Source organism: Paenibacillus sp. MER 180 (assembly GCF_023713665.1).
Lineage (GTDB): Bacteria > Bacillota > Bacilli > Paenibacillales > Paenibacillaceae > Paenibacillus_B > Paenibacillus_B suaedae.
This window is the reverse complement of sequence record NZ_JAMAVT010000030.1, coordinates 1-57671: the sequence shown is the minus strand read 5'-3', so window position 1 is coordinate 57671 and position 57671 is coordinate 1. Positions and strand designations below refer to the sequence as shown.

At 43.2% G+C, this 57671-nt stretch carries 44 protein-coding genes and 2 pseudogenes (1 of these 46 running past the window's edge); 31 read left to right on the top strand and 15 right to left on the bottom strand.

The features are described 5' to 3' along the window. Positions 1-1229: pseudogene (locus tag M3661_RS28575) on the top strand (IS1182 family transposase); it begins 105 nt to the left of the window's first position. A gap of 136 nt (positions 1230-1365) precedes the next feature. Here the strand turns inward: M3661_RS28575 and M3661_RS28570 are convergent. Then, entirely contained in the window at positions 1366-1824 is a 459-nt protein-coding gene (locus M3661_RS28570; RefSeq protein WP_251490531.1) for a hypothetical protein, read from the bottom strand. A 498-nt stretch (positions 1825-2322) separates the two neighbouring features. Here M3661_RS28570 and M3661_RS28565 point away from each other — a divergent pair. Continuing rightward, positions 2323-2769 (top strand): annotated as a pseudogene (locus tag M3661_RS28565) (transposase); the annotation flags it as partial. Positions 2770-2871: 102 nt separating this feature from the next. On the opposite strand, the gene scfB reads toward M3661_RS28565, so the two are convergent. Next, a complete protein-coding gene (gene scfB, locus M3661_RS28560) occupies positions 2872-4251 on the bottom strand; it encodes a thioether cross-link-forming SCIFF peptide maturase (protein ID WP_251490528.1) in 1380 nt (459 codons plus the stop codon). Positions 4252-4353: 102 nt separating this feature from the next. After that, positions 4354-4503, bottom strand: coding sequence for a six-cysteine ranthipeptide SCIFF (gene scfA / locus M3661_RS28555; protein WP_021258244.1), 150 nt, complete (start codon positions 4501-4503; stop codon positions 4354-4356). 456 nt (positions 4504-4959) lie between these two features. Between scfA and M3661_RS28550 the strand changes: the two genes are divergently transcribed. From M3661_RS28550 to M3661_RS28540, 3 genes are all read left to right on the top strand, one after another. Next, positions 4960-6366, top strand: a complete 1407-nt coding sequence (locus M3661_RS28550) for an N-acetylmuramoyl-L-alanine amidase family protein (RefSeq protein WP_251490524.1) — start codon at positions 4960-4962, stop codon at positions 6364-6366. Positions 6367-6386: 20 nt separating this feature from the next. Continuing rightward, complete coding sequence (locus M3661_RS28545; protein ID WP_251490521.1) at positions 6387-6950, top strand: GerMN domain-containing protein; 564 nt, start codon at positions 6387-6389, stop codon at positions 6948-6950. A 74-nt stretch (positions 6951-7024) separates the two neighbouring features. Beyond that, complete coding sequence (locus M3661_RS28540; RefSeq protein WP_251490518.1) at positions 7025-7576, top strand: cupin domain-containing protein; 552 nt, start codon at positions 7025-7027, stop codon at positions 7574-7576. A gap of 175 nt (positions 7577-7751) precedes the next feature. Here M3661_RS28540 and M3661_RS28535 read toward each other — a convergent pair whose 3' ends face one another. Further along, positions 7752-8459 carry a Crp/Fnr family transcriptional regulator gene (locus M3661_RS28535; protein ID WP_065292470.1) on the bottom strand — a complete coding sequence of 236 codons (708 nt, stop codon included), beginning with the start codon at positions 8457-8459 and terminating at the stop codon, positions 7752-7754. 94 nt (positions 8460-8553) lie between these two features. On the opposite strand from M3661_RS28535, the gene M3661_RS28530 reads away from it, so the two are divergent. Next, a complete protein-coding gene (locus tag M3661_RS28530) occupies positions 8554-9837 on the top strand; it encodes an NCS2 family permease (RefSeq protein WP_065292471.1) in 1284 nt (427 codons plus the stop codon). 169 nt (positions 9838-10006) lie between these two features. Here the strand turns inward: M3661_RS28530 and deoD are convergent, their stop codons facing one another. Then, the gene (gene deoD, locus M3661_RS28525) at positions 10007-10723 is read right to left on the bottom strand and encodes a purine-nucleoside phosphorylase (protein ID WP_065292472.1); all 717 of its coding nucleotides are present in this window, start codon (positions 10721-10723) and stop codon (positions 10007-10009) included. A 159-nt stretch (positions 10724-10882) separates the two neighbouring features. Continuing rightward, positions 10883-11461: a Crp/Fnr family transcriptional regulator gene (locus M3661_RS28520; RefSeq protein WP_251490515.1), complete on the bottom strand. Its 579-nt coding sequence runs from the start codon at positions 11459-11461 to the stop codon at positions 10883-10885. A 398-nt stretch (positions 11462-11859) separates the two neighbouring features. Between M3661_RS28520 and M3661_RS28515 the strand changes: the two genes are divergently transcribed. The 5 genes from M3661_RS28515 (at position 11860) to M3661_RS28495 (ending at position 18066) form a co-directional block, all read left to right on the top strand. Further along, positions 11860-12891 (top strand): BMP family lipoprotein, encoded by a 1032-nt coding sequence (locus M3661_RS28515; RefSeq protein ID WP_251490512.1) that lies wholly within the window; start codon positions 11860-11862, stop codon positions 12889-12891. 83 nt (positions 12892-12974) lie between these two features. Next, on the top strand, positions 12975-14507 hold the full coding sequence (locus tag M3661_RS28510; RefSeq protein ID WP_021255494.1) for an ABC transporter ATP-binding protein: 1533 nt from the start codon (positions 12975-12977) through the stop codon (positions 14505-14507). Beyond that, entirely contained in the window at positions 14504-15577 is a 1074-nt protein-coding gene (locus tag M3661_RS28505; protein ID WP_021255493.1) for an ABC transporter permease, read from the top strand. The genes M3661_RS28510 and M3661_RS28505 overlap by 4 nt, the downstream gene beginning before the upstream one ends. A 3-nt stretch (positions 15578-15580) precedes the next feature. Then, a complete protein-coding gene (locus tag M3661_RS28500) occupies positions 15581-16531 on the top strand; it encodes an ABC transporter permease (protein ID WP_021255492.1) in 951 nt (316 codons plus the stop codon). A 635-nt stretch (positions 16532-17166) separates the two neighbouring features. Next, on the top strand, positions 17167-18066 hold the full coding sequence (locus M3661_RS28495) for an SDR family oxidoreductase (RefSeq protein ID WP_251490509.1): 900 nt from the start codon (positions 17167-17169) through the stop codon (positions 18064-18066). A 112-nt stretch (positions 18067-18178) separates the two neighbouring features. Here the strand turns inward: M3661_RS28495 and M3661_RS28490 are convergent, their stop codons facing one another. Beyond that, positions 18179-18652: a GNAT family N-acetyltransferase gene (locus tag M3661_RS28490; RefSeq protein ID WP_251490506.1), complete on the bottom strand. Its 474-nt coding sequence runs from the start codon at positions 18650-18652 to the stop codon at positions 18179-18181. 206 nt (positions 18653-18858) lie between these two features. On the opposite strand from M3661_RS28490, the gene M3661_RS28485 reads away from it, so the two are divergent. From M3661_RS28485 to M3661_RS28475, 3 genes are all read left to right on the top strand, one after another. Next, positions 18859-20418: a limonene hydroxylase gene (locus tag M3661_RS28485; protein ID WP_251490503.1), complete on the top strand. Its 1560-nt coding sequence runs from the start codon at positions 18859-18861 to the stop codon at positions 20416-20418. A 43-nt stretch (positions 20419-20461) separates the two neighbouring features. Next, positions 20462-21688, top strand: coding sequence for an RtcB family protein (locus tag M3661_RS28480; RefSeq protein ID WP_251490500.1), 1227 nt, complete (start codon positions 20462-20464; stop codon positions 21686-21688). Between the two features lie 161 nt (positions 21689-21849). Further along, positions 21850-22989, top strand: a complete 1140-nt coding sequence (locus M3661_RS28475) for a beta-ketoacyl-ACP synthase III (RefSeq protein WP_251490497.1) — start codon at positions 21850-21852, stop codon at positions 22987-22989. Positions 22990-23102: 113 nt separating this feature from the next. On the opposite strand, the gene M3661_RS28470 is transcribed toward M3661_RS28475, so the two are convergent. Beyond that, on the bottom strand, positions 23103-23651 hold the full coding sequence (locus tag M3661_RS28470) for a hypothetical protein (protein ID WP_065292480.1): 549 nt from the start codon (positions 23649-23651) through the stop codon (positions 23103-23105). Positions 23652-23825: 174 nt separating this feature from the next. On the opposite strand from M3661_RS28470, the gene M3661_RS28465 reads away from it, so the two are divergent. The 7 genes from M3661_RS28465 (at position 23826) to M3661_RS28435 (ending at position 31812) form a co-directional block, all read left to right on the top strand. Beyond that, positions 23826-24353 carry an HNH endonuclease gene (locus M3661_RS28465; protein WP_251490494.1) on the top strand — a complete coding sequence of 176 codons (528 nt, stop codon included), beginning with the start codon at positions 23826-23828 and terminating at the stop codon, positions 24351-24353. A 286-nt stretch (positions 24354-24639) separates the two neighbouring features. Beyond that, positions 24640-25593 carry a nucleoside hydrolase gene (locus tag M3661_RS28460; RefSeq protein ID WP_065292481.1) on the top strand — a complete coding sequence of 318 codons (954 nt, stop codon included), beginning with the start codon at positions 24640-24642 and terminating at the stop codon, positions 25591-25593. After that, entirely contained in the window at positions 25593-26549 is a 957-nt protein-coding gene (locus M3661_RS28455; RefSeq protein ID WP_065292482.1) for a nucleoside hydrolase, read from the top strand. Before M3661_RS28460 ends, M3661_RS28455 begins: the two co-directional genes overlap by 1 nt. 100 nt (positions 26550-26649) lie before the next feature. After that, positions 26650-27864, top strand: a complete 1215-nt coding sequence (locus M3661_RS28450; protein WP_065292483.1) for a NupC/NupG family nucleoside CNT transporter — start codon at positions 26650-26652, stop codon at positions 27862-27864. A 220-nt stretch (positions 27865-28084) separates the two neighbouring features. Then, positions 28085-29434, top strand: coding sequence for an Nramp family divalent metal transporter (locus M3661_RS28445; protein WP_065292484.1), 1350 nt, complete (start codon positions 28085-28087; stop codon positions 29432-29434). 887 nt (positions 29435-30321) lie between these two features. After that, a complete protein-coding gene (locus tag M3661_RS28440; protein ID WP_251490490.1) occupies positions 30322-31221 on the top strand; it encodes an HNH endonuclease in 900 nt (299 codons plus the stop codon). A 63-nt stretch (positions 31222-31284) separates the two neighbouring features. After that, on the top strand, positions 31285-31812 hold the full coding sequence (locus M3661_RS28435; protein ID WP_251490538.1) for a DUF4241 domain-containing protein: 528 nt from the start codon (positions 31285-31287) through the stop codon (positions 31810-31812). 171 nt (positions 31813-31983) lie between these two features. Here the strand turns inward: M3661_RS28435 and M3661_RS28430 are convergent, their stop codons facing one another. Beyond that, entirely contained in the window at positions 31984-32388 is a 405-nt protein-coding gene (locus tag M3661_RS28430; protein ID WP_065292485.1) for a winged helix-turn-helix transcriptional regulator, read from the bottom strand. Positions 32389-32584: 196 nt separating this feature from the next. Between M3661_RS28430 and ahlS the strand changes: the two genes are divergently transcribed. The 4 genes from ahlS to M3661_RS28410 all read left to right on the top strand — a co-directional run bounded on the left by ahlS (position 32585) and on the right by M3661_RS28410 (position 39451). Continuing rightward, a complete protein-coding gene (ahlS, locus tag M3661_RS28425) occupies positions 32585-33433 on the top strand; it encodes an AhlS family quorum-quenching N-acyl homoserine lactonase (RefSeq protein ID WP_065292486.1) in 849 nt (282 codons plus the stop codon). A gap of 329 nt (positions 33434-33762) precedes the next feature. After that, entirely contained in the window at positions 33763-34995 is a 1233-nt protein-coding gene (locus tag M3661_RS28420; RefSeq protein ID WP_251490487.1) for a copper amine oxidase N-terminal domain-containing protein, read from the top strand. 176 nt (positions 34996-35171) lie between these two features. Further along, entirely contained in the window at positions 35172-35348 is a 177-nt protein-coding gene (locus M3661_RS28415; protein ID WP_072730031.1) for a DUF3934 family protein, read from the top strand. Positions 35349-35698: 350 nt separating this feature from the next. Beyond that, on the top strand, positions 35699-39451 hold the full coding sequence (locus M3661_RS28410; RefSeq protein ID WP_251490484.1) for a YobI family P-loop NTPase: 3753 nt from the start codon (positions 35699-35701) through the stop codon (positions 39449-39451). Positions 39452-39673: 222 nt separating this feature from the next. Here the strand turns inward: M3661_RS28410 and M3661_RS28405 are convergent, their stop codons facing one another. The 5 genes from M3661_RS28405 to M3661_RS28385 form a co-directional block, all read right to left on the bottom strand. Beyond that, positions 39674-40462, bottom strand: coding sequence for a response regulator transcription factor (locus M3661_RS28405; RefSeq protein ID WP_251490482.1), 789 nt, complete (start codon positions 40460-40462; stop codon positions 39674-39676). Continuing rightward, entirely contained in the window at positions 40440-42155 is a 1716-nt protein-coding gene (locus M3661_RS28400) for a sensor histidine kinase (protein ID WP_251490479.1), read from the bottom strand. The genes M3661_RS28405 and M3661_RS28400 overlap by 23 nt, the downstream gene beginning before the upstream one ends. Positions 42156-42325: 170 nt before the next feature. Next, positions 42326-43981 (bottom strand): ABC transporter permease, encoded by a 1656-nt coding sequence (locus tag M3661_RS28395; protein WP_021255470.1) that lies wholly within the window; start codon positions 43979-43981, stop codon positions 42326-42328. Next, positions 43978-45084 carry an ABC transporter ATP-binding protein gene (locus M3661_RS28390; RefSeq protein WP_065292493.1) on the bottom strand — a complete coding sequence of 369 codons (1107 nt, stop codon included), beginning with the start codon at positions 45082-45084 and terminating at the stop codon, positions 43978-43980. The genes M3661_RS28395 and M3661_RS28390 overlap by 4 nt, the downstream gene beginning before the upstream one ends. A 103-nt stretch (positions 45085-45187) precedes the next feature. Further along, a complete protein-coding gene (locus M3661_RS28385) occupies positions 45188-46207 on the bottom strand; it encodes an ABC transporter substrate-binding protein (protein ID WP_021255468.1) in 1020 nt (339 codons plus the stop codon). 272 nt (positions 46208-46479) lie between these two features. Between M3661_RS28385 and M3661_RS28380 the strand changes: the two genes are divergently transcribed. Beyond that, entirely contained in the window at positions 46480-47358 is an 879-nt protein-coding gene (locus tag M3661_RS28380) for an Abi family protein (protein WP_251490476.1), read from the top strand. A gap of 185 nt (positions 47359-47543) precedes the next feature. Here the strand turns inward: M3661_RS28380 and M3661_RS28375 are convergent, their stop codons facing one another. Further along, complete coding sequence (locus tag M3661_RS28375) at positions 47544-47999, bottom strand: hypothetical protein (protein ID WP_251490473.1); 456 nt, start codon at positions 47997-47999, stop codon at positions 47544-47546. 175 nt (positions 48000-48174) lie between these two features. Here M3661_RS28375 and M3661_RS28370 point away from each other — a divergent pair, with 175 nt between their 5' ends. Genes M3661_RS28370 through M3661_RS28350 form a run of 5 tightly spaced genes read left to right on the top strand, consistent with a single transcriptional unit; the run spans position 48175 to position 57027 of the window. Then, positions 48175-48657, top strand: a complete 483-nt coding sequence (locus M3661_RS28370; protein ID WP_251490470.1) for a nucleotide-binding protein — start codon at positions 48175-48177, stop codon at positions 48655-48657. Further along, positions 48650-50218 (top strand): TIGR02677 family protein, encoded by a 1569-nt coding sequence (locus tag M3661_RS28365; RefSeq protein ID WP_251490467.1) that lies wholly within the window; start codon positions 48650-48652, stop codon positions 50216-50218. The genes M3661_RS28370 and M3661_RS28365 overlap by 8 nt, the downstream gene beginning before the upstream one ends. After that, entirely contained in the window at positions 50205-51440 is a 1236-nt protein-coding gene (locus tag M3661_RS28360) for a TIGR02678 family protein (protein ID WP_251490464.1), read from the top strand. The genes M3661_RS28365 and M3661_RS28360 overlap by 14 nt, the downstream gene beginning before the upstream one ends. A 12-nt stretch (positions 51441-51452) precedes the next feature. Next, entirely contained in the window at positions 51453-55577 is a 4125-nt protein-coding gene (locus tag M3661_RS28355; RefSeq protein ID WP_251490460.1) for a TIGR02680 family protein, read from the top strand. A 40-nt stretch (positions 55578-55617) separates the two neighbouring features. Then, positions 55618-57027, top strand: a complete 1410-nt coding sequence (locus M3661_RS28350; RefSeq protein WP_251490457.1) for a TIGR02679 domain-containing protein — start codon at positions 55618-55620, stop codon at positions 57025-57027. The last annotated feature ends 644 nt before the right edge of the window (positions 57028-57671 follow it).

Below are 57671 nucleotides of genomic sequence, written 5' to 3'. Positions count from 1 at the left end.
GACTTCTCCTTCATTTACGACTTGGTAAAAGACCTGTGCAGTGCAGATCAGGGTCGGCCCAGCATTGATCCGGTGGTCCTCATTAAGATGGTCTTCATTCAATATCTGTTCGGCATCGTTCCATGCGCCAAACCATTCGAGAAATCGAAACTAATGTGGCTTACCGCTGGTTTCTCGGCTATGACTTTACCCGGTCCATTCCTCATTTCAGTACCTTTGGCAAAAACTATGTGCGTCGCTTCAAGGATACCGACATTTTCGAGCAGATTTTCAGCCAGATCCTGAAACAGGCCTGCCGCCATAATTTAGTGGATCCCTCCGTACTCTTCATCGATGCGACACACGTAAAGGCCAACGCTAACAAGAAGAAATACATCAAGCAAATGGTGGAACAAGAGGCGAAAAGGTACCAGACTGAGTTGGAAGCGGAACTGAATCGGGACCGGGCAATGCACGGAAAGAAGCCACTACCCCAAAAGTCTGAAGCTGCTGTCAAGGAAGTTAAGGTCAGCACAACCGACCCGGAAAGCGGCTGGTTTGTGAGAAATGAGAAAGAGCAAACCTTTGCCTATTCGGTGCATGCTGCCTGCGACTGAAATGGCTTTATCCTTGGAACAAAGGTCACAGGAGCTCATGTCCACGACAGTAAGATGTTGCTTGAGGTTTTACAAGAAGTTGCAGATAGCTTTGGCTGCCCCCAAGCGGTAGCTGCAGATGCCGGATACAAGACCCCACACATTTGTAAAACGTTGCTGGATAAGCAGATTCGCCCCGTTATGCCCTACACCCGTCCTCATACGAAGGACGGATTCTTCCGGAAGCATGAATACGTCTATGATGAGCATTACGATTGTTATCTCTGTCCGGCTGATCAGGTGTTAATCTATGAGACTACAACCCGGGAAGGATATAAGCAATACCGTTCGAATCCGAGTATTTGCAGAAATTGCCCGTTACGGAGCCAGTGCACGGAGAGCAAAGACGTGATCAAGCGAGTGACCCGTCATGTCTGGGCGAGGTATGTGGAAGAGGTTGACCATCTTAGGCACACATCGGAGAACAAGCAGTTATGTGCTAAACGAAAAGAAACGATTGAACGTGTCTTCGCCGATCTCAAAGAAAAGCATGGCATGCGATGGACCACTTTACGAGGACTTCAAAAAGTGGCCTTGCAGACGATGCTTGTTTTCAGTGCCATGAACCTCAAAAAACTGGCGAATTGGATGTAGAGGAAAAAAGGACCTTTCTCTATTTTCAAGCTCCGAAAACCATTTTTTTTGAAAAAATGCCCCGGTTACTCATGTAACCTGAGGCATTTGTCGACAGTCTGAAAGCACCTAAAGGTGCTTTTTTTATTAATAACATCTAACTGCGAGTGTCTATTACCAGTCTGTACGGTGTGTTAGGATCATAATCCGAAGGGTATCTCCCTCGCACTAATACATACACGTCTTCACCCGGATTAATAGTGGTTGTCAGAAAACGCGGTATTGCAGGACTACCGTAGTTGCCCTCATCTTTGAACGAAATAACTTGTCCGTCATTTTTGAATACAATAAACATCAGATCATACGTTCCACCACTATTAGGTGGGGTAAATAACGCTGCTACTGTACGCATGCCTGGAGTAGTGTTCTTTACATGGTAGAAATCGAGATCATCGGGAGCGTCGAGGTAACCGCCATGCTCATGCACATAGCCAAGGTCAACCTCAATTGCAGTATCAAAGGTATCTGCAACACCTTTTTGCGCAAAAGCAGATGGTGCAAAAGTTAGTAGTAGCACGGAAGTAATCAAGGCTGTTATTACTTTTCTTATTCTCATAAACATTCGCCTCCAAATGCAAAATGAGTCGGCCGAACTCTTGACAAAATATTACCATTTAATCAACCTTCTGGTATATAGTGCGATAGGGCTAATATTTTGTCGGTTATTAAACATTAATGTAATATTCTATAAAGAAAACTTAATCTAAGTGGATTGTGGACATAGCGAGGGTGTAAAATAGAGTATGCCTTTCTCAGTTACTTATATTACTGTTGCTCCAGAATAAATGTAGTGACTTGTACACATAAAGAATCGGAGATATGAAAGAGCGTTCGAACATTCGGAATACAGGGGCTCGGTACACGCTGGAAGCCCCGTTTTATTGAACGGGGCTTCCAGCGTGTAGACAAAGTATCTTTAGATACAAGGTCTACACGCTTTTTTTTTTTGTCGAATACATAAGAGAACAATGTGAACGAGGTGAAAATCATGCTTCATCAGGAAATGGAAGATGGCCGCTGATTGTTATCTCTGACCGGCTGATCAGGTGTAATCTATGAGACTACAACCCGGGAAGGATATAAGCAATACCGTTCGAATCCGAGTATTTGCAGAAATTGCCCGTTACGGAGCCAGTGCACGGAGAGCAAAGACGTGATCAAGCGAGTGACCCGTCATGTCTGGGCGAGGTATGTGGAAGAGGTTGACCATCTTAGGCACACACCGGAGAACAAGCAGTTATATGCTAAACGAAAAGAAACGATTGAACGTGTCTTCGCCGATCTCAAAGAAAAGCATGGCATGCGATGGATCACTTTACGAGGACTTCAAAAAGTGGCCTTGCAGACGATGCTTGTTTTCAGTGCCATGAACCTCAAAAAACTGGCGAATTGGATGTGGAGGAAAAAAGGACCTTTCTCTATTTTCAAGCTCCGAAAACCATTTTTTTTGAAAAAATGCCCCGGTTACTCATGTAACCTGAGGCATTTGTCGACAGTCTGAAGCCAGCATTAATGCTGGCTTTTGTCTTAATAGGATAATGATGTGTCATAAAAATAATGGTTCTTGTTCAACTATCGGGTGCTTTGCTTTAATAAGCTCCATCTACACTTCATTCTCTTCCATCTCTCTAATCGACTCGGCGACCTTGGCCATCATGGAGCATTCAATCCGTTTGCGGAAAACGTCACAACTAAACTCATAGGATCCGTTGATGGAGCCCGTAGCATGCAAGGCATTGGCAGGACATCCGCCACTGCAGTAGAGCTTCGCCCAGCAATCCTTGCACTCCGGCTTCGTGTAGCAATTGCTCTCTTTAAATTGGCACTGCAGCTCAGGACGCGTGATGCCATCCCAGATGTTGCCCATGCTGTACGCTTCATCCCCGACAAACTGGTGGCAAGGGAAGAGCTCGCCCCATGGCGTGACAGCAAGATATTCCGTGCCTGAACCACAGCCCGTGATTCTCTTCTGGATACAAGGCCCTTCTGAAAGATCTAGCATGTAATGATAGAAAGTAAACCCTTTGCCTTGTTCACTGCGCTTAATCATTTCCTTGGCGAGAATTTCGTACTGATTATAAATCTCCGGGAGATCCTTCTCGGTAAGCGCATAGGGTTCCCGTGGATCACAGATGACAGGTTCCATCGAGATTTTGTCAAAACCAAGATCTGCAATATGGAAGATGTCATTGGTGAAGTCGACATTATTCCGCGTATACGTTCCCCGTACATAGTATTCCTGATCTCCGCGCTTTTGGATGAATTCCTGGAACTTCGGTACGATAGAATCATAGCTGCCTTTGCCGGTAACGGTGGTGCGCAGCCGATCATGAACCTCTTTTCTTCCATCCAGACTTAAGACGACATTGTACATTTCCTGATTTAAAAACTCGGTAACTTCATCGTTGAGCAGCATGCCGTTCGTTGTGAAGGTGAAGCGGAATTTCTTCTTCCATTCCTTCTCCTTGCTTCGTGCGTACTTTACAATCTCTTTGACGATTTTCCAAGCCATAAGCGGCTCTCCGCCGAAGAAGTCGATGTCAAGGTTACGGTGATGGCCCGAATTTTCGAGCAGATAATCAATAGCTCTTTGTCCAACCTCTACGCTCATAATTGCTCGATCACCATTGTACTTCCCTTGGCTGGCGAAGCAATACTCGCATGACAAATTGCAAGTATGCGCGACATTGAGACAGAGCGCCTTCACATACGTTTTACGTGTTTTTAAGTGAATAGACAGATCCTCATAAGCATCCTCTGTAAAAAGCTGCTCATTCTTTATAAGTTCCTCGACCTCTGATATTGTATCTCGAATGCTTTCTTCTGGATATTGTTTTTCCTTCATTAAGTCCAGGATTTGTTCGGGTGTTTCCTGTTCATAAAGCGCAATGATCTCATACGCCAGGTCATCAACAACATGCACTGAGCCACTATAGGTATCGATCACGATGTTGTATCCGTTCAGTTGGTATTGATGAATCATACTGCGAATCAAGCTCCTTTTTGTCTACAAATTGCAGGTGGTATCCGTAGAAACAACTTCGCCGTCCTTGGAAGGACGGCGGTGAGTTTCATTGCCTATTTGTTATTTGTTCATTTCATTCTCACAACGTTGATTGGCTACGCCGCAGGAAGTCTTGCAAGCAGACTGGCAAGATGTCTGGCATGCGCCGCATCCGCCGTGTTTTGCAGTGTCCATCAGTTTGCGTGTGCTTAGTGTTACGATTCTTTTCATCATGAATAACTCCTCTACCATTTCGTGAATGCGAATAAACTCGCTACGTTGAACTATGGTAGCAACAACTTTGGAGGTTCAACAATCAAAAAGGTCACACCATTGATTGGTGTGCATAAAATTATGCTTCGATTAACTCTATCTATTAGCCAATCAGAAAATAAATGAACACTTTTGCCAACAACATGGAAGGGGATTCACCTATACTTGTAGAATATTGTATGTCAAATAATTGGAAATTTTGATAGAGGACTACGAATACCTATATTCGGTGCTGGGAGGTGGATGGTCGACTTACGAGACTCGAAATTATTTGCTCTATAGTAATTTCATATCAATTACTTATTCATTTTATAGATGCAGTCGAGAGGATCATGGTGTGGTTTTACATGGGTGGTTGGTCGTAGATGTGATCATGAATAACAATTCCGAAGCAGAATGAGACAGAGGTGTAATATGAAGAAATCCATACTTTTTATTCTATTTAGTGTATTTTTTCTGATAGCTTTACCGAATCATAGTGATGCGGCAGCTAAGCAAACGAAAATTATTTTGGATGGTGAAGAGTGCGTTCTTCCTGAGAATGCTGACGTCGTAAATCTTAACAATAACGTGATGATTCCCATTCGTGTAGTTGCGGAAAACCTAAAGTTTAAAGTGGACTGGCATCAAAAAACGCAAAATGTGAAAATACAGCAGAACGCCAAGGTGATCTCATTAGCAGTTGGTAAGAAAGAAGCGTTAGTCGATAATGAACAAAAAACGTTGAATCTCGCCCCTCAAAATATAAAAAACACAGTGGTTGTCCCTATACGATTCGTTAGTGAAGAGATGGGGTTAAAAGTAGGCTGGAATAACGTAGACAAAATCGTCACGTTGGATCGAATCAACCCGGATCCCTCTCCTCCTGCAACAGGTGAAGAGTCTGAATCGGAGTTACATCATGTGAATGACATTCAATTTGCAAACAATCAACTGGTTCTTTCTTTAGATCAGGAGGTTACTCCAGTAATTACTCAATTGACGAGTCCAGATCGGATCGTTGTTGATCTGCCTCAAACTACATTTGGAGGGCCTTTGGCTGAATCTCTCGGTTCTAAAACGACAGGTAAATTAGATCTAAGTGGGGCACCTAATGTTACGGAAGTAAGATATTCGTTATTTAATCAAGACCCGGCTCAGATTCGAATTGTCATTGAGTTAAATCAAATAAGCAATGTACAGTATTCTTCTGAATGGATGGAAGGCCAATTGATTGTTGATCTGAATATGAATGGTGATCTCATTACTACCAATCCCGATGCTGTGCTTCCTCATTCAGGTGCCAAACTCGTAGTTATCGACCCAGGTCACGGCGGTAGCGATCCGGGGACATCGGGTTATTCGAATCAAGTTGAGAAGGACTTTACGTTAGCATTGTCCTTGAAAGTCCAAGCACTGCTCTTAGAGGAACCTGAAATCAAAGTTGTCATGACTCGTGAAACCGATGTATATCCTACTCGTACAGAACGTGTTCAATTGGCCAATACAGGTAAGGCGGATGTATTTGTATCGATACACGGCAACAGCGTGAAGGATTCACCCAAAACGACAGGTACAGAGACGTTCTACTATCAACGAAGCAGCAGTAAAAGTCTGGCTGAAGTGATTCATAGGCATTTGATCGAGGCTATCGGGCTAAAGGATCGTGGTGTGAAAAATGGCGACTTGCAAGTCATTCGAGAAACAACAATGCCGGCAGTCCTGTTAGAGATTGGATTCCTAAGTAACCCTGAAGAAGAAGCAGCACTGTTATCAGATTCTTTTCAAGATAAAGCAGCTCAAGCTATTGTTGATGGAATCAAAGAATATTTGGGGAAGTAAATCGGTGAGGATGTGCTGGTATGAAGCAACGTATGTCGATTACGATTTTGATATTGGTTATCGCAATAGTAGCGACAGCCTGTGGAGGCAAGCCTGCTACTAAATCAGGGGCGGCTTCAACGTCGAACGAGGGGATTTATTCGCCCGCAAATGGAACGGATAAGGCAGTAGATAAAGCTGAAAATCAAACGGAGGAGATTGTCGTTTACTTCGTGGATTCTCAAGTAACGGAGTTAAAGCAGAGTAAGATGGAAATTCATTATTCGGATAGTCTGGACAAATATAAGAAAGTATTTAAAGCTCTGCAAAGCAACAATCCTGCTGATCTTCTATCCCTATGGAATAAAATCGAGCTAAATGCAATGAAATTCCACGAGGGAGTTTTAACAATAGATGTGCATATTCCAGGTGAGGCGAGATTAGGAGCTGGCGGTGAACTGTTGGCTTTGGATGCGCTCAAGGAGACTCTATTTCAATTTAAGGAGATCGAAAACATCGAACTTCTTAGTGATGGAAAAGCTCTAGATAGCTTCATGGGGCATGCTGAATTGGAGCATCCCATTTCTCGTAATAAGGCTAAGTAAGAAATATGCGCCTCGATATGGGCAGCTGCATAGAATATACGGTGGTGATGAAAAACAGTACGAGGAGAATGAATATGTATCCGTGCAATTACCAACCGTGGCATTATCCTTCTCATTATCCCCAGGGCAGCATGAATCGGTGCTATAGTTGGAATCCGTATGATTATAGCTGGAACAATCATCAGTGGCCTTTTTCAAGAAGCAATATGGTGTTGAAGGATTACGGAGGTCAGCCGTTCGTCGTTGATATTGAGCAGGCAGCCGAGCAAAACAAGACATATCGTACGGCTCTGTGGACGGGAGAGCACTTGCAAGTGACGCTGATGAGCATTCCGGTCGGAGAGGATATTGGCCTGGAAATGCATCCGACTACCGATCAGTTCATACGGATTGAAGAAGGGCAGGGGCTTGTGAGGATGGGGGAGAGTAAGGAGAAATTGGACTTCGAGCAGCACGTCGATGGTAATTATGCCATTATGATCCCGGCAGGCACATGGCACAATATCATCAACATCGGGAATAGACCGCTTAAACTCTACTCGATCTATGGCCCGCCTAAGCATCCGTTTGGAACCGTCCATCCAACGAAGGCGAGTGCCATGGCCGCAGAAGGCAGCCATAGCTGAAATATCTCGTTATGGAGCCGAAATGATGAGACTAGTTGTTATCACGCTCCACCAAGCGATAAGCGAGGTGGAGCGTTTTTGCATTTATGATCCAGTTCACAAAATAAACGTTACGGGCGTAACTGATACGCCTCCGGTTCTTTTGATATAGTAAGGCTGTAAGCCAACGTGGTCATTACCACTTCCGAAGTGCAGGGACTTCCTCTGTTTCCTCGCACATCTGTTCTAGCTTCTGTAAATTGACGATATATATAAATTTCTGACGAATGTCGATCAATCCTTCGCTCTGAAAGTCACTAAGGGTTTTGGAGATGGATTCACGTGTGATCCCCACCATATTGCCGAGCAGGGCATGATTGATTTTCATATCAATCTTGTAAGCGGTTCCATCTTCTTGACCAAAATTATAGTATAAGTCCATAATTTGATTGGCGACTTTCGTTCGCACATCACAGAATGTCATATAACGGATCATGCGATTCAAGACGCGCACCCGTTGAAACATAATCCCATATGCTTTGTGGAGAACAGAAGGATATTCCTTAATGATTTGCAAAAAATCAGGCTTACTGATCTGCCAGGCAATAAGCGGTTCCAGCGCTTCGATGGTGCAGATCCGATGGTTATCGCCAGAAATGGCTTCGGCTTCGCCGAATATTTCACCCGCGAGTTGAATGCTGAGCACAACTTCCTTCCCATCTTGAATCCGGTATATTTTGACTTTGCCGGTTCGAAGAATGAAGATCTCATCGCTATGGTCATTTTCAAACATGAAGACATGATTTTTTTTATAATGACGTTCTTTAAGCATTGGTGCGATACGTGCAGCTAAATCACCAGGTGGAATCTCAGAGAAAAGTGGGATTTGAGCAATGTCTATCATACGTTCAGATCCTTTCATAGTGAGATCAGCACTATTGTATCATGGTTTGACCGTAAGTAATAATCAGGAATAATTGGATGGAGGAAGAGGAGAATTGAGGGTACAAGCGAAGGAACTGTTCCAAATTCGGGACACCGAGACCAATATACGTACGGAAATGCTGGCGGGTCTGACTTCATTTATTACGATTGCCTATATTATTGCGGTTAACGGGGCTATCTTAAGTATTGCGGGCATGCCGTATGAAGCCGCGACAATTGCGACCGTACTGTCTTCCATAGTTGGATGCATGCTGATGGCATTCTGGGCGAAATCACCGCTCATTCTGGCGCCAGGCATGGGGGATAACGCGTTTTTTGTCTTTACGTTGGTGGCCTCCTTCGGCCTGACGTGGCAGCAGGCACTGGCAGCGAGTTGTATCGCAGGTGTTCTGTTCTTTGGCATTTCGATGACGAGAAGCGCCTTCTATTTGTCGCAGACGATACCCGAATCGATGATACGAGCCATGACGGCAGGCATCGGATTGTTCATTGGATTTCTAGGATTGAAAAATGGCGGCGTTATCGTACCCAGTGAGAGTACGTTCGTGCAATTGGCGAGCTTCAGCGATCCGTATGCGTTAACGACTCTATTGACGCTTGCTCTCGTAGTACCGCTGTTTTTGCGCGGGGTGAAGGGGAGCTTCCTGATTGGAATCATTGCAGGAACACTGATTGGGGGAGTTCTTGGGATTGTCGATTTCTCGAAAATGGATAGCTTCACGTTCTCCATGGCGGGGTATGAGCAGCTGCTATTTGCTTTTGATTTTAGCCTGCTGAGCAGCTTTCATTTCTGGATTGCCGTGTTTTCCTTATTGATGGTTATTCTCTTCGCGAATATGGGGGCGCAGTTAGGCATGCTGCCGGACCATTCGAAGTTCAAGCGTTCATTTCAAGCCAACGCGTTATCTATCATTACGGCATCCATGCTCGGATGCAGCCCGACGACTACGGTTGCTGAATCCGCAACAGGCATTGCGGCAGGGGGGAGATCTGGATTAACGCCATTTATCGCAGGTTTGCTGTTTATTCCGGCATTGTTCGTTGTTCCGATCTTGAAATTGATCCCGAATGCTGCGATTGCACCTGTGCTTATCATTGTGGGCTGTTTGATGATGCAAGGGGTCAGACATATTCAGTGGGATGACTTGACGGAGGCTTTTCCAGCATTTCTGATGATGCTCGTGATGCCGTTATCATTCAGTATCGTGAATGGGATAGCATGTGGTTTCATTGCTTATCCGATGGTCAAAATCGTCACGGGGCGGCGCTCTGAAGTCACGGCAGCCATGTATGGGATTGCGGTATTGTTCTTGATCTATTTTATCGTGAGACAGTAAAAGATTTTTGTGTAAAATTTTGTCTAAATATGGTAAACTAGGCGGAGAGGATGGTTGGAGAGGGGGACGTGCCGTGAGACTGATTGCCATCACCCGAATATGACGCATCGCGTATGCTTATGCCTGATGCGCCCATATTCGGGTTTGTTACGGTTACGGTGAAGCAGCATTACCCTTGGCGGATCGCTGTCTCCAAAGCGACTTCAATCATATCGTTGAACGTCAATTGCCGCTCTTCGGATGTCGTCGCTTCACCTGTTAGGATATGGTCGCTTACTGTGAACATAGCAAGTCCGTTGATTTGATGCTTCGCCGCCAGCGTGTACAATGCTGCAGTCTCCATTTCAACAGCCAACACGCCGTAAGCGCCAAGCTTCAGCATCGTTTCCTTGTCATTGTCCTCTGTATAGAAGATATCAGAGCATAAGATGTTCCCAACACGCAGATTTAGTTTCTTCTCCTTGCCGATATCGTACGCTGTCTTGATGAGATCGAAGTTCCCAATCGGCGCGAATGCATAACCCGGGAACCGGTTCGTATTAAGCGAAGAATCCGTACATACCGCTTGGGCGATAAGCACGTCGCGCAGCTTCACATCATGTTGAATCGCGCCGCATGTTCCAATGCGAATGATCGTCTTCACATCATAATCTTGAATCAATTCTGTTGCGTAAATCGCGAATGAAGGAACTCCCATCCCAGAACCTTGCACAGAAACAGGCTTCCCTTTGTATGTCCCTGTGAACCCAAGCATCCCGCGGACTTGGTTATGGCATTTCGCGTTTTCCAAGAATGTCTCAGCAATATACTTCGCGCGCAGCGGATCTCCAGGCATTAAGGCAACGGGTGCGATTTCACCTTTTTTAGCTTCTATATGTACACTCATTGGAACGTACCTCCTTTTTCATTTTCAAGCGCATGAATCATGAAAACGCTTTACTCCAATACCCTATCATACGTGTACACATCAATTCAGTAATGCAAGCTATCGCTTTTCTGTGAAGTAGATTACAAAAAAACAGTGCAGCGTTTAACTGAACTTCTTCTACGCTCCATCTATAATCGAGTTGTCTCCAGCTTTTGTGTACCACCTGCGCTGGTCAGGCGAATGAGAGCATACACGATCGCATATGCTGCGAAGCGTGGGGAGATCAACAATTTTGATCGTTTTCTGTTCAATCGAGATAATCCCTTCATCTTGGAAGTCCTTTAATACTTTGGAGACGGACTCGCGGGTTACACCGAGCATATTAGCAATGACATGATGCGTTAATTTATAGCCAATTATGTAAGCGGATTCACCTTCGGCTTTCCGTCCTAGGTTGCAATACAGGTCATAGATGAGGTTCGCCGTCTTCAGACGAGTGTCAAGGAAGGAGATGTACTGGGCTTTGCGATTAAGAATCCGGATGCTCTCTACGAGCAGCCAGTAACAGCGTCGCAGCACGCTGGGATACTCGTCCAGAATGGTCTGGAAATCTTGCTTCTTCAAATACCAGGTGTGCACGGTTTCCATAGCAGCGATGGAGGCAATGCGGTAATCATCATAATGGATGGCTTCGATCTCGCCGACGACATGGCCAGGGAAGGCAACGCCATATATGATTTCTTTGTCTTCGAACAAGCTATATATTTTAATGGATCCGGAGCGAATAAGGAACACATCGCGCCATTATGATCGCTCTCGTAGATAATAGCTTGATTCTTGCGGAATTGCCGTTTGCTGAGCATAGGCATAATACGCTCTACTGCTTCATCTGATAGTTCTTCAGAGATTGAAATGCTTCTTATGTCTGTAATCATCATAGATGCCCTCACTTTCCAATATATGTGGCATGTTAGAAAATCACTGAAATCACTGAAGCTAGTCCATAAAAGATAGATTCATAGAGTAGAGCCGTGTTGAAACGAAGCTTTTTACTGTTCATTATGACCGTGATGCGGCTGAAATTCAAGGCAAGTGAAGCCCATTACCGGTAATGAAAATAGATTTTCACAAATAATGTGTCGGAGGGTCTAGAGATGAAGAAAAAGATGAATCTTATACTTGTATTCGTATTGATGGTTTCCATGGTGTTAACCGCATGTGGTGCAAAGAATGAATCCAAGAGCGGAGCTGGCACAACTGGAGAAACAGACGGTAAGAAGCTCAAAATCGGTATGGTTACTGACTTGGGTAGCGTCAATGACAAATCCTTCAACCAGAATGCATGGGAAGGATTGCAGAAGTTGAAGGCTGACTTTGGATACGATGTCAAATACGCGGAACCCAAACAAGATTCTGAAGTCATCCCAAATTTGAATCAATTCGTCAAAGGCGGATATGACCTCACATGGGCGACAGCTTATACATTGGATGGCGCCATAACGCAAATTGCCAAAGAAAACCCGGATGCGAAGCTTGGCATCATTGATTCCTCCATTGTTGTGCCAAACGTTGCAGCTGTTTCCTTCAAAGAACAAGAAGGGGCCTACTTAGTAGGGGTAATCGCTGGCTTGATGACCAAATCGAATAAAATTGGCTTCGTCGGCGGCATGGAAATCCCTCCAATCCAACGCTTCGCAGCCGGTTTCCGTGAAGGGATCAAAGCCGTAAATCCGAATGCGCAATTATCCGTGAACTATACAGGGCAATTTACACGCGTTGATATGGGGAAATCCGCTGCGGCAACGATGTACAATGACGGCGCAGATATTATTTTCCATGCTTCAGGATTGACAGGCAACGGTGTATTTAACGAGGCGAAAGAGCGTGTCTCCCAAGGGCAAAAGGTATGGGTTATCGGGGTAGATAAAGACCAATCTCTGACGTTCGGCGATGAAGTAACCTTAACGTCCATGATCAAGAAAGTTGATGTCGCTGTCTATGAAATCTCGAAGCAATTAGCAGAAGGCAACTTCCCAGGCGGTAAAGTGACGAACATGGGTCTCAAAGATAACGGTGTTGACATTGCACCAACATCCACTAAGAACGTTCCGGCAGATGTGTTGGCGAAAGTAGAAGAATACCGCAAAAAAATTATTGACGGTGAAATTGTCGTACCAGAAATGTAAAGCAAAGAACCGATTGGAACCGAAAAGCTCCCCTCGCCTAATCAGCGGGGGGTTGTTTCTGGAGGAGGAAGGAGCCAAGTCTAATGGTGCATACAGAGACGGTATTGGAGTTAAAAGGAATCACAAAGCGATTTGGTGACGTCGTCGCGAATGAAGACATCTGCTTTGCCTTGAAGAAGGGCGAAATTCATGCATTGCTTGGTGAGAATGGTGCCGGCAAGTCGACATTGATGAATATCGTATTCGGATTGTATCAGCCAACAGAAGGCTCTATTTGGGTCAACGGACAAGAAGTGATTATGGATACCCCGAACCGGGCGATTGAGCTGGGGATTGGGATGGTGCATCAACATTTCAAGCTTGTACAGCCTTTTACAGTAACTGAAAATATCATTCTCGGCATGGAACCGAAATCCGGTCTGAGAACCGATTTGAAAAGTGCTTCAGCTAAAATTCGGCAATTATCGGAGCAGTATGGCCTAAATGTGGATCCTGCTGCCAAGATTGAGCATATTTCAGTAGGAATGCAGCAGCGGGTAGAAATCTTGAAGACGCTGTACCGCGGCGCAGATATCGTCATCTTGGACGAGCCGACGGCGGTGCTGACTCCTCAAGAGATTACGGATCTGCTTGCCATTATGAAGCGGCTTGCGAGTGAAGGCAAGTCCATTATTATCATCACGCACAAGCTGAAGGAAATTATGGAGGTTGCGGATACGTGCACCATTATTCGCCGGGGGCGCGTGATCGACTCGGTTATGGTCAAGGATTCCAGTCCTCAAGAATTGGCTGAGAAGATGGTGGGCCGCGAAGTGCGGTTCAAGACGGAGAAGGCTCCAGCCAATCCGATGCAGCCTATTCTAAACGTAAACAACTTACACGTTCGCAGGGATAATGGACAATTTGCGGTAGACGGCCTCTCCTTCCAGGTTCGTGCGGGTGAAATCGTCGGCATCGCGGGGGTCGATGGGAACGGTCAAACCGAGTTAATCGAAGCATTAACAGGCATGCGGCGTGTAGAATCGGGCGAGATTCAGTTGGACGGCGTCAATGTCGTGAACAAGACTCCGCGTGAGGTTGGCCGAGCTGGAATGTCGCATATTCCGCAGGATCGCCATAAGCATGGTCTGGTGTTGGACTTTACCGTGCCAGAGAATGCAATCTTGCAGACCTATGATAAGCCTGAATTGACGAAGGGCGGACTTATGGATCACAAAGCTGCGTTAACGCTCGCCGAGAAATACGTGAGATCATTCGATATCCGTATTCCCGGATACGAGGTGCCGGTACGTGCAATGTCCGGAGGCAACCAGCAGAAATTAATTATCGCGCGGGAAATTGATCGGCATCCCAAGCTGTTGATCGCCGCGCAACCGACACGCGGCCTCGATGTTGGAGCGATTGAGTTTGTCCATAAGGCGCTCATTGCGGAACGCGATAATGGCAAAGGCATCCTTCTCGTATCCTTCGAATTGGAAGAAATCATGAACGTGGCTGATCGAATTATCGTGCTCTTCAATGGTCAAATCGTAGGAGAAGCTCGTCCGGAAGAGACCAATGATCAAGAGCTAGGATTGATGATGGCGGGCAGACGACAAGGAGGCGAATCGAATTGAATCGTGTGAACAAGCTTCTGCGTCAAGAATCGATCTGGATACCGGTCATTTCCATTGTGATTGGGATTGTCATCGGCGCGATTGTGATGCTGATTGGCGGATATGATCCATTGCTTGCCTATTCTTCGTTGATAGATAAGATTTTCGGTAGTGTCTATGACATCGGTGAAACGCTGCGTTCTATCGTCCCACTGATTCTATCAGGTCTCGCGGTTGCGATCGCATTCCGCGGCGGGATGTTCAATATCGGGGTGGAAGGGCAGATCGTGATGGGCTCTCTCGGGGCCTTGATGGTCGGAAATATGCTGGAATTGCCGCCATTCATTCATGGGATCGTAGCGATACTCGTCGGAACCTTGTTCGGTGGAATATGGGGGGCACTGGTCGCCATATTCAAAGTCAAACGCGGGTTGAATGAAGTTATCTCGTGCATCATGCTGAACTGGATTGCCCTATATATTAGTCATATTGCAATCAAATCGTACATGGCTGAAGCAGGCACATCCCGTTCACAAATGATCCATGAATCTGCGGACATCCAGATTCCGTGGTTATCGGATCTGCTCAGCGGGGCTCGTATTCACTGGGGATTCTTCATCGTCATCTTCATCCTTATCGGTTATTACTATTATATGAACCGCACTAAGAAGGGCTATGAGATTCGTGCAGTAGGATACAATAGGCATGCTGCGGAATACGCAGGGATGAATGTATCTAAGATTGCGATTCGTACGTTCTTTATCTCCGGCGCGCTTGGCGGCTTGATTGGCACGTTCGAAGTTCTCGGTGTATTTAAGTATATGGCGATTACGCCTAATACTTCTGGCATTGGGTTCGATGGAATCGCGGTAGCCCTTCTCGGCATGAACACGGCAGTTGGGGTAACCTTGTCCGCAGCTCTATTTGGCGGCTTGTATTATGGTGCGCAAGGAATGAGCTTCGGTGCCGATGTGCCTCCTGAAGTGATTAAGATGGTAATCAGTATCATTATCTTCTTCGCGGCAGCTCCAGGAGCCATCCGCATGTTCATCAAGATGTTCAAACGCAAATCGAAGCGGGAGGAGGGGTAAACCATGGATATTCTAGCCAATCTATTGAATGGAACATTCGTGTTTGCCACGGCATTGATCTTTGCCGCACTCGGCGGGGTGATCGTCGAACGTACCGGTGTTATTAACCTGGGACTTGAAGGGTTTATGATATCGGGAGCATTCGCTGCTGCGGTTACGACGCATTATGCGGAGAGTGCGGGGCTTGGTGGTGCTTCGCCTTGGTTAGGTCTCCTCGGTGCCATGATTTTCACGCTGATCTTCTCCGGCATTCATGCACTTGCTTCGATAAAATTTAAAGCAAATCAGGTAATCAGCGGGATTGTCGTCAACTTGCTGGCGGCGAGCTCGACGTTCTTCATGGTAAAGCTCTTGTTCGATGGAGCAGCGGAGACGCCGATCATTGAGGTGTTTTTTAAATGGTCCATCCCATTGTTGAGTGACATTCCGTTCTTCGGAAAAGCATTCTTTACGGCATATCCAACGACCTATATCGCTTATATTTGTGTATTCGTGGTATGGTTCGTCATGTACAAGACGCCGCTGGGCTTGCGGATGCGCGCGGTTGGGGAACACCCTGGGGCAGCTGATACGGCAGGTGTGAAGGTCAATCGTCTTCGTACGTTATCCATTCTGGTTGGGGGATCCATCGCTGCCCTAGGAGGCGCAACGGTCGCCTTAACGGCGAACAGCAGCTTCGCGCAGAGCACGATCTCCGGTCAAGGCTTTATTGCCCTTGCCGCGGTCATCTTCGGGAAGTGGAACCCAATAGGGGCGTTTGGCGCAGCGATTTTCTTCGGATTTGCCCAAGCGCTCAAGGATCAGGTTGTCATCTATGATTGGGCGAAGACGATACCGACCGAAGTGTTCTACATGCTTCCTTACCTGTTGACCTTGCTGGTGCTTCTCTTCGCAGTTGGGCGTACGAGCGGACCAACCGCACTCGGAGAGCCGTACGATCCGGGGAAAAGATAGAGTTTATTTCGATTTCGTCCATGTGAAGAAAGTATAAGAAAATATACAGTATCCCCTCAGAGGTAAGTGGAGCAACCAATCCCCTCTGAAGGGGATTTTTTTATTTGAAAGTCTATATTCGAATCATCTGTTAAACTGCACACAGTTTCCTAAGCTTCTCTAAGTGAACAGGACAAAATTCCGCGGTTCTTTGCATCCTTAGCAGGTATAATGGAGGGAGCGTGCTGCCCTAACAAACGGAACATGAAGACTGGTCAGGATAAAGGCAATGTTGAAGGTGTTAGTTAGTTTATATTTGGTTGAAATTTCCTGACGTCTTTGTTACAGTATTGGTATCTAACAGGAGCGGAGGGTTATGTGTGATAGATTGTTCCCGATAAGCCAACCATGCAAATTGCATTCATTGGTTCTTTGTTTCTCTGCCTGTCAGCAGAGCAATCGGGATAAGTCTGTCCATATGCCGTCTAGTTCATGTCTTGGCGAGTGTCGCGAGGATTTGCCTGCGCTTTTTTATCGAGGGCTTCTTTGGCGCTGTTCGAACATGGACTTATACAGGGATATTCCTACCCGATTATAGTTGGCACAGGCAGAGCATTTGTCTGTGTTTTTTTATTTTGGTTAGGGGGGGATTTCCTATGACAACACAGGAACTGTTCAATCCTGAAGATCGGAAGAATAAGAAGAGACGCGTGTGGCTGATTACGGGCGCCAGCAAGGGGCTGGGCTATGCATTTGCCAATGCTGCGCTAGAAGCAAGGGATCAGGTTGTAGCCGTCGCCAGAACCGTCGGGAAGTTAGAATCACTGAAAGAGCAATACCAAGATGCACTGCTATTTTTGCGGCTTGATATCCGGGAGCGGGAATCTGTATTTGCAACCGTAAAGGCGGCGGTAGAGCATTTCGGGCGTCTTGATATTGTCGTGAACAACGCGGGCACGATGACGTTAGGCATGGTCGAGGAACTGAGCGAAGCCGATGCAAGAGATCTTATGGAAACGAATTTTTTCGGGGCGCTATGGGTCTCTCAGGCGGTATTCCCTTACTTGCGTGAGCAGCGGTCAGGGCATTTGATTCAAATTTCCAGCATAGGGGGAGTAATCTCAGGTCCAATGACAGGCATGTATAGTGCAAGCAAATTTGCACTAGAGGGCCTAAGCGAAGCGTTAGCGCAGGAAGCAGCCCACTTTGGGGTCAAGTTGACGCTCGTGGAGCCGGGCGGATATTGGACGGACTTATACAACACGATGCGCTATAGCCAGCCATTAGAGGCTTACCATTCTCTTCGAGAAGAGCTAGCCCAACAGTATGCGGAAAGTTCGATAGATAGCGATCCTGCATTGGCTGCCGAAGCGCTTATGAAGCTGGTGGATAGCGAGAACCCGCCTTTGCGGCTTATTTTGGGAAGCGCGATTTTTGATATCGCCAGAAACACTTATAAGGAACGCATTGCGACCTGGGAGGCGTGGGAATCGGTGAGCAGAGCGGCAGAACAGGGGATATCCGTCCCGCCGAAGGACGGAGCCACCGAGGTGTAAGAAGTAGCGTACGCGATGCTTATCGTCAACAAAAAGTAGGAAGCCGTTTCTCGGTATGTACTGGGAAACGGCTGTCATTTATCCAAACTATGTCGCTTATTTAATGGAGGATTTACTTGATAGAGATAACAAACAGCACTCTGCTTCCGCCTCTTCCGTCATAGTTCGTATGTACGGGCACCCCATCTATCTCGCCGTCTCCTTCTTCGATTCGGAAGCCCATCCGCGTATGAAATGCGATCGAAGTCGTATTAACGGGTGAAGTCACACAGCGGACGATATCGCAATCGTATTCCCGTACGGCATCGAAGAACGCTTCGTACAGCCTTTTCGCGATCCCGGACTTTCGATGATTCGGGTGAACACCGATAAAATGAATATAAGCCTCGTTCGGATAGGTTTGCGACACGAACCCAATTAAGAAGGCGACCATTTCCCCGTCTTGTTCTGCAACAAAGCTCGTTTGTTGAAAATGGACAAAAAACAATTTTGGCAGCATGTCAGACATATTTCTGCCGCCCCACCAATCGTTAAGAACAGAAATTACACTGGTATAATCGGATGTTCTCACTGCACGAATGTTCATGTCCAGCACCTCACTTATGCGAATAATATATAAATTTTACCATAAATCAAGAGAGGTTTTGTATATAATATATTGCGTCAGTCGCGTGTTTGCAGCCCATTACATAAACAGCTTCATGGATGGTCGTAATACTTTTACCATGTTCATTGGATTGGAAATAAGCGAAGATAGAGGCAGAAGAAAGATCGGGAAAGGGGAACAGTACGATGATTATTTCTTTTGACCAAGCAGCACCATGGAAGGGGAGACCTTCCATTTATTCATACATACGAGATCAAGGGGAGTCAGTAAATGGCTCTTTGCCGGATGACGACGAATTCTGGGCTGACAGCAAGTTACGGTGGGCATCAGGTGCCTTGGACGGAGTGCTCAGTCACCATGCAGCAGGCAGTGAGCGGGAGGAAGAGGTAGACGAAATCGTCGAATTACTGGCGAAGCAATCTCAGGAGATGAAGCATGCCACGCGAAAGGCACTGTATATGAAGCTCGTGACGGCTCAAATAAGCAGCATGATTGACGATATATTGGAGCAGGTACGTACTCATCCAGGCATACGACCAGAGCCCGTATTCCATGAAGCGGTATGGCTCGCTGAGCATGGGGCACATCGCAATGTCGTGAAGTTCGGTATTGCGCTGCTCGGTCTTTTCCAAAATGAACACGTGAAGGAGCTGCTTCTAACGCTCGGTAGGCATGATGAGTTCACGCTGTATACGGCAGTTGCGATTCGGAATGGAATGGACGACAGCAACGAGGTGCTGTGGGAATTAGCCAAGCATGTTCATGGTTGGGGGAAAATTCATCTCGTTGAGAGGCTGGAGCCGGCGACGCAGGAAATTCGAGATTGGCTGCTGCGCTATGGATGCCAGAACAATATTATGGATGAATATTTGGCATGCATATGTGCGAGAAATGGAGGCTTGCAGGGGGCGCTATCCGCCGAGCAGGTTGACCACGAATTGTATGAAGGTGCGACGGATATAATTGAAGCTTTGTTAAATGGAGGTCCCGCAGAGGATATCGATGATTATGAGTATGCTCCACAAGTGTTATCGGATTATGTAAGGTTGGCGCGAGAGATGTGTTCCACGGTTAAGCACCTGTCGGTCATGCTCCATCTGCACGACTTCTTGGCCCAAGAGAAGGAGAGATGGAACGAGCGAATGTCTGCAGGATGGACGGAGCAGCTTAGAACCGATACGATAGAAGCAGTTCAAGTGATCCTTGCCCAGTCGAAATGGAAGGAGAACGTGCTGGATGCAATTGAATCGGGCGAATCGGTGCATCGCTATTACGGTATAGCATGCGCAGGGAAGCTCGGGATAGATATTTGGGAAACCCTTTATCATCAGCTTGCTGAGGATCCACTGCAGGATTCCCTTTACTTGCAGCTCATGAAATCAGAAGACACGAGCAGAATTCGGAAGCTGGTTCAGTTCGCTGAGGAACACCTGCCGCTGCAGGATATCGCTACAGGTCCGGGAGATGAGATGGGGCTTGGGAGAGAGTTTATTGCACATCAATGTCTGGACAGCATCTTGCAGAGCTTGGAGCGATTCGCTGGTATTGGAGAGAGGCTCGTTAAGGCCGGTCTAAACAGTCCTGTCGTTAGCACTCGGAATATGGCGCTGCGGGCGTTGGAAGGCTGGGACGCTGCTTCTTGGGGCGAGCAGCTCATCGGGGCGGTCATTCATTTATTTGAAGTAGAGACTGAAGAAGCGGTAAAAGAACGAATTCAGGCGTTGCGAGAAGCTAAAGGCGTTTGAATATTCGAATAGAAATTATACTTTACTGGAGTTGAAGAAGTATATGGCTTATCAACAAATAGACGGCGTACGCGTCTGGGGCAACCCGGAGGAGAGCGCCGTTGCGCAAGCGAAAATGTGCGCTAAGACGGGTAATGTGGTTCAAGCCCTACTGATGGCGGATCATCATAAAGGATACAGTCAGCCGATTGGCGGGGTCGTAGTCTATGACGGGCAAATCTCGCCTTCAGGTGTCGGATATGACATTGCCTGCGGGAACAAAGCAGTCCGTACTCATTTGACAGCAGAAGAAATCAAGCCTAGATTGCCGAAAATCATGGACAAAATCGCCCGCAAAATCTCCTTCGGGATGGGGCGAGTCAATAATGAGAAAGTGGATCACGATCTCTTCGATGATCCGGACTGGAGCGTCTATCAAGCGATTGGCAAGCAGGAGCATGACAAGCTGAAAGCATTGGCTCGCAATCAGCTTGGTACCGTCGGAAGCGGCAATCATTTTGTAGACTTGTTCGAGGAAGTAGGGACGGGACGCCTATGGGTTGCGAATCATTTCGGGAGCAGAGGATTCGGGCATAAGACGGCGAGCGGATTCATGAATCTGGCTGTCGGACGGGAGTTCCTTGCGAGTGCTCCAGGAGAGAAGATGGATCAGCCGCCTATCCTGCTTGATTTGAGCAGCGAGGTTGGAGATATGTATTACCGTGCCATGAAGCTGGCTGGGCGATATGCCTATGCGGGGCGGGATTACGTAATCGAGCAAGTGCTGGCGATTCTGGGTACGGATGCTGATCTTGAGGTGCACAATCACCATAACTATGCATGGAAAGAAACGCATAACGGCAAGGAAGTCGTGGTTGTCCGTAAAGGGGCGACTCCTTCCGCACCGGGTCAGGTCGGCTTTATCGGCGGCAGTATGGGCGACATATCGGTAATTGTGAAAGGCAAGGATAGCATAGAGAATAGCGAAGCTTATTACAGCACCGTTCATGGCGCGGGACGGATTATGAGCCGGACGCAGGCGGCAGGCAAAATGAACTGGAAGACCCGAACTCGAAGCGGCGGTAAAATTACGACAGCGCAAATGATGGAGGCCGTGCGCACATTCGGCGTCGAGCTGCGCGGAGCGGGTACGGACGAGAGTCCGTTTGTGTATCGGAAGCTGCAGGAGGTATTGGATGCACATGCAGAAACGATCGAAGTGATGCACACATTAAAGCCGATCGGCGTGTGTATGGCCGGAGCAGATGAGTTCGATCCGTATAAGGATTAGTTAGCGTGTAGTAGCATACATTTGAAAAGTAAAATGGAAGAAGAGCGCTCCGATACGGAAAGAGAGCGTTCTTTTTTTGTTGTTCACAAAATCCAATACTTTACAATTTAATTAAATTCTATGATAATCAAGAAATATATCATATTTTATGGAGGTGCTTCATGAATCAAGTCTATATAACAAGTATAGGTAAATTCCTTCCTGGCTCTCCGGTTAGTAATGATGAAATTGAAGATTATCTAGGCAAAATTGGGGGTAAGACCTCAAAGACCAAGCGGATCATCCTTGAAAAGAATCAGATAAAATATCGCTACTACGCAATGAACAAAGAACAACAGAGTTTATATACGAACGCAGAAATGGCTGCTCTAGCAATACGAGATGCACTAGAACGAAATGAAAATATAGCAAAGCAGGATATTGGCTTCCTAGCAACAGGATCGACGAGACCCGATTTGCTTCTTCCTGGTTTTGCGAGTATGGTACATGCCGAAGCGGGCTTGCCAGTAATGGAGATATCCTCGCATTCGGGTTTATGTGCTAGCGGTATGCAGGCACTTAAATATGCGTACTTACAAATTAAATCTGGCGAACAAGAAGCAGCAGTCGCCTGTGCCAGTGAGTTTCTGAGCCGTGAATTTAAGCATACGAAGTTTGAGGCGCAGTCTGTACATAGCAATGGGCGTGTGCCGTTCGACACGGACTTTTTGCGATTTATGCTGTCGGATGGTGCAGGCGCGGCTATATTGCAGGACAAGCCCTCCGCGAAGGGGTTATCGCTGCGCATCGAATGGATTGATAATAAGTCCTATGCAAATGAGTATGATGTGTGCATGTATTCGGGTATGGATAAGGACAGTGGAGTTCCTTCGTGGCTTGATTATGCATCCATTCATGAAGCGGCGGATCAAGGGGCTCTAAATCTGAAGCAAGACGTCAGACTGGTTAATGAAATCACGACGGTAGGTGTTCGTCGATTTTTGGAGCTGGTGCAGGAAGGCCGGTTTGAACCTGAGACCATCGATTGGATGGTTTGCCACTACTCGTCGCATTTTTTCAGAGATGAGATATTCCGGTTGTTGGAGAAGGGCGGGGTATCAATACCAGCAGAGAAATGGTTTACGAATTTATATACAAAGGGAAACACGGCTTCCGCTTCGATATACATTATGCTGGAGGAGCTCATGAATGAGGGACATCTAATGGAAGGGCAGCAAGTGCTATGCATCGTTCCCGAAAGCGGTAGATTCCAAACCTCGATTATGATGCTGACAGTAGTTGGGCCTTCGGTCGAAGAATAGAATTGGATAGATGGCATTTCTAGATAAGTGGATCATCAAGTAGGCAGGCAGAGAGTGGGGAGCCACTCTCTCTTTTTGTAATTTCAGAAGTACGACAAGGGGGAGCGCCCCCCTCATAGAGGTTGAACACCCGTCAATTTCAGGATAAATACAAGGAGAATAACCACGCAAATGCCTAGAGGAATCGAAGCAAATGTCGCCCCAACGATTGCTATCCCTCCGCCTCGCGCAGAATGTCTCGCTCTGATCCCTAATGCAAATCCAATTATGTTCAAGATAAAGGACGTAATCATGACGGGCTTTAGTTTGGACGTGAATATGGAGTTATACTTGATCACCTCGTTCAGATGATTCAATATGTATAGAAATGACAGGATACCAAGTAGGCTGAACATAAGGGAAGCAACTGCTTGCCCCTGTCTATTTACGGGAGCCTTGGGTGAAGATGACACAGGTTTAGCAGCAGGCTTGCTGGTCGATGTCTTATCAAGTTCTGTCACTTTTGCCGATTTCCCTGACTGTGAGTTGATCGAAGCAGGGCGAATCGTTCTGGGCTGCTCGCGTGTTCTACGATTTCTGTCAGGCGCTGCTGTTCTGCTGGGTGATTTCATTGTGGTTCTGTTGATAGGTTTTACTGGCGTTCTAGATGGACGCTGCTGCACAATTTGTTCTCCTTTCGTAGGAGGATTAGGTTTTAGGAATCAGTTACTACTATATATGTATTCGGCAGAATTGGGTAAGAAACTTTGTAGATTTTATGGGATATTATATTGATGATAGATATTAGAATGGCTAATGATTAAGTGACTTGTATTAATGAAAGGAGAGATATAAGCATGACAAGAAAAAATATGAAAGTATCAAAACAGGAAATTGTAGATTATTGGTTCTCAAGAGTCGATGAGTGTGGATTAAGTGTGGATACTTCGGAGGCGCACAAACGATGCTGGAGATGTGGATGTGAGAAAAGTTTAGAGAGGTGTCATATAATTCCTGCATCTTTGGGAGGGGAGGACGCGGCTTCTAATTTAGTGTTGCTTTGTAAAAGATGTCATATCGAAAATCCCAATATCGCAGATCCAGAGATTATGTGGGACTGGCTTCGTGCATACGGTACTACGTTTTACGATACATTTTGGATAAAACAAGGAATTAAGGAATATGAATTTATATATCATAAAAAATTTAATGATGAATTGAAGGAGAAAAGTATAGATCTGACTAAGTTTTTTGAAATTTATAATGAAGAGATTCAAAACACATCATATCATTATGGGCACCCTTACTTGAATTCGGCAACATTGGCAGGGGTAATCAGAACCACTTTTAAAAAGTATGAAGTAAATTATACAGTTAGACAATAATAACAATAATTTTGATGTATCATAATCTATGTAGATAGTTACATCACGAAGTTTTCTCTTTACTGAGGGGATTTTTTGTAAATAAGTACAAACTAATTACTTTAGAAACCAATATTTTTTCTTTTAACTATATATTTTTAAAAGAAAATTTAGTATTATTTATAACGGAATCCGAATAATGCGATAAAAATCTTTTTCGTTTGTTCGGTTTTGCGACACTTTGTACGGACATAACATAGAATACATTTACTTCACATGAAGTGTTGATGTATGGAATGGAGACAAGATGAAGAAAAAGATTTATTTTAACCACGATGGCGGCGTTGATGATTTGATTTCTTTGTTTTTGTTATTGCAAATGGATAACGTTGAGTTGACAGGTGTATCCGTTATTCCAGCGGATTGCTACTTAGAACCGGCGATGTTTGCAAGCCGTAAAATCATTGATCGCTTCGGAACAGGCGGGCTAGATGTAGCAGCGTCTAATTCGCGTGGGAAAAATCCTTTCCCGAAAGACTGGCGCATGCATGCATTCTACGTGGATGCTCTGCCGCTCTTGAATGAATCTGGCAAGGTCGTAACTCCGGTTGCGGACAAGCCAGCACATGAACACATTATTGATACGCTGCGTGCAACGGAAGGCAAGACGACCTTGTTGTTCACAGGTCCGCTGACTGATCTTGCTCGCGCATTAGATATGGATCCAACAATTGAAGAGAAGGTAGAACGCCTTGTATGGATGGGCGGTACATTCCGCGAAGCGGGCAATGTGCATGAGCCTGAGCATGACGGAACGGCAGAATGGAATGTATTCTGGGATCCGGATGCTGCTGCTCGCGTGTGGGAGAGCGGAATCGAGATTGATCTCGTAGCGCTGGAGAGCACGAACCAAGTACCGCTTACACTGGATGTTCGTGAACGCTGGGCTGCAGAGCGCAAGCATATCGGGGTTGATTTCCTCGGTCAATGCTACGCTATGGTGCCGCCGCTCGTTCATTTCTCCACGAACTCGACGTATTATCTGTGGGATGTATTAACGACTGCCTTCGTTGGCAAGAGCGATCTTGTGAAGGTACAGACGGTGAACAGCAAGGTAATTACCGAAGGTGCTAGCCAAGGCCGCACGGTAGAAATGGCAGACGGTCGTCCGGTACAGGTCGTATACGATGTAGACCGCGATGCATTCTTCGATTACATGACAGACCTAGCGAAAAAAGCAACAGAGAAGAGGGAGTCATAATGTCAGAGAAGAAACGCGTCATTATTGATACCGACACAGCAGGAGACGATACAATCGCGATCTTAACGGCCCTTCACTATTTCCAAGTCGAAGGCATTATGATTACAGGCGGTAATGTGCAGTTCGATCAACAGGTGGAAAATGCACTGTATACGGTTCAAGTTGCAGGACATAGCGGCAAGGTTCCGGTGTACAAAGGATACGAAGGCCCAATTATGGGACTGGGTCACAAAGAGCATCGTACTGTAGAGGATGTACACGGCAAGGACGGGATGGGCGATTCCTTTTTCGAAAAGGCGATTCAATCCCCTGCAACTGGACATGCGGTTGATTTCTTAATTGACACGGTGCATAACAATCCTGGGGAAATCCATCTGCTGGCGATTGCGCCGCTGACGAATATTGCGATGGCCATCAAGAAGGACCCGACGATTATACCGTTAATCCCGCATCTGTATATTATGGGCGGCACGAACAATGCGCTTGGCAACATTACGCCGACGGCAGAGTACAACTTCTATGTTGACCCGGAAGCGGCTAAGATCGTGCTTCACTCAGGCATTCCAATCACGATGGTTGGCTGGGAAATGTGCACGCAATATTCCATTATGGATGACAATGATCATGCGGAAATCGAGCAGCTCGGCTCTAAGGGTGCGAAATTCTTCAAGGACGTGAACAAGGTCGTCATGCGTTTCAACAAGACTGTTCACCGTCTGAATGGTACAACGCATCCAGATACACTGTTGGCAGCAGTTGCGGCAGATGAGTCGATTATGACGAACTCTCATCTCTATCATGTTGATGTAGAGACGGTGGGCGAGCTGACAAGAGGCTACAGCCTCGTCGACATTAACAATCGCTTGGAGCGCACGCTCAATGTTCGCGTATGTGAAGCGATCGATCGCGATGCGTTTAAAGGAATGCTATTTGATGTATTAAAATCCATAAACTAACATAGAATATTCGAATTCATGCAAGTGAAAATGAAGAGGTCTATCCGACCCTTTCGTATTACAATCTTGGCTATAGACTCGATGAAGAAAGGATCTGTATATGCAATACATTTGGGGGCTTCTAGGCATTTTAGGCATTCTCGTTATAGCACTGGCATTATCTAAAAATCGCAAGGCGATTAATCCGAGAACGGTCATTGGCGCGTTCGCAATTCAATTTATTTTCGCGTTAATCGTACTGAAATGGGAATTCGGCAAGACGATGCTGAACTACTTGTCCAAAGTTGTTCAGAGCATCATCGATTCCACGAATGCAGGGATTCAGTTCTTGTTCGGCGGAATACTCGGGGCAGAGAAGGCGGGCTTTACGTTCGCACTGCAGGTGCTGCCGATCATTATTTTCTTCTGTTCCTTAATCGCAGTTCTGTATTACCTCGGCATTATGCAGTGGGCAACGAAAATCATTGGCGGATTTCTGTCTAAAGTACTCAAGACGAGCGAAACAGAATCTATGTCAGCGGCAGCGAATATTTTCCTCGGTCCAACCGAAGCACCGCTTGTCGTTAAGCCTTATATCGAGAAAATGACCAAGTCGGAGCTGTTCGCGATTATGGTCGGCGGGCTGGCGTGCGTATCCGGCTCCGTGCTTGGCGGATATGCAATGCTCGGCGTACCGATTGAATACTTGCTTGCGGCAGCATTCATGGGAGCACCAGGCGGCTTGTTGATGGCCAAGATCTTGATGCCGGAAACGGAGCATCATCTTCGAGTGGAAAAGGTTCAGATGGTCAAGGATACGGAATCCCGTAATGTGATCGACGCTGCCGCTCGCGGTGCCTCGGACGGTCTGAAAATTGCTGCTGGTGTAGGAGCGATGCTTCTGGCGTTCATCTCGCTCATTTTCCTAGTGAACATGATCATCGGCTGGGTTGGCGGCGTGTTCGGCATTGAAGCATTGACGCTCGAGCAAATTCTCGGCTACCTGTTCGCACCGATTGCCTTCTTGATCGGTGTGCCATGGAGCGAAGCGCTGCAAGCAGGTTCCTTCATCGGACAGAAGTTCGTCTTGAATGAATTCGTCGCGTACACTTCGTTCGCGCCTGAGATTGCAAGCTTGTCTCCGAAGAGCGTAGTCATCATCAGCTTTGCGTTGTGCGGCTTTGCCAATCTGGCAGCCATCGCGCTGCTTATTGGAGGTCTGGGCGGTATAGCTCCTTCCCGCAGACAGGATCTCGCTGAGCTTGGCTTCCGCGCGATCATTGCTGCAACACTTGCGAACTTGCTGAGTGCTGCAATTGCGGGTATGCTCGTGTAATGTTAGCGTAAGACAATAGGTAATCTTTTAACAATAGCACATACTAAGAAATGAAGAGGCGGTCGCTTCTCTGGATTGACACAGGGAACGGTCGCCTTTTCCGTATAAAAAAGTGCGCATGAGGCATGTCTAACACTTGAAATTTTCAGAAAAAAGTATACAATGATTAAAAGTTGATAGTAGGAAACTTTTTTGGGCGTGGAAAAAAGGTGGGCTGATTATGGAATCAGGAAAAGGAAAACTCTTTCACAAAACACAAAATGGATCGAGTTTAGAGGAAATTAATAATACGGTTCCGATACCTGAGAATGCAGGTTTCTGGAGAAAGCTGCTGGCTTATTCAGGACCGGGTGCATTAGTCGCAGTCGGATATATGGATCCTGGCAACTGGGTTACCTCCATTGCGGGTGGGTCGCAGTTTGGTTATTTGCTGTTGTCGGTTATTCTCATCTCCAGTCTGATTGCCATGCTATTGCAGAGCATGTCTGCGAAGTTAGGAATTGTGACCGGGATGGACTTGGCACAAGTAACCCGGTTGAAGACAGGCAGAAAATGGGGCTTTGCCCTATGGATTATTACAGAGCTGGCCATTATGGCTACAGATATAGCTGAGGTTATCGGCAGTGCGGTGGCTCTTAATTTATTGTTCAATATCCCTTTACTCGTCGGGGTATTCATTACTGTACTTGATGTGTTTTTATTATTGATTCTAGCGCGATATGGTTTTCGCAAAATTGAAGCCATCGTCGTTACCTTGATTGCAACGATCCTTGTTGTGTTTCTGTATGAAGTCATTATTGCACAGCCGAATGTGGCGCAAATGCTTGAAGGATTTATTCCACGATCGCAGATCGTATTTAATGAGGGAGCTTTGTTTATCGCTCTAGGTATCGTCGGCGCCACGGTGATGCCGCACAACTTATATTTGCATTCGTCGATTGTGCAGGCGCGCCAATATGATCGTGGAAATCGAGAATCGCTCAAAGAAGCGGTCAAATTTGCGACGATCGATTCCAATATACAACTAACCGTTGCGTTTGTGGTGAACTGCTTACTGCTCATTCTAGGTGCATCTCTGTTCTTTGGTTACAGCGGCTCCTTGGATACGCTGGGGCAGTTATACCGCGCACTGAATGACAGCTCGATTGTCGGTGCGATTGCCAGCCCTGTACTGAGTGTATTGTTTGCCGTCGCTCTGCTGGCATCAGGCCAAAATTCAACGATCACGGGAACCTTATCCGGGCAAATCATCATGGAAGGCTTCATCCATATGAAAATGCCGCTGTGGGCTAGACGGATGATTACTCGTCTTGTGGCCATTATACCGGTTGTTGTATGTATTCTCGTGTTCGGGAGTACGGAATCTGTAGTCGAGAAATTATTGATCTATTCACAAGTATTTCTAAGCGTCGCATTGCCGTTTTCCATCATTCCTTTGACCCTCTTTACGAGCGATGAGAAACTGATGGGCGAATTTAAAAATAAATTATGGGTCGTTATTCTCGCCTGGGTCACTTCCGTAGTATTAACGATTCTCAATATCTGGCTTATTATTACGACATTCCAATAGTATTGCATAACATGAAGGCTGAAGCCTAAGAACCCGAGTGGTGACACGATAAAGCGTGCTCCTCTCGGGTTCTTAGCGTTTAGGTTGCGTATGTATCTTGTTTCTTGAACAACTCTATAGCTCGATAACTCGGTACTATTTATTCAATGGATATCAATCGATGAATATCGGAATTGGGAAAAACTTGATTGAAAGAGGAGTTTGATTTGTTTACCATTAAGAATGGTCATTACATAGGAGAAAAGAAGTAGGGATACAGGCACCTAGCTCAGCAGTGCTGGCATGACCTTATTCCTATCGAATTATGTTTATCAGAAGGGGAGTTAATTACGTGCAACGACCGAACCGAACCTCAACAGGGAAACGACCCAGTGGGCCAGCTGGTTCTCAAAGTGTTAGAACATCATCCAGCAGCCAGTGGAGAACACCAAGTTTAAAAGGAAATCGAGTATCCAATCCTAGCAACCATACGAGTGGCGAACCGATAGAACGTAATGATGCAGTCCGCTGTGAGAAATGCGGTTCTACGCAGATCGTCGGGGGGCAAAGAGGGTATAGTGTGGGGACCGCATTTTCAGGTGGATGCCTACTGACTATATTGGGGATCATCATTGGCTTTGCAATAGGTGGCCCTATTATTATGTTATTCTTTATGCTAATAGGGGTCTTAACGGGATTTTCAGGGAGCAACAAGCTGGTCAATTCTTGCATGAATTGCGGCAATAAGTGGGAACCGAAGATGAGAAAGAGAAAGAAGAAGTAATCTAACAACAGCGCCATTGTTCAGCTCATATTATGAACGGGTTAAGGGAAAAAGATTTCTACAATCTCAATGACATCATCGTGGATTAATCTTTGTAAATTGTGATCGTGGGGGTTTAAATACATTGATTTCAATTGCACCGACTGATATAGATTGGTTTAATTTTTTGAAGAGTAATGTAGTACACGAAGAAATTAATTTTTGGACTCCTACGCCTTGGAATGTCAAAAGACTGAAAAGGGGAGATAAATTTTACTTCATGCTTAAGTCACCAATTAGGAAAATTGGTGGATATGGTCATTTTAAATATTATGTTAATTTAACTGCTACAGAAGCTTGGAATAGGTTTGGCAATGGAAACGGAGTAACTTGTTTAACCGAATTAGTGTCTCGATGTTCGAAATATGTCCAAAAAAATTCTATTTTAGATCGTTTAAATGATAATCCTGTAATAGGGTGCATTGTTTTAGAAAATGCAATTTTTTTTGATGAAGAGAAGTACTTTTCGCCTGAACAATATAAGATATCTTTTCCACCACAAGTTGTAAAAATGAAATATTTCGAAAATGATTTTTTCAATCCAATTGAATATGGAGACATAAAATATACTGATTTTAATTTAGTCAATGAACAGAAGGTTTCTTATAAAGTTAGCAAAAATAAAGATCGTAAAGGGCAATCACTATTTAGGTTAAGTGTCTTAGAAGCATATCATTTCGAATGTGCGATTACTGGAGAACGATGCCGTGATATATTAGAAGGAGCCCATATTCAACACTACATTAATGATTGTAGCAATCACATTCAAAATGGAATAGTGTTACGAGTTGATCTACATCGTTTATTTGACGCTGGATTAATCACTATAGATTCAGATTATCGAGTATTAGTAAGCCCGCTATTAAAATCAGACTATTATTTAAGATACCATGAAAAAGAAATACGACTACCGAATAATCAGATTCTGTATCCATCTCAAAAAGCTTTAGAATACCATAGAACATTCGTTTTTAGGAACATTTAGTAACGAAGTTAGTTAGAAATGATACGCATACTAAGAGATGATGAGAAGGGACGATGAGAAACGATCATGATTTCATTAGGGCAATTTGAAGTCACCTCCGGGAAACTGGTTGTATCCGATCCATGCTATGACTTGGATGAGAATACGATCATTATGGGTGTGTTGGGCAATGTGCTGCAGGGAGCCTGGGACGCTTACGTTGACAAGAAAGAGGTTCGTGATTGGGGCGAAGCATGCGCGAAGCTCATAGCGTGTCATAACTCGGTTGCCGATAAGCTGGGGACCCTTGAATGGGTGAAAGGGAACTTTATTATTGGAGTGGATAGCGGACAGGCCGGAATCTTTGACGCAAGCAAATATCGAATTCCCGATGCCGTTACAGATAGTACAGAACCCAATGATACGGACAGCGAATGGTATTACGCTTGCTGCGATATTACAGAGAGCGGTGAAGAGGCCGGTGTGCTGGATGGTGGAGTAGTTTCTCGCACAGGATTTGGCGATGGAGCGTATGCGGCGTATTATGCCGTCAACGGGCAGAATCAGGTGATCGGAGTTAAGATTATTTTCATTAAAGACGCAGATTTATGAGAAACAACGGCAGCAACTACTTGAACGGGTTATCGTGAAATGTCTGCTGTTAAAGTGTAAGGATAGCTAACAAAAAGCAAGCATAATGATATTCCGAGAGATGGAACGTCATTATGCTTGTTTTTTTCATATCTGTATCTTACGAATCTTCCAGCTATAATTTATATAACTTTAATTTGTGGAAGATTGAGGGTCTTTTTCGTTCGCCAGATCATACGCAGCTCTTGACGCTTCGACATTTGCATAATGAGCCCTTGCCCATTGCCTTAGCTCTTTCATTGGCTGAAGCAAGGATTCGCCTAGGGGCGTTAGCGAGTATTCAACGGCCGGAGGCACGGTTGGTGTAATATGTCGTTGAACCAGCCCATCCCGTTCCAGTTTCCGTACTGTCTGCGTCAGCATTTTTTTAGAGATCCCCTCGATTCTCCTTCCCATTTCCCCATATCGGATGCTTCCGTTCTCCAAGGCATAAATGACAAGTGAAGTCCATTTGTTCGAAATGATTTCAAGTACTCTGCTATAGCCGCACCCTGCCAACGAGATGTCAGGGTGCTTTGTTGTTGGTGAAGATGTCAAATGATCTCCCTCCTATGCACCTTGAAGTATCCTGGACACCAAAAAGTGCCTACTTTTGTAATTTTAGTTTATAAAATATATTATTGTATGTCTATATCAACGGAATAGGCGTCATTCTTAGTCATAAAGTAATAGGGACTTCGAATGAAAACACATGTAGGTGAAAACTTAGCTGTTTAATTGGGAGGAAATGAAGATGACAAATGTGATCAAGGCTCGTCCAAAGCTGTATGTGATGGATAACGGCCGCATGAGCATGGATAAGAACTGGTTGATTGCCATGCATAATCCGGCTACGGTTCAGAATCCGAATGCGGCGACCGAATTTGTGGAGTTTCCTATCTATACAGTGTTAATTGATCATCCAGAGGGCAAGATTCTGTTCGATACAGCTTGCAATCCGAATGGGATGGGCAAGGAGGGCCGGTGGGCTGAATCGATACAAATGCTTTTTCCGTGGACAGCCAGTGAGGAATGTTATCTGCATAATCGGCTGGAACAATTGAACGTATCTCCTCAGGATATCAAGTATGTCGTGGCTTCTCATTTACATCTAGATCATGCAGGATGTCTGGAACTGTTTACGAACGCGACCATTATCGTTCACGAGGATGAGTTGAACGGAGCTTTGCAAACGTATGCCCGCAACGAAAAAGAAGGGGGCTACATATGGGCCGACATCGATGCTTGGATCAAAAATAACCTACAGTGGAAAACGATAAAGCGGACAGAGGATCAACTGGAACTGGCCGAGGGTATTACGCTGCTGAACTTCGGTAGTGGGCATGCTTGGGGCATGCTCGGCTTGCAAATCAACTTGCCGGAAACGGGTGGAATCATCCTTGCTTCCGATACCATTTATACGGCAGAGAGCTATGGCCCACCGGTGAGACCGCCAGGCAATCTGTATGACTTGCTTGGATACCGGAGTACGGTCGAGCGTATCCGTACGCTTGCGACACGAACGAACTCCCAAGTATGGTTCGGGCATGATGCCAATCAGTTCAAGGGGTTTCGGAAGTCAACAGAAGGATACTATGAGTAAGTGGTTTCAAATATAGGATTCATCATTCCAATGAAATGATAGGGTATTGGTGGTGCACCGCATCATTCTCCATTTGAATGCTAGTAAAAAAGGAGTTCATCCGATGATGAACTCCTTGCTGCTTCTAAAAGGACAACATTGCCCCTCGCTCGTCAAACACGGAATCTGGATTCCAAGCGACCTCCCAATAGTTGTTCTCTGGGTCTGCGAAGTATGCTAATAGGACGATATGCCCCACACAGAAATGGGTCTTGTTGCCAGAAATTTTGCGTTTTATAATCTCCTTGTATGTCAGAACTACAAATAGAAAAGCTGAGGTAGCACACATTATGAAAAGATTGCTTTTATGCATGACAGTTATATGTATAGGTATGAGTGTTGGATTCAATCTCCCTAACGTCTATGCTTCTTCACTTCGAGTCGAGGTGGATGGAAGAGAAGTAGCCTTTCCGGACGAACTCCCTTATGTGGACGCTGCTACCAACCTGACCATGGTTCCTGCCAAATTCGTCTCTGAAAAGCTTGGTGCAAAAGCAAAGTGGAATGGGGCATCAAACCAAATATCGTTTTTGTATAAAAATGATACGATCACCTTGGGAATCGGCGACAATCATGCAGAGGTCAACGGAAAGACGGTAACATTTGGCGGGGGCGCATTGGTCAAGAACGGCCGCACCATGGTTCCGCTGCGCTTCATTAGCGAGGCCTTTCATGCTCAAGTGGAATGGCAGCCGAAGCAGAATCAGGTCAGCATCATGACGGCCGTCAGCAATGTGCCAAAAGGGACGTGGATATGGGACAGCCAAGTGATCGTAAGGGATTCAGACAAGGCGATAAGCTTTGCTAGAGAACGCAATGTGACTACCATCTACCTTCAAATTAATACCGATATGGCCCCGGCGATCTATGAAAGCTTTGTTCGCAGCGCCAAGGAACAGGGGATTCAAGTAGAGGCGCTAGAGGGACGTCCCGAATGGGCTTATAAGAAAAACCAGGATAAGATAAAAAAATTCATTGCTTGGGTCAGCGCCTACAATGCGTCCGTCGAAGCGGAGGCAAGGTTTGCGGGACTACATTTCGATATTGAGCCTTATCGCTTAAGCGAATGGAAGAAAGACAATAAGGTGCTTTTGGAAGGCTGGATGGACAACTTGCGACTGATTGAGAAGGAAACCAAGGGGAACGATCTCAAAATTACGATGGACGTTCCGTATTGGCTGAATACGATCAAAGTGCCAGGGACGGATTACAGCATGAGCGCATGGCTTTTGGAAAAATTCGATTGCCTCGTGATCATGAATTATCGGAATCATGCAGTAGGCAAAAACGGGATTGTGGAAAATGCACAAGCCATGTTGAGGGAGGCCTCCACACTGAAAAAGCAAATTGTCATTGCCGTGGAGACAGTAAAAAGTTCGGAGGGTCCGCGGACATCCTTCTACGCTATGAGCAATGAAGCAATGGAAAAGGAGCTGCAAGCCGCCCACAACCAATTGACCTGCTATGCGAGCTATGCCGGATTTGCTGTTCATGATTTTAAAAGTTGGCAGGTTATGAAATAGAACTAGCTAGATAGGGTTATTATTTATTATTACGTGCAACTTCCATATATTCCAATGGTGAGGGGACTTTGATTCTAATGCTTAGCTTTGATATAGTTAGCTCTTAGGTCGCAAATAAGGATTAAAACCACCCAGGTACAGGGAACTCTATATACAAACAATCATGGAGTGATTATATGAGCAAAGCTAAGGGCAAAGGCGGAACAGGCAGAGGAACGGACAAAAAGGGCTGGACTAGATGGCAAGCTAGTGAAAGAAGAGCAAAAAACAAACCAAAACCTTACACAAGCAAAGGTACTAAAAAAGCGAATGGGCCAAAGTCGGACGGCGCAAAGAGCACAAGCAGTAAGTAATAAAGGATAAAGGCGTGAAATCCGAAAAGTACGGAGGGGTTCCCCATACATCATTCTCTTCCATGAGCAGTGAATCTATGGAAAAAGAATTGCAGCCCACCAATAACAAACTGACGAGCTTTCAAAATTGTTTGTAGAGAAAAGAGGAAATGACGTTAAATTTATCGAATTTAGTTTTTAGAAGGAATGCTAATTGATTGTACCCTCAATGTCATAAACGACAGTATGAATCTCTTTCAAATTAGAGGTTTGTACTGTCGTTCAGTTTTATATAGTATGTAGTGGCAAAACCCATATGGTTCAATGTAACAAGGAACATTAATAACTAAAACGAGGAGGAGAAGGCAGGAATGGAGGATAGGGACTATATTTTTCAAAAATTAACCCCTATAGATAATGCGAATCTAAAAATTTATGAAGAAGCGTTTAATTTTATTTTTAATAACAATGATATTAAAAATGTAGCAGTTTCCGGTGCCTATGGTTCAGGTAAAAGTAGTGTCATTGAATCTTACAAGAAGGCACATAAGGATCTTCAATTTTTACATATTTCTCTTGCACATTTTAAATCAGCTGATAACGGTAATAGTGAAAGTAATATTAGTGAAACTATTCTGGAAGGGAAAATAATTAATCAGCTTATTCATCAAGTTGACCCCAAAAATATTCCTCAGACTAACTTTAAAGTTAAGCAAAAAATTTACACTAGAAAGTGTATTGGAAATACATTAATTATCACAGCATTTCTTGCTTTCTTGGCTTATATTGTATTTTTTGATAAGTGGAGCACAATAATTTCTGGTCTATCTGTTGGGTGGCTTAAAAATATATTGAGCTGGACCACTTTCCCTGCGTTACCTATATTAAGTGGATTTGTTTGTGTACTTATTGGATGCAGATCTATATACCTGACAATTAGATCTCAAAAATATAGAAACACTCTTCGTAAGATAAAACTGCAAAGTGCAGAAATCGAAATTCTTGAAAAGAATGATGATTCATTATTTGATAAATACCTAAATGAAGTCTTATATTTATTCGCAAATTCCGGTTCAGATGTAATTGTTTTTGAAGATATGGACAGGTACAATGTGAAACAAATTTTTGAGAGGTTACGAGAAGTTAATACACTTATCAACTTTAATAGAGTGAAGGATAAGAAAGAACCGATTCGTTTTTTCTATTTGTTGCGTGATGATATCTTTATTTCAAAAGATCGAACAAAATTTTTTGATTTTATACTACCTATCGTTCCGGTCATTGATGGCTCTAATTCTTATAATCAATTTATTGAGCACTTTAAGCAGGGAAAGATTTTTGAATTATTTGACGAGAATTTTTTGCAAGGGTTATCGTTATATGTTGATGATATGAGAATTCTTAAAAATATTTATAACGAGTTTATTATTTATAACAGTAGAATTCAATCTACAGACCTAAGAAGCAACAAGCTTCTTGCTATAATTGTTTATAAAAACTTATTCCCGAGAGATTTCAGTGAATTACAGCTAGGGAGGGGATATGTGCATACAGTATTTGAGAGTAAAAGTAAGTATATATGTAATGAAATTGAAAGCAACAATAAAAAGATTCAAAATATTAAAGAGCTTATTCAACAAACTAACGATGATTTTCTCGATAGTGTTGATGAATTGGATGCGGTTTATTTAATAACTAACAGAGACGGACTGTCAGTATTAGGGAATACAGAGGACCATTTTAAGACACGTGTAGAATTTATTCGTGCAATGAAAAATAACCCGGAGGCAGTAACCTTTTATAATTCTTATAGTGGTACAAGAAATTATGACATACAAGAGGGACTCAATAAGCTTGCCCAAAATGAAGTGTATAATGCACGAAAACAAGCTATAGAAAGGAAGAATAGCGATCAAATTAAGCATCTTCAAGAAGATATCCAAAGTTTAAAAAGACAAATATCAATTATTCAAAATTCTCGTATCAAAGATCTTATTACAAAAGATAACATTGACTCATTTTTTGGCGTGACCTTCACTAATGAAATAGGAACTGAGTATAAGTATGAAGAGATTAAAGAGAGTCCTTACTTTGATCTTATTAAATACTTGATTCGAAACGGGTATATTGATGAAACCTATCAAGATTACATGACCTATTTCTATGAAAATAGTTTAAGCCGCATAGATAAGATATTTTTACGTAGCGTCACTGATCAACTACCTAAAGAATATGCATATTCACTTAAAGATCCGAAACTGGTTCTTTCTAGATTGCATATTTCAAATTTTGATCAAATCGAAATTCTTAATTTTGATTTATTTTGCTACCTGTTACAGAATAAGGAGCGCTATAACGAGTTTTTGTCAAGCTTTCTTTTGCAACTGAAGGTTACCAATAACTTCAAATTTATTGGTGAATTTTTAGAATTAAAGACAGAAACAAATCTCTTTATCGAAGCTATAAATAATATTTGGGGCGACGTTTTTGAATGTATTTTAAGTCATAGTGACTTTGACGAAGAGCAGAAAAAACAATATGCAATCAATACATTCTATTATTCTTCTGATGAGGATATTAAAGTACTTGATGAGAATGGTTTTCTTTCAAAATATATATCTACAAACCAAAAATTCTTGAACATTGATAATCCTAACATCGAAAAAATAATTCATGGACTTTTATTGATCGATGTTAGATTTACATGGATTGAGTATGAAAGGTCAAGCAACGCACTTTTCACTGCAGTATATAAGAACAATCTATATCAACTAACTTTTAACTGGATTTCGTTAATTTTAGAAGTTGTTTATGGGTATTCAGAAAGTATTGATTTCAAAAAGAAAAATTATACGATGATTATTTCTAAACCGAATGAGCCATTAGCACGGTATGTAGAAGAAAATATAAATCATTATCTTACGGTGTATTTCGATGTTTGTGATAATTGTATTGCAGATGAAGAATCAGCTGTACTTGAAATACTCAATAACTCAGAGATTGAAGACCAGTATAAGAAGACATACATTAGTGTCTTACAAACTGTTATTACACGATTAGATGATGTTAATAACTCAGAACTGTGGTGTTTACTATTACAAAGGAATCTTGTTGTTTATACGGAAGACAATATACTTACTTATTATTTCCATAGTGAAAATGGATTAGATACGTTCCTTGTCGAATTTATCAATGGAAATAACGAAGAATTATGTTTTAATACTGCATCTATCAACACAGTTTTTGGAGAAAATGCTACTTCGTTGTTTTTCAGTTCTGTTGTTAAATGTAACAAGTTATCTAATGAAAGGTACAATCATATTTTGAAAGTAATTAATTGGTCATATAAATCATTTGCAATACAAGATATATCAGATGAAAAGATATTAATTTTAATTAATTTAAGAATCATAAAAATGACAGCTGAAGTACTGTTATTTATGAGAGAGTATTATCCTAATCAAGTATTATCGTTCATAGTGTACAATATTTCTAAGTATGTTGAAATTATTTCCGATGATAACTTCGATTTCAACGAAATGCTTTTGATTCTTGAAGAACAAAACGTAAATGACGAATACAAGATTAAGTTACTTCAATTCACTACAGAAGAACTATCATTAAGACAAAAAGAATATTCCCATGTAGTGAAAATCCACATTCTTAATCACAACTTGAATGTGGACGATATTCCTTTTTTGCTCAGTGGTTATCCTAAGGAAGGTATTGATATTCGAGCAGAAATAAAACGTATCTCAATAGAGTATATAACAGACATTATCACTGAAGAATATTCTATACCTTTTGAACTTCTCTCTGAACTTTTTGAATTAAGTAACATTGAAGAGGACACGAAAATGAAATTGTTCGCTCTACATCTTCCAAATATGAATGAAGCGCAAGCAAAGAAGTGTCTGAGGATCCTACAGCAGGATGAATTACTGAGTTTATTTGATTTTAAACGTCCTAAATTTGCGGTCAACGATATAAATCGAGATATATTAAGTATTTTTCAAAAGAAGAGTTGGATTACAAAATTCGAAGTAGACAAAGATGACCAGTATTCTTATCGTGCTTATGGACGCAAAAAAGTTAGTGAATTGCATACTTCATTGTTAAGATAATTCATTATCTATAGATAATAAGAAGTAATAATTATGTATTCCAGTAGAAAGCTCACTATACTAAACCTGATATTAAAGCTTCTTTTCTTAGTCAGCGCGCATCCAGTAGAATGGTACGCGCTGATGCTAATTATGGAAACAATTCTATCCCGTCATAGTTAATTATAAATAATAGGAATAAACATTTTCCTAGAAGTAATATAAAAATTCCCCTTCAAAATACTAAGCATGCTTATCCCCGAAATATTCTTGGTACTGGCTCGGCGTGACGTGGGCGTATTTTTTGAAAATGCTGATGAAGTACTTGTAGTCGCTGAAGCCAATATCGTGAGCAATGTTGTAAACTTTGTTGTCGCCTGATTTCAGCAGATCGATCGACTTTTGGATGCGATAGCGGTTCAGGAACTCATTGAACGTATAGCTCGTCTCAGCTTTGAATTTCTGATTCAAATAGTAGGCACTCAAGTCGAGCTGCTCCACAAGATCGTGGATGCTGATTTTCTTCGCATAATTCTCCTGCACGTACGCGATCATCTGTGATACATACTTCGAAGTCTTCGTTTCTTTCTCCATAAATTTGCTGTTCAGTATCTCTTCGGTTTCTTGCGGATGATTCGAAATGACCTCATATTTGCGCTGCAAATCGACCTTCGTCTTGGCCGATTCTAGGGCGGCGATCAATTGATCATCCTCCAGCGGCTTCACGAGGAACTCGGTTACCCCCAATTGCAGCGCCTGCTTAGCAAGATGGAACTCATTATAGCCGGAAATAATAATGCTGCTGAACGTATGCTGCTGCAAGCCCTCGCGAATCATGGAGATGCCGTCCATAATGGGCATGTTGATATCCGTGATAACGATATCCGGCTTCAGCTCGCAAATTTTCTCATAACCGTCCTGTCCGTTCAGCGCTTCTTCCATCACGATGCAATCATACTGCAGCCAATCAATGCTGAAGCGTATGCCTCTGCGTATCATATCTTCATCTTCAACTAGCAGAACCTTGAACATCGCCTTCACTCCATTCGTAAGGAATTGTTAGTGTTATACAAGTGCCAGTCCCTTGCTTGCTGTTGATGTGGATGCCGGATTCCTCGCCGTAGAGCAGCACTAAGCGGCGGTGAACATTGTAGAGCCCGATATGCTGTGTCGTATTGTTTTGGCTGTGTAGGATTCGGTTCACCTTCAGCAGTGTCTCCGCGTCCATGCCTTGTCCGTTGTCGCATACCTCCAGCATCAGCTTCCCGTCAGAAGGGTAGATGCGGATTTCGATAAGCACATTGCTTTGATTTTGATAACCATATTTGATAGCATTTTCAATGATTGGCTGCAGCAGCAGCTTAGGTACGTATACATGATTGGTTTCCTCTTCGACGGTAATGCGGTATTCCAACCGCTCATTGAACCGAATTTGCTGCAGCTTCAAATAATCACGCACATAATTCATGTCATCCTTCAACTGGACGCTCCGATCATTGCCGATGCTGTATCGCAGCAGTCTCGACAGCAGAATAACGATTTGCTGCGCTTGATTGGCGTCCATCTTAATGGCGTATCGCAGCGTCTCCAATACGTTGAAAATGAAATGCGGATGGAACTGCGATTGCAGCTGCTTGACCTCGATAATCGTACGCAGCTCGGACAGCTCTTTATTTTTCATCATCAATTCCTTCAACCGATCCAGCATCACATTGTACTCATCGCCGAGTATCTCGAACTCATCATTCGTGTGAATATCGACATAGCCGTTGAAATTCCCTTCGCGCAGTTGGGCCAGGGCCAGAATTAATTTATCGACCGATTCGGAATTGCGGGCAGACATTTTGTTCGATAGGAAATGAATGATGACCCACAGCAGCAGGCTCGCAGCGAGAATAAAGACAGACACCGTGTAATAGGTGTATTGTTCTGACTTGTAGGAATTGAGCGTGACCACTTGAATTGGTGTGCCTGGTATGCGCTTGGTATACATGTAGTACGTACCGTCGTTCAACAGAACATGTCCTTGCTTGTCCAGCTTAGGACTGAATTTGTTCAATACGCCCTTGGTGACATTGCTGGTGGTGGCAATGATCGTGTTATGCTCGTCCGTGATCATCGCAATCTCATTGTTCTGTTCGAAAATGAGCTTCTGCATGTCAGATTCGTAGAGCTGGTAGATGATATAGCCAATCGTCTGCTTGTCCTTGACGATCGCTTTGCCGAAGGTGTAGCTTGTGTCGCGATCATGGGAATAGCGGAAGCTGTTCATTTCAGTCAGCGTGTTGCCGGATTTCTGTTCAATCCGGTTGATGAGATTACCGAAGGCGAAGCTGTTGTAGAGTGCATCCGGCGAATCGGAGCTGGCTCGGAAGATGCCGTCTGTGTCGACGATATGGAAGATGCTCTTCACCTTTTGCCGATTATTGAAGTCATAGAATTCGGAATACACTTTGTCGCCGCCTAATCGTGAAGTCATATAATTCATAACGGCAGGTGAGATAGCCATCCGACTAATTTCCTCGTGATACTGTTGAAACACCTTCGCCATTGATTCACTGATCGACTCGGCGGCCTCCGTCGTTTTTTGCGTCAAATTCATCCTTCCATTAATGATCGTAAAGATGAAAAACAGCACGATCAAAATCAAAAACGGAATCACCGCATACAGCTGAAATAAGTGACGGGTTGACTCCTTGAAGGTGCGAATCTTCTTCTGTTCCATGTCTCCCTCCAGTGTCGGTAAGCCCTTTCATTCCATATTATACTGGTTCGTTGTTGAAAGAAGATCATCCAAATACAACCAAGCCGGCCCTCCCGATGAGGTACCGACTTGGTGTAGTTGCAAAGCTATTAATATGCTTGATCAAAGGCGGACTTTTTGAACTTCCTCTCTTATAGGGAAACTTCTTTTTGTCCGGATAGCTTCAGGAAGACCAGCAGCGATATGACTGTGATGACGGTTAGGATTGTAGATAGTGCTGCTGCCACGCCATAGTTGCCGCGAATAACTTCGGTATAAATAGCAACCGTAACGGTCTTCGTCTTACCTGTATACAAGATGATCGAAGTACTTAATTCAGTAATGATTGTGATCCAGCTTAGAATTGCACCGGAGACAACGCCCGCGAGCATCATCGGCAGTGTAATCTTGAAGAATGTCTTCATCTGAGAAGCGCCCAAGCTGATTGCGGCTTCTTCAATACCGCCGTTAATTTGATGCAAAATGGCTGCACTGGATCGAATCGTATAAGGCAACCGCCGGATGACGAACGAGATAATCATAATGAATGCTGTTCCGCTCAGTGCCAGCGGCTTATCGTTGAACGTAATCAACAAGGCGATACCTAAGATAGAACCAGGAACGATGTAAGGGAACATCGTGAAAATATCGATTGTGTTCGTTAATGCATTCTTTCTACGAACGGTTACGTAAGCAATCAGAATCGCAAGCAGGATAATGATGACGAGCGACACGATAGCCAGGATGAACGTGTTCGTAATGACACCGCCGATGCTATTAAAAGCATTCTGATAGCTTTGCAGTGAGAAGCCATCAACGAAGACGCGGCCGTTCGATTTCAAGAATGAAGTATAGATGACGTACAATTGCGGCAGCAGCGCGATTAACGTATACAGATAGATGACAGCATGCGCCGCGATGTTGCCGATGCCTTTTTTCTTCTTCGCTTCAAGTGGATGCAAGGCACTCATTGTGATGGACTTGCGGTTGGCGATGAACTTCTGCATCAGGAATACTGCCGTTGCGAACAATACAACGATGACACTGATTGCGGCAGCAAAGCCGTCGTCGCCGCCGACTTCACTGATGAACTCGGTAAAGATCAGGACAGGAACGGTCTTGTAGCCTTCACCGATCAGCATCGGCGTACCGAAGTCGGCCAGCGCGCGCATGAATACGAGCAGCCCGCCTGCGAGCAGGGTTGGTGTGATGAGCGGGAGCAGTACCTTGCGCATCTTGTTGATGCCCTTGTAGCCCATGCTCTCTGCCGCTTCCATGAGCGATTGGTCAACATTTTTGAGTGCCCCGGATACGTACATGAAGATAAGAGGCACCATTTGCAGGGTCAAGACAACTAATATACCGGTAAAGCCATATATGTCAGGCATTTGGAAGCCAAATGTATTGCTGACGAATTTGGTAATGACGCCGTTTCTTCCGAGTAGAAGAATCCAAGAGTAAGCACCGATGAACGGGGCCGACATGGACGAGAGCAGAATCAAAATCCGAATCGTTGAGTCCCCTTTAATCTTAACGGTAGCCATTATATAGGCTAGCGGTGTTGCGATGAGCGCCGCAAGGGCGGTTACGCTGACGGTAACTTTAATACTGTTGAATAGTGCATTGGTGTAATACGGCTTGCTGAAAAACTTCACGAAGTAGGCGAGTGAGAAATCGCCTGTTGTGCCGTTGAAAAAGCTTTTGAACAGCATCGTAAACAAAGGCAAGGCTAGGAACAAAAGATAGAAACCAAATATCAGGAACGAAATGTTAGTCCAGACGTCAAATCGTTTGCGCGTCCCCCTCATAGTTGACCGCCCCTTGTATAGTTCAATTCACCTGCAGCATCGTATACATTGATTTTTTCCTTTTTCACCTTCAAATGAACGACTTGGCCAGGATCAAGAATCTGTGTTGTCTTCGATTCCTGTGTAATTTCCACGCGCTGACCGGATTCCAGATCGACGAAGTAATGTGTGTTCTGCCCCAAAAAGACGCTGTGCACGATGGTTGCCTTCATTCCCGTCTGATCCTCAGTAATGACGAATTCCTCTGGGCGAACCGAGATTTTGACATTCAATTCATTTTGCTTCGCTGAAGCCGGAAGCTGAATGTTAGGAAGCTCCTCAGCATAGCCGGAACCGAAGTTCACCTTATAGCTGTCGCCCTGACGCGTTAAGCTGCCTTCGATAATGTTCGTGCGGCCGATGAATGTAGCTACGAACACGTTGGCTGGGCGTTGATAGATTTCCTGCGGTGTGCCCAAGTGCTGAATGACGCCCGATTTCATAACGGCGATGCGATCGGATACAGCCATAGCCTCTTCCTGATCGTGTGTTACATACACCGTTGTAATGCCGACTTCGCGTTGAATTTCCTTAATCGCGTTCCGCATATCGACGCGGAGCTTCGCATCAAGGTTGGACAACGGTTCGTCCATGAGCAGTACATCCGGGTGGATGACGATTGCACGGGCAAGCGCGACGCGCTGCTGTTGGCCACCGGACAGGTTCTTCGGCATGCGATCTTTATATTGCTCGATTTGTACGACCTTGAGGATATCTTCTACTTTGTCGTTGATTTCGGCCTTGGACAACTTGCGGTTCTCTAGACCGAACGCGATATTTCCCTTAACCGTAAGGTGAGGGAAGATTGCATAGCTCTGGAACACCATCCCGATATTCCGCTTGCCTGGCTCAACCTGATTAATGACGCGTTCGTTGAAGTTGATTGTGCCGCCTTCAATGCTGTTGAAGCCAGCAATCATGCGCAGAAGTGTCGTTTTTCCGCACCCGGAAGGACCGAGAAGCGTGAAGAATTCGCCTTTCTTGATCTCCAAGGACAACTCTGGAATAACGGTCGTATCGCCGTATTTTTTGACTAGGTCTTTTATTTTTATTGTTACGCTCATTGTTGTCACCTAACCTTTTTATAGGTAGTCAAAAAGTCCGATAATCAAAAGTGGTGCTGAGAACCGGACTTTTTGACACGCATATTTTGATTCTGAAAACCGATTATTTGCTTGTGAATACAGAGATGTAACGCTCTACGATTTCGGATTTATGTGCACTTACGTAGTCTGTATCTTCGTCAATCATGTTGATCTTGTCGAGTGGCGTCATGTAGTCGCCGAGCTGCGTATCCTTGCGAAGCGGACGGTTCGTCAATTGCGTGCCGAATGCGTCTTGTGCTTCCTTGGACAGGATGAAGTCGATGAACTTCTTCGCATTTTCCATGTGTGGTGCGTCTTTAATTATGGCGGATGCTGCATCCAAGAATACTGCGCCTTCCTTCGGATACACGACTTCTACTGGTGCACCGTTTCTGACATATGTGCTAGAAGGATCTTCGTATGTTAAGCCAACGATGTACTCGCCGTCTGCGACACTCTTATGAACTGCACCAGAGCCGCTTGCAATTTTGCCGTCGAGATTCTCAATCAGCTTGCTGACATAATCCCAGCCCTTTTGATTTTCATAGTCGCCGCCCATAGCTTTCAGCATGTTCGTAAGCTGAGCGAAGGCGGAGCTGGAGCTTGCCGGGTCAGCGGATGCGATTTTGCCCTTCAGCTTCGGATTGAGCAAATCTTCATAACCCTCAATTTTGATATCGCCGATCAGGTTCTTGTTCACGAGCAGCACACTGCCGTCTGAAACAAACGGAGTTGCGAAGCCTGTCTTATTGCGATGACCTTCAATCAAGTTCGCATCTTCTGGAGATACGTAAGGCTCATACAGGTCAGCATGCTCGCGGTAGCCCGCCATGGAGCCGCCGAACATAACGTCCGCGTAAGGATTTTTCTTTTCAGACTGTAGACGCTTAACAATTTCCCCTGTACCAGCTGTTACGAGCTCAACCGTAATGCCTGTTTTCTTTTCAAACATTGGGATGATCGTCTTGATGATTTCTTCGCTGTTCGGACTGTAAATGACCAATTTATTGGATGAACCCGAATCCGATTCACTGCCGCCACAACCGCTTAACACTCCGACAAACATCATGCAAGCCGCTAGCATCAAAGAAAGCCTTTTCATTTGTTTATTCCCCCTTGAGCAATGTTCATTGCGTTGTGAGTCTATTGTAGCAAGTATGGTACCGCTTACAAATCCCACAATCCGCAAACATCGTCTAAAATTCGCAAGTGAATTTTGGGTGAGGGAAATAAAAGGCTTCAAAAAGTGGTTTGAAAAGATGATTGACAACATTATACAATTGCCATAATATGAAAGTAACAGATCCGGTCCGCGCCTCTCCATTGGAAGCGTAAAGTGGGCCGGACATTATTTTTATTAGGGTGAAAATTATAATGGACACTTCTGTGAAAGAGTTGAAGCCCCCAACTACATATGATGAACAACTTGACTTACTGCGTTCACGTGGACTTTTTATCCCCAATGAAGCCAATGCCGTCGCAGTTTTAAAACGTATAAACTACTATAGATTTACCGCATACGCCTTAACCCTTAAAGAAAATGATAAGTTCTTCTCCAATATAACTTTCGATTCAATATACAGACACTATGAGTTTGATGCCCGACTAAGGCAACATGTAATGAAGATAGTTGAGTATGTAGAAATAGCATTTCGGACACATATAGCATATACAATTGCGCATAACTACGGCTCGGAAGGTCACAAATCATTGTCAATGTATAGTAATCCTGATTGGTGCATAGAACTTAATAACGAACTTGATCGATGCATTTCGAAATCAAAGGATCCTTTTGTATTGCACCATATATCCAAATATTCTGGGAAGTTCCCCATTTGGGTTGCGGTAGAAGTATTGACCTTCAGTTGGCTTTCAAAGTTATATAAGAATTTAAGAATCAAAGACAAAAAGAAAGTCTCAAAAAATTATAATGTCCATTTTGATGAGATATCGAATTGGTTACATACTCTTACCATAGTAAGAAATCGCTGTGCTCACTATAGTAGATTATTTAATCAAAAACTACCGGTTAATGTGAAGTTCAGAGAGAAGGATAAAAAATTTGAGATTAAAGATAATCAACTATATGCGATCATCTTCAACATGAAGTATTTAATAAAAGAAGGTCAAACGTGGAACTCATGGGTCGCAGAATTAGAATCTATTATAGAAAACTATGATGAAGTCGATATTAGGTTATTGGGATTTCCTGAGCAATGGAAAAGTTACTTGTATGATAGAGAGCAAGTATAAATAAATCATGTTTAAAATTAGGGGTTCATTGCAAGTTGTAAACTTGTGATGGAGCCTTTTTTTGTTCCTTGAGAAATATAAATGTAAAAAAAGAGTGGTAGTAAAACGTGATTAGATAAAAGTAAGAAAAATAGTTAAGGTAACTTATTTTAATAGCTAAAATGTAGGTCAGAACCAAAGATTAGCTACTTTTTACGTCTATTTTGGAATTTATCTTGCAATTGGGGGAACAATAATAAGATTTGCTTTCTCCATTCGTAATAAGTTTTTTCGGATATATCGAGCTGCTCAATAATTTCAGTAATACTTTTATCAGTTGTATAAATTAAGACGATAAGATCAATAATTTTGTCGCGATTTTTTCTTCTATAGAAGAGTGGTTGTCTGTTTCTGGTGAAAGTTATTTTGCAATCTATGCAAAAAAAACGTGGTACGGGATTTTTGGTATGGGCTTTTATATTACTGGAAGAACAATTGGGACAATCGGGGTGAGCAGATTGAGGCTTTTTAGAACTAGACTTTAACGCTCCTTTTATGGATTCAAGTTTGAGGCACAATATCTTTTGAAGTTCTTTCAAACCTTTTTCGTCTAGCTCTACACAATTATTTAAAGCTATTTGTACATCCTCCAATGGACTCATCCAAATTTATCCTCCTAGCAAGTTTTTTGATAATGTATCATCTTCTTAACTAATTAGCAACTATTACCTACTAATGATCTTTACACAGATCTATAAGGGCTAGGCAAATAATCTTGGATCTTGTAACATGGAAATAATTGCTTTTGATTGATTGAATCGAGAGGAGTCGCAACCATTGGAGATTTTTCTTGGCAGTTCGAGTTCTACCGAATCGTTAAACGATCTTAGGAAAATAGCAATGCTCATCGAATCTGAAGGGAAAACACCATATCCGTGGAACAAAGCAGGGGTATTTCCACTGGGAAACTATATGTTGGATAGTTTGATAGAAATCAGCAAGCGAGTAGAGGCAGCGATATTGATTTTTAACGAAGATGATCCGATCTGGTACAGAAATGACTGGGTATTACAACCTAGAGCTAATGTGCTTATCGAGTACGGTATTCTTGTTGCAGCTTTAGGGCGAGAGAGAACCATCATTTGTAGAAGAGGAAATTCACATGTTGCGTCAGACCTCCAAGGATTGGTTTATTGTGATTTAAATAAAGAGTATCGAGCTGAAAATGAGATCTTAGAGTGGTTAAGATTTATAAATAAGCTGAAACAAAGTAAGGTGTCAGAAAATTCCTCTAAATTAGAAGGAGGCAATCTTGATTAAAATCCCGGACTTACAATCGTTACGTGGAGTACCTGAATTAAAGTATGTTAATGCGGATAATGTGGTTCGATATCGCTCTATCATGCGCTACCTTTATCAACAATATCAAAAGTTAAACTATTGGCTGAAAGCTGATGAAATTTACGCGGGCGTCATGTCTTGGAATGTACACAAAGACTATACACTTGAACAGTGTCAGGTTGATTTGGAACAACTAGTAGAGTGGGGGAATTTATCATCACGACATTACGGAGAAAGAGCTACTTCGGTTGAAGAATATTTACGTAAGAAGCATCAATATTTATTAACCCCCTATTCTATAGAGATTGAGCGTTTGCTTGAAAGTTTGGAGACGGTTAGGGGATATGGAGGCTCTCTGGAACCAACTTTGTTTGATACGATTGCAGATACATTATTCAACATAAGAAGAAAAGCAGGTACATATGAACCAGGAGAAGCACTTGAATTATGGAACTTGGTACATGATTCATTTCAAAAATTGCATGAAGCATCAGTGGATTATATAGCGAGTCTTCAGACGGGAATGGCAGAGGAGCTAATGGTCACGGATGCTTTTTTACTATATAAAGATGCGATTACTCACTATTTGAAAGATTTTGTACATGCCCTCCAGCGACGTTCATACAAAATCGAGGGAAATCTTATTCAAATATCTCATCATGTTAGAGATATTTTTCTATACGCAGTAGTAGAAGATGAATGGAACATTCCGAAGATTGGGGAAACAATTACACAAGATCAATATTTTAATGAATTGCTAGACAAATGGAATGTACTGCAACGTTGGTTCCTTGGAGAAGGAAGTTCCTCAAGTGAATTGTTATTATTAGAGCGAGCTACCAAAGAAGCTATTGTGAAAATGGTACGTAGTGCACTGCGTATTCAAGAAAGAAAACGTTCTAACATTAGCAGAAGAAAGGAATTGGATTATTTAGGACAGTGGTTCTATAAGCTGGAGAATGTAGGAATTGCGCATCAATTAGCAGCTTATGCATTTGGGTTATTCGCTACGCGGCATTTGCATGGTGAAGATACGAGAAATTCGGATAGTCAAGGAATATCAATATGGGATGAAAAACCCATTATGAAATCGTTGCGATCTCGGAGTAGGAAGAAACACGAGCGTCACGAGACAGAAGCAGTTATTGATCATACAAGAGATAAAGAGCGCTTAAGAACTGAATTTATCCAACGACATAAACAGGAACTACAGTTTCTAATTCATATGGTTGATAAAGGAGAAACTAATATCTCACTTCTTGAAGAAATCTCTACGACGTCGAGATTACAAATACTGAATTGGATTAGCCGCTGTAATGCTTCGGCTAATTTAGCGATTCAGACTGCTGAAGGTATTCGCATTCAATTAGTTCTACCAACGAGCAAAGAACGGGCAAATCTAGTTTGTGAGGATGGAGAGTTGGAAATGTTAAACTACGGGTTCAGATTTCAAGTGGCGGAGCAACATAGTTGGAATGATTTGCTTCTATGGATGGGTTATATCGGAACATCCGGAGGGGGTCAGGATGGAAACAATTAAAATAGGAAAGTTACATACGAAGAGAAGAAGAACAAATATTGTGGACAAGGATGAACTTACCAATAGAAAAAGACAATGCATGAATGCTCTAGTGAATCTTCCCTGGATTACGAAAGATAGCGATCCTCAATTATACTATTGGATTAAAGAGCAATATACCGAATTAAGAGATTGGTTTATGAATTACACGGGTTACTCACTTATTGTGAATCGGAAAATTGCTAAATTAGAGAAGGTTCCCGTAATTGCATATCCATGGATGGGGTTTCAAGAATTTCGTGAACCACTGGACTATGCGTTATTTACTTATAGCTTATGGTTTTTAGAAGCGAAAACAGAACGTGAGCAATTTCTATTAACCGATCTGGTAAAAGAAGTTCGAGACTTCATGTTTGAGCAAGGCATGGAGGTAGATTGGCGCAACTATTTCCACCGATTGTCGATGGCGAGAGCCTTAAAAAAGTTGAAAAGCTTAGATGTGATACGAGCGGTAGATGGGCAAGAAGCCGATTGGGCTTCAAATATTGATGACGATGTTGAGAAACATAATGTTCTATATGAATGTAGTGCCTATGTCCGATATGTATTACGAAATTTCCCCCACGAACTCATGAATTATGCAGATATGACAGAAATGAGAGATACGATTGATTACAAAGAAAATACAGAAGAAATAAACCAAAAACGAAAACATTACTTATATCGTCGCTATTTACTTGAGCCTGTTGTGCTAGATGACCAATGGAAGGATGATTCACTTTATTTTTACGGGCAAAAAAATTATGTGATTAATCAGTTAAAAACGATGTTTGGTTGGGAAGGAAGTAAATATCGCGAAGGAATTCTATTTTTTGAACCAGAAACGACGACAGATTCGGAAGTATTTCCAACGTTGTCTTCAATTTCTGATATATCTCTCCTTGTATTTGGATATATTCGGAAGCAGACAGCCTCAGATTATGAAGAAGTAATGAAACAGAATGCGCAGGTACACCTTACAAAGCATGAATTGGAGCGAATACTCATTCGATTAAAAGAAGAGCACGGGGAGTATTGGACCAATGAACACCGAAAGATGAAGTCGGCGCAGTTGGCGGAGCAAGTATTGGATCATGTGATGGAATGGGGATTTGGAGAATGGGTTGATGAAACATTCTTTGTGTTAAATGCAGCAGCAGGGAAATGGATAGCTCAGTACGGAACAACGGACTTAGATACGTAAGGAGGATATTCCTTGGTTCTACAAATAAATCTAGAAGAAGAAAATACTATTTTGCATACGGTGAATAGATGGCAAATGAGCCGAGCTGGGATTCTCAATTTTTGGTATTACGATGAAGAAGAATTTCATTTTGAAGAAGGAAGAATGATTTTAAGAGGAGCGAATGGATCAGGAAAATCGGTTACGATGCAAAGTTTTATTCCATTGGTGCTTGATGGAGACAAGAGACCGGAACGACTTGATCCTTTTGGCTCTCGTGATCGTAAGTTGGAATATTATTTGCTTGGTGATGAAGAGAAGGGGCATACGGATCGCACGGGTTATTTATGGCTGGAATTTTATCATTCGGATAAAGAGATTTATAAAACAATTGGCATCGGGATTAGGGCACGCCGTGGTGCGGCTCAATTAGGATTCTGGGGTTTTCTATTAGAGGACGGGCGACGAGTTAATTATGATTTCTGGTTATATGATAATAAGATGTGGTTGGAGCGAGGAAGCAAGATTCCGCTGAATCGGAAAGAATTAACCGATCTAATTGATTCTGGTGGACAGGTAGTGCAGGAGCAAAGCAGTTACCGTGAGATGGTCAATAAAGCTTTGTTTGGTTTTCAAGATTTAGATTCTTTTAAAGACTTGTTGAAGTTATTGCTGGAGTTGCGAAGTCCTAAATTGTCTAAAGATTTTAAGCCTTCTTCGATGTACGAAATTTTGACCAAAGCTTTGCCACCATTAACGGAAGAAGAATTGGGGCCCTTATCGGATGTTATAGAAGATATGGATCAAATTACAGATCAGTTAGAAGAACTTCGTATTCATGTGGATGAGCTTGAGAAATTGAGTGAGAAGTACAGTGAATACAACCGTTTTCTGTTGAAAGTACATGCTGAACAGGTTCTATCCAAATTTGAAGCATGCCAGCAATTAGAAAAACAGGTAACGGAATTAAAGCAACAAGTTATTGAACTTAAAGAAGAACAACTTAATATGAACACTAGCATAGAGCAGGGAAAGGCTAGACTTGGAACAGTAGAAGCTGAACTAGACATTTTAAATCGAAGTGAAGTGATCGAAAAGGGAAGAGAGTTAGAAAGAGCAGAGGAACTGTTAAAAGAAACATTAAGGCAGTTATCTGACATCGTAAAAAGAAAAAATAAAAATGTTATGGCTCTTCATCAAATTGAAAATGATATCGAAAGAGCAAAAGGTAAATTAAACATATTAGATCAGGAACAACATGAAACGGTTGAAGAACTTGAAGATTTTGCGCGAATTATAGAATTTAGAGAACACGATATTTATCATAGGACTTGGACACATGGCTTACTGGAAGATGAACAATGGGCTCGCAATTGGTTTAAAGATCTGGATCGTCACAAAGATAAACTGGAAGTTGCTCTGAAAATTGCGCGTGAGGAAAGAGAAGCTTATAGAGCAGCATCTGAAGCTGAAATTCGCTTAGGGGAAATACATCGTGACCGCAGTAAAGCTGAAGAAGAGCTAACTGTACAAGATAAGCGATTGGAAATAGAAAAAGAAAAGATTAGAGAACATTTGATCCTATGGCAGCAACAATTAACTCAGTTGCCTGTAGACGGGGAAGCGTTACGAGATGCTTTGCGTGCACTATCTTCAATAACTTCAAAAAGTCGCCAATTTGATCAAGTTAGACAAGTCGCTATTCAAGCCCATGAACATAGGAATCAAGAATTCTTGCAACAAATGCTTCAATTACAACATGACAAGAAAGAGCTGATAGAAGATCGCCATAAGCTTGAATTTGAATTGGAGCAGTGGAAATCGAAAAAGGAACCTGAACCTAAGCAGACAGAGAGGAGAAAGGCAACGCGTGATCAGCGTGAAAAGAGTACAGGGTCTCCACTTTATGCGGTCTGTGAATTTAAAGATGATCTAACAGATGATGAACAGGCTTGTTTGGAGGAAACGCTAGAACAAGCAGGACTATTGGATGCTTGGATTTATCCGAATGGGCAAGTATCTATATTGGATCAAGAAAAGGGAGAGGAAGTGTGGATTGAGACCATAGACTCATTCCATGGAACGACACTTGCTAGTGTGCTGCAGGCTACTCCGTCCCAAGAAAGCGGTTTGTCACAGGAAGATGTTCAGGCGGCATTAACGAGTATAGGATGGGGAAATGAAAATGCACAGAATGAAAAAGGTTTCCTAGTTATAGGGAACGGTTCTTTTCGTCTGGGAGCATTAACAGGTCAAGGCTTTGCTAAGCCACGTGCAGAATACATTGGAATAGAAACGAGATTACGAACGAAACAGTTAGCAATGGCCCAATTGGAATCGGATATACAGCAGCTAATAAATGAAATATCTGATACAAATAATCAGCTAGTAAGGTTAGAGGAGAACAATAAAGTTTTAAAGTTTGAGTTAGAGTCTTTTCCGGATGATGTAGGATTACAAGTAGAAATTGATACTTTCATTCAATTTTCGTATCGATTAAAAGAAATTATGAATCAAGAGCATAAAGTGGAACAATGGTACAAAGAGAAGATGACTACGTTAAGGGCGCTTCAGCTAAAATTAACTGAACATACCGTAGAGTGGTCTTTACTAAAAGGAGAAAAGCAAATTAAAGAAGCGCTTGATTCGTGCATGACTTATCGTAACCATATTTCGGTGTTGCAGTCATCTTGCTTACGCTACAGAGAAATTTCCCAACATCTATCCAACCAAGTCGATCAACAAACGAATCTCTTGTTAGAAATAGAAGAAGATGAATTTCAACAAAAAACGACGGACGAAAAGAAAGAGAAGCATACTGCACAAGTTGGCCAGCTAAAAAAATTGATCGCTGAGTTGGGGATTGAGAAGATTCATGAAGAGATCGTGGCTCTAAAACAAGAAAAAACAACTCTTTTGGATCGTTTTAATATACTAGATGAGAAGATGAAGTTGTTAATTGCAAATCTAGCTAGTAAAGAAGCAACTCTCAAAATATATTTAGGGCAATTAACGGAGTGCCAAAAGGAATTTGAATACACAGTAGAGTTGTGGAAATTTGAAATTCAATTCGCTCACGTACCTAAATGGAAAGAGGCTTTCGATCAATTAATGGATGTGAGCGGAATTATAAAGATATGTCGACAAATGAAGAAAGAATATAGTTCACAGTTCGGTATCAAGACGAAAGAGCGCATTGGAAACGAACTTCAACAGGAATATACTACGATTCGGAATAATTTGCGGGACTATGTACTAGATTCGGTTTTCTTGCCATCGGGGAGAATTGTAATTACGTCTAATCGTGACCGGATGAATCCCATGACTCCCTCAACGCTTCTGGATGAGCTAGTCATGCAGCGAGATGAGCAACATGCGTTGCTGACGGAAAAAGACCGGCAATTGTATGAGGAAATCATAATCGGTAGCGTGGGGAAGGCCATTCGACATCGTATTCATCGTGCATATGACTGGACAAAACAAATGAAAGAGCTAATGAGTCAACGTAACACATCAAGTGGTTTACAGTTGTCGTTGGAGTGGGAACCTAAAGCCCCAGAAACGGATGCTCAGCTTGATACCAAGTCGTTAGTTGAACTCTTGCTGCGTGATGCTCATCGAATGGAAGATGAAGAAATCGAACTTGTTATTGGGCATTTTAGAAAACGAATATTATTGGCTAAACACTTTGCTGAGCAAGAACACGGTGCATTACGCAGATATATATATGATTTACTTGATTACCGTTCCTGGTTTGAGTTTAAACTCAACTACCGCAAAGGAGCCCAGACAGGCTATAAGGAACTGACCGATCCTAAATTCAATGTATTAAGTGGCGGTGAGAAAGCAATGGCAATGTATATTCCTTTATTTGCTGCTACTTACTCTCGTTATAATGATGCAAGTGAAGATGCACCTAAAATTATTTCGTTGGATGAAGCTTTTGCGGGTGTGGATGATGCTAACATGAGGGACATGTTCCACTTGCTCACGGACATGGGATTCGATTATATCATGACTTCACAAGTATTATGGGGTTGTTATGATACAGTCCCCCGATTGGCTATTTATGAAATTTACCGGCCAAAAGACATCAATGTAGTGACGTTATTTCATTATCGCTGGAATGGTAAAAGTAAAGTTCTTGTTGAAGACTGACCTTAGGTACGCAATGCTCAGGGAGGTGAGGAGGTCAGGTATGGAGATTGGATACCGAAAAACAGCCAAAGAATATTATAGTGATCCACTCTTAGTCAATTTGCTCAATACTGTATTTAAAAAATATCAAGGGCAAAATGGAGCACGCGGAAATGCAAAAATTGTAGTTCAATCAGATATTGAAGCAGATAGGTTGCAACATTATTTTGGCAATCGGGTGAAGAGATTAATCCGCCCTCATACTGAAGTAGTCGTACCTTTGCAAATTTTTTCTGAAGAGTTGGAGTTAGGGTATAAACTGACCATTCCCGAATTATATGAATTGTTATATGGGCAACCATTGCTAACCAAGTCTGAACAACGGGAAATGAAAGAAAGGCAATGGTCAGAGCTATTTGAAAGAGTGAACAAACGATTTGAGGAGGAATGCGGATCATCTCTCTGTAATGGAGATTTAAGCAAAAATACATTTAATTGGTATGAAAGACTAAGAGATGGAAATGCTCCGGGCTATCAAATTCTAAATAATCTACTGCGGAATGGTGGTAAAGGAGATGACGAGCTTTATTACTGTGTAAAAGCTTTATGGTATTTGTTTTGTAATAAGCTTGGAATTAAGGAAAAAATAAAAAGCGATTCACAGGATGTAAGAATTCCGATCTTCTCTGAATTGGTAACTAAGGATCCTCATGCGTTTGATTTGGAATTTCCAGCAGGGAGGCTGTTACTGACATCATTGGAGACTATTTATGCTAAAAAGCTAGATAATGGGGAGTTATCATCCAATGAATATTTAATAGTACCCGAATTTATGAAACGAAGATACATCTACCGAACTTTTGGCTTGATAGATGATGACATCAGTTCTTTTGCACATGTATTTGCATCAGGTTTTATTTATGGGACTTCACCAAGGACATTAAACTTGCGAGAGATTGAATCACGTGAGGAATGGCCTAAATATCCAGCTTTATATATTTTTGAAAATCCTTCAGTCTTTTCATTTTTAGTGGATGAAACAATACACTTTCTAGACAAAAGCGATTATTCGTTTGAGCAACTCTCAGAAAATTGTCCACCGTTAATTTGTACATCTGGGCAGGCTCGAGCTGCAACTAAGTACTTCATAATAAAAAGCCTTGAAGCGAATCCAGATTGCGAAGTTTTTTATTCGGGGGATTTTGATTTACCAGGGGTACAAATGCTTGTAGGTATGGAAGAACTGATACAAGGTAAGATTTATGTTTTTCGAATGGATTCAGATACATACCGGAAACATATTGATCCTGACAGTTTACCCCTATCACAGAAAGACAAGAAAATTCTACAGAGCCTCAAAGGTGATTTGGCTAAATCAATGGTTGAAGCAGGATTAAAAGTATATCAGGAATCAACAGTCGGTGAACTAAGGGAAGATTGGATTAAAGTAGTGAGTAGAACAATAAGGTAAGCTATCAGATCTAGCGTGAAGAGTAGTTAATAGTACACGATAGCGACCCTTGATTCAAGAGTCGCTATACATATTATTTTGGATCTACACACCTTCATTAACCAACGTCACTGCCCAATGAACTCCATTCCGAGTCAATACCACAACTTAACGAAGACCATTCTGTTCCGATGTTAGCCAGACTCGCTCCCAAAGATGTTTCGGTAGAACCGAACAAGAAAGAGCCATGGTAATCGAGATTAATCTTTCTTTATTAGAATCCTCCTCATTTAATGAAACGACTTCTACTTTCTTTAGAACCATGTATCTCTCATACACATATAAGGTAAGATCATTGACGGCGGGTCGTACGAGATGCGAAGATCAAACAATGAAGGATATTGAGAATCAATAAGACTGTATTCAGCAAGTTTCTCCAGAGGAACTCGATACTAGTGTACAGCTGCTTCTGAAATGAAATATGGGCAAGGCTACGTTAATTTAACAGTTATGACAGTAGAAACCGCATATAATGCGGTCAGGCTGTCGAGAAAGTCTCGACAGCTATTTTTATATTCATTTATTTCAACACGACACCGCGTTAATGTTGTATAATTACGGTAATAAATGAGATCGGGAAGGTGTTCAAGAATGCTTCGTTCAAA

Excerpts from the sequence above, each read along its gene's own strand:
- M3661_RS28570 (WP_251490531.1), bottom strand. The coding sequence starts at position 1,824 with ATGAGAATAAGAAAAGTAATAACAGCCTTGATTACTTCCGTGCTACTA.
- scfB (WP_251490528.1), bottom strand. The coding sequence starts at position 4,251 with ATGATTCATCAATACCAACTGAACGGATACAACATCGTGATCGATACC.
- scfA (WP_021258244.1), bottom strand. The coding sequence starts at position 4,503 with ATGAAAAGAATCGTAACACTAAGCACACGCAAACTGATGGACACTGCA.
- M3661_RS28550 (WP_251490524.1), top strand. The coding sequence starts at position 4,960 with ATGAAGAAATCCATACTTTTTATTCTATTTAGTGTATTTTTTCTGATA.
- M3661_RS28545 (WP_251490521.1), top strand. The coding sequence starts at position 6,387 with ATGAAGCAACGTATGTCGATTACGATTTTGATATTGGTTATCGCAATA.
- M3661_RS28540 (WP_251490518.1), top strand. The coding sequence starts at position 7,025 with ATGTATCCGTGCAATTACCAACCGTGGCATTATCCTTCTCATTATCCC.
- M3661_RS28535 (WP_065292470.1), bottom strand. The coding sequence starts at position 8,459 with ATGATAGACATTGCTCAAATCCCACTTTTCTCTGAGATTCCACCTGGT.
- deoD (WP_065292472.1), bottom strand. The coding sequence starts at position 10,723 with ATGAGTGTACATATAGAAGCTAAAAAAGGTGAAATCGCACCCGTTGCC.
- M3661_RS28515 (WP_251490512.1), top strand. The coding sequence starts at position 11,860 with ATGAAGAAAAAGATGAATCTTATACTTGTATTCGTATTGATGGTTTCC.
- M3661_RS28510 (WP_021255494.1), top strand. The coding sequence starts at position 12,975 with ATGGTGCATACAGAGACGGTATTGGAGTTAAAAGGAATCACAAAGCGA.
- M3661_RS28500 (WP_021255492.1), top strand. The coding sequence starts at position 15,581 with ATGGATATTCTAGCCAATCTATTGAATGGAACATTCGTGTTTGCCACG.
- M3661_RS28495 (WP_251490509.1), top strand. The coding sequence starts at position 17,167 with ATGACAACACAGGAACTGTTCAATCCTGAAGATCGGAAGAATAAGAAG.
- M3661_RS28490 (WP_251490506.1), bottom strand. The coding sequence starts at position 18,652 with ATGAACATTCGTGCAGTGAGAACATCCGATTATACCAGTGTAATTTCT.
- M3661_RS28485 (WP_251490503.1), top strand. The coding sequence starts at position 18,859 with ATGATTATTTCTTTTGACCAAGCAGCACCATGGAAGGGGAGACCTTCC.
- M3661_RS28480 (WP_251490500.1), top strand. The coding sequence starts at position 20,462 with ATGGCTTATCAACAAATAGACGGCGTACGCGTCTGGGGCAACCCGGAG.
- M3661_RS28475 (WP_251490497.1), top strand. The coding sequence starts at position 21,850 with ATGAATCAAGTCTATATAACAAGTATAGGTAAATTCCTTCCTGGCTCT.
- M3661_RS28465 (WP_251490494.1), top strand. The coding sequence starts at position 23,826 with ATGACAAGAAAAAATATGAAAGTATCAAAACAGGAAATTGTAGATTAT.
- M3661_RS28460 (WP_065292481.1), top strand. The coding sequence starts at position 24,640 with ATGAAGAAAAAGATTTATTTTAACCACGATGGCGGCGTTGATGATTTG.
- M3661_RS28455 (WP_065292482.1), top strand. The coding sequence starts at position 25,593 with ATGTCAGAGAAGAAACGCGTCATTATTGATACCGACACAGCAGGAGAC.
- M3661_RS28450 (WP_065292483.1), top strand. The coding sequence starts at position 26,650 with ATGCAATACATTTGGGGGCTTCTAGGCATTTTAGGCATTCTCGTTATA.
- M3661_RS28445 (WP_065292484.1), top strand. The coding sequence starts at position 28,085 with ATGGAATCAGGAAAAGGAAAACTCTTTCACAAAACACAAAATGGATCG.
- ahlS (WP_065292486.1), top strand. The coding sequence starts at position 32,585 with ATGACAAATGTGATCAAGGCTCGTCCAAAGCTGTATGTGATGGATAAC.
- M3661_RS28420 (WP_251490487.1), top strand. The coding sequence starts at position 33,763 with ATGAAAAGATTGCTTTTATGCATGACAGTTATATGTATAGGTATGAGT.
- M3661_RS28415 (WP_072730031.1), top strand. The coding sequence starts at position 35,172 with ATGAGCAAAGCTAAGGGCAAAGGCGGAACAGGCAGAGGAACGGACAAA.
- M3661_RS28410 (WP_251490484.1), top strand. The coding sequence starts at position 35,699 with ATGGAGGATAGGGACTATATTTTTCAAAAATTAACCCCTATAGATAAT.
- M3661_RS28405 (WP_251490482.1), bottom strand. The coding sequence starts at position 40,462 with ATGTTCAAGGTTCTGCTAGTTGAAGATGAAGATATGATACGCAGAGGC.
- M3661_RS28400 (WP_251490479.1), bottom strand. The coding sequence starts at position 42,155 with ATGGAACAGAAGAAGATTCGCACCTTCAAGGAGTCAACCCGTCACTTA.
- M3661_RS28395 (WP_021255470.1), bottom strand. The coding sequence starts at position 43,981 with ATGAGGGGGACGCGCAAACGATTTGACGTCTGGACTAACATTTCGTTC.
- M3661_RS28390 (WP_065292493.1), bottom strand. The coding sequence starts at position 45,084 with ATGAGCGTAACAATAAAAATAAAAGACCTAGTCAAAAAATACGGCGAT.
- M3661_RS28385 (WP_021255468.1), bottom strand. The coding sequence starts at position 46,207 with ATGAAAAGGCTTTCTTTGATGCTAGCGGCTTGCATGATGTTTGTCGGA.
- M3661_RS28380 (WP_251490476.1), top strand. The coding sequence starts at position 46,480 with ATGGACACTTCTGTGAAAGAGTTGAAGCCCCCAACTACATATGATGAA.
- M3661_RS28375 (WP_251490473.1), bottom strand. The coding sequence starts at position 47,999 with ATGAGTCCATTGGAGGATGTACAAATAGCTTTAAATAATTGTGTAGAG.
- M3661_RS28360 (WP_251490464.1), top strand. The coding sequence starts at position 50,205 with ATGGAAACAATTAAAATAGGAAAGTTACATACGAAGAGAAGAAGAACA.
- M3661_RS28350 (WP_251490457.1), top strand. The coding sequence starts at position 55,618 with ATGGAGATTGGATACCGAAAAACAGCCAAAGAATATTATAGTGATCCA.